This window comes from Saccharolobus shibatae B12, from assembly GCF_019175345.1.
Classification (GTDB): domain Archaea; phylum Thermoproteota; class Thermoprotei_A; order Sulfolobales; family Sulfolobaceae; genus Saccharolobus; species Saccharolobus shibatae.
In genome coordinates this window covers 2,781,958-2,838,965 of record NZ_CP077717.1, presented here as the reverse complement: position 1 = coordinate 2,838,965, position 57,008 = coordinate 2,781,958, and the positions used below count along the sequence as shown (strand labels likewise).

Annotated in this window: 67 protein-coding genes and 2 tRNA genes (2 of these 69 only partly in view); 31 read left to right on the top strand and 38 right to left on the bottom strand. The window is 33.9% G+C overall.

Annotated features, from left to right (window positions below):
* From J5U23_RS15285 to J5U23_RS15230, 12 genes are all read right to left on the bottom strand, one after another.
* Window positions 1-953 carry the 5' portion of an MFS transporter gene (locus J5U23_RS15285; protein WP_218266574.1) on the bottom strand. The gene continues 403 nt to the left of window position 1, outside the view, so the window shows 953 of its 1,356 coding nt (coding positions 1-953); the start codon lies at window positions 951-953; its stop codon lies beyond the left edge, outside the window.
* Window positions 954-1,024: 71 nt separating this feature from the next.
* Window positions 1,025-1,114: transfer RNA gene (locus tag J5U23_RS15280), tRNA-Arg, on the bottom strand.
* Window positions 1,115-1,157: 43 nt separating this feature from the next.
* Window positions 1,158-1,493: a transcription factor S gene (locus tag J5U23_RS15275; RefSeq protein WP_012711786.1), complete on the bottom strand. Its 336-nt coding sequence runs from the start codon at window positions 1,491-1,493 to the stop codon at window positions 1,158-1,160.
* Between the two features lie 18 nt (window positions 1,494-1,511).
* Window positions 1,512-1,784, bottom strand: coding sequence for a DNA-directed RNA polymerase subunit M (locus tag J5U23_RS15270; RefSeq protein ID WP_218258903.1), 273 nt, complete (start codon window positions 1,782-1,784; stop codon window positions 1,512-1,514).
* Window positions 1,781-2,059: a DNA-directed RNA polymerase subunit L gene (locus tag J5U23_RS15265; protein WP_218258902.1), complete on the bottom strand. Its 279-nt coding sequence runs from the start codon at window positions 2,057-2,059 to the stop codon at window positions 1,781-1,783. The genes J5U23_RS15270 and J5U23_RS15265 overlap by 4 nt, the downstream gene beginning before the upstream one ends.
* Window positions 2,049-2,618, bottom strand: a complete 570-nt coding sequence (locus tag J5U23_RS15260; RefSeq protein WP_218266573.1) for an exosome complex RNA-binding protein Csl4 — start codon at window positions 2,616-2,618, stop codon at window positions 2,049-2,051. Before J5U23_RS15260 ends, J5U23_RS15265 begins: the two co-directional genes overlap by 11 nt.
* Window positions 2,619-2,623: 5 nt before the next feature.
* Entirely contained in the window at window positions 2,624-3,625 is a 1,002-nt protein-coding gene (gene dph2 / locus J5U23_RS15255; protein ID WP_218266572.1) for a diphthamide biosynthesis enzyme Dph2, read from the bottom strand.
* Window positions 3,622-4,158: a 50S ribosomal protein L16 gene (locus J5U23_RS15250; protein ID WP_012711781.1), complete on the bottom strand. Its 537-nt coding sequence runs from the start codon at window positions 4,156-4,158 to the stop codon at window positions 3,622-3,624. Before J5U23_RS15250 ends, dph2 begins: the two co-directional genes overlap by 4 nt.
* Window positions 4,159-4,199: 41 nt before the next feature.
* A complete protein-coding gene (locus tag J5U23_RS15245; RefSeq protein WP_218258900.1) occupies window positions 4,200-4,445 on the bottom strand; it encodes a KEOPS complex subunit Pcc1 in 246 nt (81 codons plus the stop codon).
* Window positions 4,414-5,493 carry a single-stranded DNA exonuclease gene (locus J5U23_RS15240; protein ID WP_218258899.1) on the bottom strand — a complete coding sequence of 360 codons (1,080 nt, stop codon included), beginning with the start codon at window positions 5,491-5,493 and terminating at the stop codon, window positions 4,414-4,416. The genes J5U23_RS15245 and J5U23_RS15240 overlap by 32 nt, the downstream gene beginning before the upstream one ends.
* Entirely contained in the window at window positions 5,466-6,362 is an 897-nt protein-coding gene (locus J5U23_RS15235; protein ID WP_218266571.1) for a flippase-like domain-containing protein, read from the bottom strand. Before J5U23_RS15235 ends, J5U23_RS15240 begins: the two co-directional genes overlap by 28 nt.
* A complete protein-coding gene (locus tag J5U23_RS15230) occupies window positions 6,362-7,405 on the bottom strand; it encodes a HesA/MoeB/ThiF family protein (RefSeq protein ID WP_218266570.1) in 1,044 nt (347 codons plus the stop codon). The genes J5U23_RS15235 and J5U23_RS15230 overlap by 1 nt, the downstream gene beginning before the upstream one ends.
* On the opposite strand from J5U23_RS15230, the gene J5U23_RS15225 reads away from it, so the two are divergent.
* Genes J5U23_RS15225 through J5U23_RS15180 form a run of 10 tightly spaced genes read left to right on the top strand, consistent with a single transcriptional unit; the run spans window position 7,308 to window position 16,736 of the window.
* Window positions 7,308-8,132, top strand: a complete 825-nt coding sequence (locus J5U23_RS15225; RefSeq protein ID WP_218266569.1) for a transketolase — start codon at window positions 7,308-7,310, stop codon at window positions 8,130-8,132. The two genes, J5U23_RS15230 and J5U23_RS15225, sit on opposite strands and share 98 nt — an antisense overlap.
* Window positions 8,101-9,042: a transketolase family protein gene (locus J5U23_RS15220; RefSeq protein ID WP_218266568.1), complete on the top strand. Its 942-nt coding sequence runs from the start codon at window positions 8,101-8,103 to the stop codon at window positions 9,040-9,042. Before J5U23_RS15225 ends, J5U23_RS15220 begins: the two co-directional genes overlap by 32 nt.
* Window positions 9,043-10,083: a chorismate mutase gene (locus J5U23_RS15215; RefSeq protein WP_218266567.1), complete on the top strand. Its 1,041-nt coding sequence runs from the start codon at window positions 9,043-9,045 to the stop codon at window positions 10,081-10,083.
* 1 nt (window position 10,084) lies between these two features.
* Window positions 10,085-11,080 carry a 3-deoxy-7-phosphoheptulonate synthase gene (gene aroF / locus J5U23_RS15210; protein ID WP_218266566.1) on the top strand — a complete coding sequence of 332 codons (996 nt, stop codon included), beginning with the start codon at window positions 10,085-10,087 and terminating at the stop codon, window positions 11,078-11,080.
* Window positions 11,077-12,141 carry a 3-dehydroquinate synthase gene (gene aroB, locus J5U23_RS15205; protein ID WP_218266565.1) on the top strand — a complete coding sequence of 355 codons (1,065 nt, stop codon included), beginning with the start codon at window positions 11,077-11,079 and terminating at the stop codon, window positions 12,139-12,141. The genes aroF and aroB overlap by 4 nt, the downstream gene beginning before the upstream one ends.
* Window positions 12,126-12,935, top strand: a complete 810-nt coding sequence (locus tag J5U23_RS15200) for a shikimate dehydrogenase family protein (RefSeq protein WP_218260933.1) — start codon at window positions 12,126-12,128, stop codon at window positions 12,933-12,935. The genes aroB and J5U23_RS15200 overlap by 16 nt, the downstream gene beginning before the upstream one ends.
* On the top strand, window positions 12,913-14,088 hold the full coding sequence (gene aroC, locus J5U23_RS15195) for a chorismate synthase (RefSeq protein ID WP_218266564.1): 1,176 nt from the start codon (window positions 12,913-12,915) through the stop codon (window positions 14,086-14,088). Before J5U23_RS15200 ends, aroC begins: the two co-directional genes overlap by 23 nt.
* The gene (locus J5U23_RS15190; protein WP_218266563.1) at window positions 14,058-14,864 is read left to right on the top strand and encodes a shikimate kinase; all 807 of its coding nucleotides are present in this window, start codon (window positions 14,058-14,060) and stop codon (window positions 14,862-14,864) included. Before aroC ends, J5U23_RS15190 begins: the two co-directional genes overlap by 31 nt.
* Window positions 14,833-16,077 carry a 3-phosphoshikimate 1-carboxyvinyltransferase gene (gene aroA, locus J5U23_RS15185; protein ID WP_218266562.1) on the top strand — a complete coding sequence of 415 codons (1,245 nt, stop codon included), beginning with the start codon at window positions 14,833-14,835 and terminating at the stop codon, window positions 16,075-16,077. The genes J5U23_RS15190 and aroA overlap by 32 nt, the downstream gene beginning before the upstream one ends.
* Complete coding sequence (locus J5U23_RS15180; protein WP_218266561.1) at window positions 16,074-16,736, top strand: type I 3-dehydroquinate dehydratase; 663 nt, start codon at window positions 16,074-16,076, stop codon at window positions 16,734-16,736. Before aroA ends, J5U23_RS15180 begins: the two co-directional genes overlap by 4 nt.
* Here J5U23_RS15180 and J5U23_RS15175 read toward each other — a convergent pair.
* Entirely contained in the window at window positions 16,697-17,050 is a 354-nt protein-coding gene (locus tag J5U23_RS15175; protein WP_218266560.1) for a Rieske (2Fe-2S) protein, read from the bottom strand. The genes J5U23_RS15180 and J5U23_RS15175 overlap by 40 nt on opposite strands.
* Before the next feature lie 218 nt (window positions 17,051-17,268).
* On the opposite strand from J5U23_RS15175, the gene J5U23_RS15170 reads away from it, so the two are divergent.
* The 4 genes from J5U23_RS15170 to J5U23_RS15155 all read left to right on the top strand — a co-directional run bounded on the left by J5U23_RS15170 (window position 17,269) and on the right by J5U23_RS15155 (window position 20,301).
* Window positions 17,269-17,562 carry a hypothetical protein gene (locus tag J5U23_RS15170; RefSeq protein ID WP_012711765.1) on the top strand — a complete coding sequence of 98 codons (294 nt, stop codon included), beginning with the start codon at window positions 17,269-17,271 and terminating at the stop codon, window positions 17,560-17,562.
* 1 nt (window position 17,563) lies between these two features.
* On the top strand, window positions 17,564-19,216 hold the full coding sequence (locus J5U23_RS15165) for a helicase C-terminal domain-containing protein (protein WP_218258885.1): 1,653 nt from the start codon (window positions 17,564-17,566) through the stop codon (window positions 19,214-19,216).
* A gap of 7 nt (window positions 19,217-19,223) precedes the next feature.
* The gene (locus tag J5U23_RS15160) at window positions 19,224-20,018 is read left to right on the top strand and encodes a thioredoxin family protein (RefSeq protein WP_218266559.1); all 795 of its coding nucleotides are present in this window, start codon (window positions 19,224-19,226) and stop codon (window positions 20,016-20,018) included.
* A gap of 64 nt (window positions 20,019-20,082) precedes the next feature.
* Window positions 20,083-20,301 (top strand): sulfurtransferase TusA family protein, encoded by a 219-nt coding sequence (locus tag J5U23_RS15155; RefSeq protein WP_218258884.1) that lies wholly within the window; start codon window positions 20,083-20,085, stop codon window positions 20,299-20,301.
* Between the two features lie 4 nt (window positions 20,302-20,305).
* Here J5U23_RS15155 and J5U23_RS15150 read toward each other — a convergent pair whose 3' ends face one another.
* Entirely contained in the window at window positions 20,306-22,216 is a 1,911-nt protein-coding gene (locus tag J5U23_RS15150; protein WP_218258883.1) for a hypothetical protein, read from the bottom strand.
* Between the two features lie 64 nt (window positions 22,217-22,280).
* Between J5U23_RS15150 and J5U23_RS15145 the strand changes: the two genes are divergently transcribed.
* The 3 genes from J5U23_RS15145 to J5U23_RS15135 are packed head-to-tail and all read left to right on the top strand — an operon-like array spanning window position 22,281 to window position 24,752.
* Window positions 22,281-22,916, top strand: a complete 636-nt coding sequence (locus J5U23_RS15145) for a superoxide dismutase (RefSeq protein ID WP_012711760.1) — start codon at window positions 22,281-22,283, stop codon at window positions 22,914-22,916.
* Window positions 22,917-22,949: 33 nt separating this feature from the next.
* Complete coding sequence (locus J5U23_RS15140; RefSeq protein ID WP_218266558.1) at window positions 22,950-24,035, top strand: sugar phosphate nucleotidyltransferase; 1,086 nt, start codon at window positions 22,950-22,952, stop codon at window positions 24,033-24,035.
* A gap of 12 nt (window positions 24,036-24,047) precedes the next feature.
* Window positions 24,048-24,752 (top strand): Rossmann-like domain-containing protein, encoded by a 705-nt coding sequence (locus J5U23_RS15135; RefSeq protein WP_218266557.1) that lies wholly within the window; start codon window positions 24,048-24,050, stop codon window positions 24,750-24,752.
* Here the strand turns inward: J5U23_RS15135 and J5U23_RS15130 are convergent.
* Window positions 24,739-25,920 (bottom strand): hypothetical protein, encoded by a 1,182-nt coding sequence (locus tag J5U23_RS15130; RefSeq protein WP_218258880.1) that lies wholly within the window; start codon window positions 25,918-25,920, stop codon window positions 24,739-24,741. The two genes, J5U23_RS15135 and J5U23_RS15130, sit on opposite strands and share 14 nt — an antisense overlap.
* Window positions 25,921-25,960: 40 nt before the next feature.
* Between J5U23_RS15130 and J5U23_RS15125 the strand changes: the two genes are divergently transcribed.
* From J5U23_RS15125 to J5U23_RS15070, 12 genes are all read left to right on the top strand, one after another.
* Complete coding sequence (locus J5U23_RS15125; protein ID WP_218258879.1) at window positions 25,961-26,293, top strand: DUF2175 family protein; 333 nt, start codon at window positions 25,961-25,963, stop codon at window positions 26,291-26,293.
* A gap of 126 nt (window positions 26,294-26,419) precedes the next feature.
* Entirely contained in the window at window positions 26,420-27,202 is a 783-nt protein-coding gene (gene thyX, locus J5U23_RS15120) for an FAD-dependent thymidylate synthase (RefSeq protein WP_218258878.1), read from the top strand.
* A 79-nt stretch (window positions 27,203-27,281) separates the two neighbouring features.
* On the top strand, window positions 27,282-27,671 hold the full coding sequence (ndhC, locus tag J5U23_RS15115; RefSeq protein ID WP_218266556.1) for an NADH-quinone oxidoreductase subunit A: 390 nt from the start codon (window positions 27,282-27,284) through the stop codon (window positions 27,669-27,671).
* A complete protein-coding gene (locus J5U23_RS15110; protein WP_218258876.1) occupies window positions 27,668-28,162 on the top strand; it encodes an NADH-quinone oxidoreductase subunit C in 495 nt (164 codons plus the stop codon). The genes ndhC and J5U23_RS15110 overlap by 4 nt, the downstream gene beginning before the upstream one ends.
* Window positions 28,140-29,372 carry an NADH-quinone oxidoreductase subunit D gene (locus J5U23_RS15105; RefSeq protein ID WP_218258875.1) on the top strand — a complete coding sequence of 411 codons (1,233 nt, stop codon included), beginning with the start codon at window positions 28,140-28,142 and terminating at the stop codon, window positions 29,370-29,372. Before J5U23_RS15110 ends, J5U23_RS15105 begins: the two co-directional genes overlap by 23 nt.
* A complete protein-coding gene (nuoH, locus tag J5U23_RS15100) occupies window positions 29,372-30,430 on the top strand; it encodes an NADH-quinone oxidoreductase subunit NuoH (protein ID WP_218266555.1) in 1,059 nt (352 codons plus the stop codon). Before J5U23_RS15105 ends, nuoH begins: the two co-directional genes overlap by 1 nt.
* On the top strand, window positions 30,418-30,921 hold the full coding sequence (gene nuoI / locus J5U23_RS15095; protein WP_012711750.1) for an NADH-quinone oxidoreductase subunit NuoI: 504 nt from the start codon (window positions 30,418-30,420) through the stop codon (window positions 30,919-30,921). Before nuoH ends, nuoI begins: the two co-directional genes overlap by 13 nt.
* Window positions 30,902-31,405: an NADH-quinone oxidoreductase subunit J family protein gene (locus tag J5U23_RS15090; RefSeq protein WP_218258872.1), complete on the top strand. Its 504-nt coding sequence runs from the start codon at window positions 30,902-30,904 to the stop codon at window positions 31,403-31,405. Before nuoI ends, J5U23_RS15090 begins: the two co-directional genes overlap by 20 nt.
* A gap of 2 nt (window positions 31,406-31,407) precedes the next feature.
* Window positions 31,408-31,695 (top strand): NADH-quinone oxidoreductase subunit NuoK, encoded by a 288-nt coding sequence (locus J5U23_RS15085; protein ID WP_012711748.1) that lies wholly within the window; start codon window positions 31,408-31,410, stop codon window positions 31,693-31,695.
* A gap of 1 nt (window position 31,696) precedes the next feature.
* Window positions 31,697-35,083, top strand: coding sequence for a proton-conducting transporter transmembrane domain-containing protein (locus J5U23_RS15080; RefSeq protein WP_218266554.1), 3,387 nt, complete (start codon window positions 31,697-31,699; stop codon window positions 35,081-35,083).
* The gene (gene nuoN / locus J5U23_RS15075; RefSeq protein WP_218266553.1) at window positions 35,083-36,477 is read left to right on the top strand and encodes an NADH-quinone oxidoreductase subunit NuoN; all 1,395 of its coding nucleotides are present in this window, start codon (window positions 35,083-35,085) and stop codon (window positions 36,475-36,477) included. The genes J5U23_RS15080 and nuoN overlap by 1 nt, the downstream gene beginning before the upstream one ends.
* The gene (locus J5U23_RS15070) at window positions 36,470-37,504 is read left to right on the top strand and encodes an inositol-3-phosphate synthase (RefSeq protein WP_218266552.1); all 1,035 of its coding nucleotides are present in this window, start codon (window positions 36,470-36,472) and stop codon (window positions 37,502-37,504) included. The genes nuoN and J5U23_RS15070 overlap by 8 nt, the downstream gene beginning before the upstream one ends.
* A gap of 109 nt (window positions 37,505-37,613) precedes the next feature.
* Here J5U23_RS15070 and thiI read toward each other — a convergent pair whose 3' ends face one another.
* From thiI to J5U23_RS14965, 21 genes are all read right to left on the bottom strand, one after another.
* Window positions 37,614-38,735 carry a tRNA uracil 4-sulfurtransferase ThiI gene (gene thiI, locus J5U23_RS15065; protein WP_218266551.1) on the bottom strand — a complete coding sequence of 374 codons (1,122 nt, stop codon included), beginning with the start codon at window positions 38,733-38,735 and terminating at the stop codon, window positions 37,614-37,616.
* Window positions 38,707-38,925 carry a hypothetical protein gene (locus J5U23_RS15060; protein ID WP_012736062.1) on the bottom strand — a complete coding sequence of 73 codons (219 nt, stop codon included), beginning with the start codon at window positions 38,923-38,925 and terminating at the stop codon, window positions 38,707-38,709. The genes thiI and J5U23_RS15060 overlap by 29 nt, the downstream gene beginning before the upstream one ends.
* Window positions 38,926-38,991: 66 nt before the next feature.
* Window positions 38,992-41,361 (bottom strand): hypothetical protein, encoded by a 2,370-nt coding sequence (locus tag J5U23_RS15055; protein ID WP_218266550.1) that lies wholly within the window; start codon window positions 41,359-41,361, stop codon window positions 38,992-38,994.
* A 94-nt stretch (window positions 41,362-41,455) separates the two neighbouring features.
* Complete coding sequence (locus J5U23_RS15050) at window positions 41,456-42,499, bottom strand: transporter (protein WP_218267560.1); 1,044 nt, start codon at window positions 42,497-42,499, stop codon at window positions 41,456-41,458.
* 250 nt (window positions 42,500-42,749) lie between these two features.
* A tRNA-Arg gene (locus tag J5U23_RS15045) sits at window positions 42,750-42,837 on the bottom strand.
* Between the two features lie 24 nt (window positions 42,838-42,861).
* A complete protein-coding gene (locus J5U23_RS15040) occupies window positions 42,862-43,503 on the bottom strand; it encodes a DUF434 domain-containing protein (RefSeq protein WP_218266549.1) in 642 nt (213 codons plus the stop codon).
* Between the two features lie 9 nt (window positions 43,504-43,512).
* On the bottom strand, window positions 43,513-46,215 hold the full coding sequence (alaS, locus tag J5U23_RS15035; RefSeq protein ID WP_218266548.1) for an alanine--tRNA ligase: 2,703 nt from the start codon (window positions 46,213-46,215) through the stop codon (window positions 43,513-43,515).
* 222 nt (window positions 46,216-46,437) lie between these two features.
* Window positions 46,438-46,758 carry a 50S ribosomal protein P1 gene (gene rpl12p / locus J5U23_RS15030; protein ID WP_012711739.1) on the bottom strand — a complete coding sequence of 107 codons (321 nt, stop codon included), beginning with the start codon at window positions 46,756-46,758 and terminating at the stop codon, window positions 46,438-46,440.
* 46 nt (window positions 46,759-46,804) lie between these two features.
* A complete protein-coding gene (locus tag J5U23_RS15025) occupies window positions 46,805-47,821 on the bottom strand; it encodes a 50S ribosomal protein L10 (RefSeq protein ID WP_218266547.1) in 1,017 nt (338 codons plus the stop codon).
* Window positions 47,818-48,474, bottom strand: a complete 657-nt coding sequence (locus J5U23_RS15020) for a 50S ribosomal protein L1 (protein WP_218266546.1) — start codon at window positions 48,472-48,474, stop codon at window positions 47,818-47,820. The genes J5U23_RS15025 and J5U23_RS15020 overlap by 4 nt, the downstream gene beginning before the upstream one ends.
* A 1-nt stretch (window position 48,475) precedes the next feature.
* The gene (locus J5U23_RS15015) at window positions 48,476-48,988 is read right to left on the bottom strand and encodes a 50S ribosomal protein L11 (protein ID WP_218258861.1); all 513 of its coding nucleotides are present in this window, start codon (window positions 48,986-48,988) and stop codon (window positions 48,476-48,478) included.
* Window positions 48,989-48,993: 5 nt separating this feature from the next.
* Window positions 48,994-49,452, bottom strand: a complete 459-nt coding sequence (locus J5U23_RS15010) for a transcription elongation factor Spt5 (protein WP_012711735.1) — start codon at window positions 49,450-49,452, stop codon at window positions 48,994-48,996.
* A gap of 4 nt (window positions 49,453-49,456) precedes the next feature.
* Window positions 49,457-49,645: a protein translocase SEC61 complex subunit gamma gene (locus tag J5U23_RS15005; RefSeq protein WP_012711734.1), complete on the bottom strand. Its 189-nt coding sequence runs from the start codon at window positions 49,643-49,645 to the stop codon at window positions 49,457-49,459.
* 31 nt (window positions 49,646-49,676) lie between these two features.
* A complete protein-coding gene (ftsY, locus tag J5U23_RS15000; protein ID WP_218266545.1) occupies window positions 49,677-50,609 on the bottom strand; it encodes a signal recognition particle-docking protein FtsY in 933 nt (310 codons plus the stop codon).
* A 140-nt stretch (window positions 50,610-50,749) separates the two neighbouring features.
* On the bottom strand, window positions 50,750-51,193 hold the full coding sequence (gene pfdA / locus J5U23_RS14995; RefSeq protein ID WP_218258859.1) for a prefoldin subunit alpha: 444 nt from the start codon (window positions 51,191-51,193) through the stop codon (window positions 50,750-50,752).
* 6 nt (window positions 51,194-51,199) lie between these two features.
* Window positions 51,200-51,460, bottom strand: coding sequence for a 50S ribosomal protein L18Ae (gene rpl18a, locus J5U23_RS14990; RefSeq protein WP_012711732.1), 261 nt, complete (start codon window positions 51,458-51,460; stop codon window positions 51,200-51,202).
* Between the two features lies 1 nt (window position 51,461).
* Window positions 51,462-52,133 carry a translation initiation factor IF-6 gene (locus J5U23_RS14985; protein WP_218266544.1) on the bottom strand — a complete coding sequence of 224 codons (672 nt, stop codon included), beginning with the start codon at window positions 52,131-52,133 and terminating at the stop codon, window positions 51,462-51,464.
* A complete protein-coding gene (locus tag J5U23_RS14980) occupies window positions 52,130-52,396 on the bottom strand; it encodes a 50S ribosomal protein L31e (protein WP_012711730.1) in 267 nt (88 codons plus the stop codon). Before J5U23_RS14980 ends, J5U23_RS14985 begins: the two co-directional genes overlap by 4 nt.
* Window positions 52,397-52,399: 3 nt before the next feature.
* Window positions 52,400-52,555 (bottom strand): 50S ribosomal protein L39e, encoded by a 156-nt coding sequence (locus J5U23_RS14975; RefSeq protein ID WP_009990648.1) that lies wholly within the window; start codon window positions 52,553-52,555, stop codon window positions 52,400-52,402.
* On the bottom strand, window positions 52,552-52,908 hold the full coding sequence (locus J5U23_RS14970; RefSeq protein ID WP_014512806.1) for a DNA-binding protein: 357 nt from the start codon (window positions 52,906-52,908) through the stop codon (window positions 52,552-52,554). The genes J5U23_RS14975 and J5U23_RS14970 overlap by 4 nt, the downstream gene beginning before the upstream one ends.
* Before the next feature lie 13 nt (window positions 52,909-52,921).
* Entirely contained in the window at window positions 52,922-53,386 is a 465-nt protein-coding gene (locus J5U23_RS14965) for a 30S ribosomal protein S19e (RefSeq protein WP_218266543.1), read from the bottom strand.
* Between the two features lie 70 nt (window positions 53,387-53,456).
* Here J5U23_RS14965 and J5U23_RS14960 point away from each other — a divergent pair, with 70 nt between their 5' ends.
* Window positions 53,457-54,620 carry a nicotinate phosphoribosyltransferase gene (locus J5U23_RS14960; protein WP_218266542.1) on the top strand — a complete coding sequence of 388 codons (1,164 nt, stop codon included), beginning with the start codon at window positions 53,457-53,459 and terminating at the stop codon, window positions 54,618-54,620.
* On the opposite strand, the gene J5U23_RS14955 is transcribed toward J5U23_RS14960, so the two are convergent.
* The gene (locus J5U23_RS14955) at window positions 54,617-55,672 is read right to left on the bottom strand and encodes a phosphate signaling complex PhoU family protein (protein ID WP_218258854.1); all 1,056 of its coding nucleotides are present in this window, start codon (window positions 55,670-55,672) and stop codon (window positions 54,617-54,619) included. The genes J5U23_RS14960 and J5U23_RS14955 overlap by 4 nt on opposite strands.
* Window positions 55,673-55,733: 61 nt before the next feature.
* Entirely contained in the window at window positions 55,734-56,729 is a 996-nt protein-coding gene (locus tag J5U23_RS14950) for a DUF711 family protein (RefSeq protein ID WP_218258853.1), read from the bottom strand.
* A gap of 43 nt (window positions 56,730-56,772) precedes the next feature.
* Between J5U23_RS14950 and J5U23_RS14945 the strand changes: the two genes are divergently transcribed.
* A protein-coding gene (locus J5U23_RS14945) for a DsrE/DsrF/DrsH-like family protein (RefSeq protein ID WP_218267559.1) crosses the window boundary here: on the top strand, window positions 56,773-57,008 show its 5' portion. Its footprint extends 166 nt past the window's final position; the window shows 236 of its 402 coding nt (coding positions 1-236); its start codon is at window positions 56,773-56,775; its stop codon lies off the right edge, out of view.

Genomic DNA, 57,008 nt, shown 5'->3' with positions numbered 1-57,008 from the left:
AGCCAAAACGCAACACCAGCATAACCTATTACAATTAATGGTTTTCTTCCTATTTTGTCCACTAGATAAATGCTTATTATCTGACCCGGTAAACCTGCAAGAAACTGTGCCAAATATGTGAATTCTATGGGATTTAGGCCCAAGTTTCCCGCTATGGTTATCGGACCGTAGATCGCAAACGTAGAGGAATACATATCGTAAAGAAGCCAGAGTATAGAAGATATAATTGTAATTCCTATAGCTGATATGAATCTTTTTGAGAATGGAACTTCATCTAGAGAAATTACAATTTTACTTTTTATTTCGTTTTCCAACTTCTTTAATTCTTCTTGCTTTGGTTTAATTCTACTCAAGAATTTATATGTTTCAGGGAGTTTTCTCCTTAGGTAAAATACAGAAATTGCTGGGAGGATTCCCATAAACAATACTATTCTCCATATGAGATCGTTCCCTATGTTCATTAAGAGCAAGATTTGCTCGATAAATGCTGCGGCAACTGCACCCATTCCCCAAAGTACTGCAAATGTTATTATCATTCGTTTTCCTCTATTTTTGGGATTTGAATTCTCTGCAGTAATTATAGGAGAAAGAACATAATCTGCTCCAATTCCAAAACCTAAGATTATTCTAGATATAACTACCTCTGTAAAATTCGTTGATATCGACTGAAATAGTATTCCTAGACTCATTAAAGCTACATCGAGACCATAGATGAACTTTCTTCCTAGTTTATCTGATAAAAAGCCTAATAGAATTGCAGAAATTGCTGCACCATAATACGCACTAGCTATAACTATTCCTTCCTCAAGCCCATTTAATAAAAATTCCTTTTGTATATAATAGAAAACTAAAGAGATCGCGTAAAGTTCATACCCATCAGTAAACACTCCCATACCAGCTGTCAAGACGCTCTTGAATTCTAGTGTGGAAAAATTCGGTTTATTATAGTCCATTTCGTGTTGTATGTATTTTGTTGAGATTATAAGAGTATCTAGAATTAGTATATACCAAGTGATAATATGTGCGGACCCGCCGGGATTTGAACCCGGGACCGCCGGCTATCCTCCTTAGACGCTAGAAGGCCGGCGCTCCGTCCTGGCTGAGCTACGGGTCCAACATAAAATGAGAATTCAATAAAATAAGATTTTCTCATTCTTTTATTCGTACTCTCTCCATACTTTACCACATTTTGTGCACTTATAAAATCTAGTTGGTGGCTCATCTGCCCTTCTAGTTTGCAATATCCAGAAGTAGGCTTCGTCATTTTTACATGAAGGACATAGAACACCTTTTATTTTTTGAGCCCCACTGGGCATTTCCTCCTCTTCTAATATTAGCGTTTTTTCTTTAATACTGTGTTTTACTTTGCTTGTCACTACTATTGTTGTCTCTGGAACCTCCTCTTCATAACCACATTTCGTGCATCTATATGTGTTCTTACCATTGGATTTCTTTGGGACCATCATAGAGTTACATTTGGGACAGAACTTCATTAATACCACGCTACAAGCTTAACCATTTACTTTATCTATATTTAACTTTTCTGATAGTTTCTTTATGAGATTTTCACATATTTTCTTTGGTTCTTGTTCTTTAAAGTTTTCACCAATTCCAATATTAGAATATCTGATTTCATCAATTATGGAAGATGTAGCTATTTGCTTAATTAGATTCTCCTCATTTATATCTAAAAATAGCTTTTCTAAGAAATTACCCCTAAATATACATATTGCATACAAACAATCGACTTTAACTAATATTGCTATCCTTGTCTCCTTTTTCACTTAGTTAATCCCTTTATTTCGTCTATATAATGTGAGGCCATTACTCTTACAGTTTCGATAGCTTTTAGCAAAGCATCTTTAGGAGCTATTGAACCATCAGTTAGTATTTTAACTATTATTTTATCAGTTAGGGGATGCGGTTGATAATATGAAGCAAAACTTACACCACTAATTTTCCTCAAGGTACCCGCAATTAAGTTACCTAACGTATGATCTTCCCCTTCTATCTCTAATTCTAAGTAATTGCTTTCACTTTTTAGGATTTTAATTTCCACCTTTCTTCACCATATAAGATCCTATTTTTCGTTGTTCAATATTTCCGCATCTCTGACATTTTAAATTATTTTCGTCTTGTTTGATCAATAAGTATCCACATCTTGAGCATCTAGCATAAACAACTCCAAGATCTTTCATCTTAATAGTTAAAGCTAAAGGAAAAGTGTATGAAAGTAATTTAGCTTTAATTACGTCTCCGATTTTTATAGCATCTGTTATACTATTAAGTTTTTTATTACTTATTTGAGAGATATGTAAGTAAGCCGAAATTGATGACGCAAGACTTTTCTCCTCGATACCTACTATTGAAACTAGTGCTGAATCTTCTTTAATAGAATTTACAATACCGATCACGTATTTAGCCTTCTTTAAGTGTTGAAGTATGATTTTCTTAAATCCCAATACGTTACTTTTCCTATTTAGCATATCATAAAAGATTTTTCCTACAACCGCAGCTCTAACTATACCATTTTGTTCATACGTACCATCGCCAGCTATAAATTCTTCAATCACTGCTAGCTCTTCTCCGGGTAAGGCTAATTCACCTTGAACTCTCATTTACTTCACCATGGGAAAATATAGGGTTCCAGACTATTATTTATGATCATTTTGGCCTCTCCAGGTGTTAACACTGGCTTTTCATAGTTATATAGATCATCTATGGGCAATCTAGGGCAAGATGTAACTAAAAATACATCTATATAGCTTCTATCTAGGTTTCTAAGTACATCTCGTGTTAACACTTTATTTGTTACTATAAAAACATCATAGCCTTTTTTAGTTAACTCATCATAGAAGTATTTTATCATATTTGGTCTATTTTGCCCAATCTTAACACCTTGTATAATTACCCAAGTGCGTTTATCCATTGCTTGTAGGATTTTACCATATCTAACTTTTAGTATCTTCCTAACCTCGTTTGTTATATCCTCACTTTTCTGTAAATATGGATCAAGTTTTATAGTCGGTTTATTTGTAGCTAATCCTAAACCTAGAGCATGAAATAGTCCACCTGACACAATAACAAATGTATCTGCTTCTACTTCGGCTGCTTTGTAGTCACAGCCTAAAACTTGACCATCAAACATAAATCTATTAGATGGCTTACCAATGACTACATCGTATCCCTTATCTTCTAAGAAAGACTTAATTTTGGACATTAATCTTACGTGTTGTAAGGTTGCTGTTAATGAGATTTTTCTTCCATTATATTTACTGATATCATTTTCTAAAGATTGAAGAGCACTTTCAGAAATATCCAAATTACTTTCAGCGTTAATAAATATCGTAGGAAACTTAGGATAGTACCACGTATAAGGGGTGTGACCGAAATGAATTATTAGATCAGCATCCACTTGTTGGGCTTCATCCTCAGCTATGTCACAAGCCCCCCAACTAGGTTCACCAGATATTATAAAATCAACGTTAGGTAGCTTTTCCTTTAACTTCTTTACTATATCTATAGAAAAATACTTCAATCCTTCGGGAAATTGTAAAAGAACACGTTTTGCGTCCTTTTCACGTATTTCCTTCACTACACGTTCTTCTTCAAAATTATAGCTCAACTTTGAACCTCCTGTCTTATAGGCCTTAATGGAATGATCTCAATTCTAGTACGCAAAGGTAACTTCTTTGATGCTATCTTTAACGCCTCTTTTGCGAAGTCTAGATGTTCCTTCTTAACTTTTACTACAATTAAAATTTCTCCTAATTTTTCAATCCTAGCAGCAGTACCAATTGGTGTACCAAAAGACAATCTCATTCCGTCTTGTAATCTATCAGCTCCAGCAAACGCCATCATTTTATTCTCTCTTAATACATGATGGGGGTACTTTAAGATCCACATAAAGAACGAAGTTTCACTTCCAGTTCTCTTAGTTAATGTCTTTAGAGTAATAGTCCTAACAGCTTCCAAAGCATTATGCCTTATTTGCCCTATCTCAGTAGTAATTAACCTAACTTCATAGTCATAATCTCCATTTGGATTTCCAGATGTAAATTTAGTTATCTTTGGTTGTGGAATACCAGGGATGTATTCTTTCCTGGTATATGCAGGACCGGAGAAATGTCTATAACATCTTCCAGGTCGTAGTGGCATTTAACCTCACGATATAGACTTTTGTATTAAAGACTAAATATTTAACTTATAGCATCAAATGACGATTGAAGTGCCTTTATATGCGCTAATATCTCGTCCGCAGTATTTCTGACTGTCATTAAGTCATTTGGCTTTGTAATTCTCATCTTTATTACAATCTCTAACTCTTTGCCTTCAACCTTGGTTTGAATTGACATTCCTTCTGGTAAATTTACATTATCAACGTTTAAACTTCTTATAATTAGTTCTGCATCTTCACATTCCGATAAGATTCTTAACTCTATCATCAATTTTAATCAACCCTTCTTTCTTTATTGATGGGATAAAAAATCTACTAGTGTAAAGCTTATCATTATCTTTTATTACTATCATTTTATCTCTCCTTATCTTTTGTAATTGTAACAATATTATTTGCACCAAAAAAGGAGAATTAAAATTGGCTGTTTCAACAATATAATACGATTGCTTATTTTCAACTAAATTAATTGAGAATCCCTTGGAGAGAGTTTGTCTAAATCTGCTGATTAATGCCTCAGCATAAGATGACGATAAAACAAACTGCAAGATCTCATTACTACCGATAGTATCAAACGAATAAATTAACGAAAACGCTAACTCTAATATATCATAATCAAGATAAAAAAATCTATCCGTAATTATATCATCTCTGGTAAATTTCGGGTTTTCTTTTACAATAGTAGAAATTATTCTGAAAAGTAATGTATTTAACTGACTCTCGTTTAGATCTTCTAGTTTTGCTATTTCACTAGTATTTATTTCCTTTATAAGATTTATTGTATTTTCTCTATTGCCAGATATACTAGGTATATAAGGATCCAGAGAAAACATTAACGATAAAAAGAGTGGTAAAGTTTTATATGCTGGGATTTTCAGATTTTTTTCAGTAGTTATATCAAATTTTTCCATTTCTCTTATTATTTCTAGTTCCCATTCAGAAAATGGTCTTCTATCTACTATTGTTGATGTTACAATACAACTAGTAATTGGTAAAACATCTTCAGCAGTTATAGGCAAATATGAGCAAAAGGAGTTTTGTCCTAAGAAATACTTTTTCTTATCATCTATTATCCATTTACCGTTAGAGTCAAGTCTGATTTGCGTCTCACATTCTTCTGGAATGAACGAAAGAATGAAAGAATTCTTAGTATTCTTGGAAATAATGAATGAAAATAATATAGGCTCTATAGAATAGTATACAGATAAACACAAACTATCCTTTGAATATATATTCCTAACTACTTCCCTTATTTCTTGGTTATTGGGCTCTCCTAAGAATACTTCCATTACTATCTCTTTAGAATTTCTTTTGACCATTTTTTAAGCTCTTCAAAGCTCATATCCTTAAAGAAAATAGATCCAAGTAAGTTTGATATGATATAGTTTAATCTTGTTGCAAAGACATAAGAGGGATTTAAAAATATTGATAGTGCTAACTCCCCCACTACTGCAGCAGATGGTATTGGTATTAATATAGATACTTGATATAAAAAAGAGATAAAAACTGACATAAAAATATTATGTGTAATATAATAAAAATAGCCGCCATAGCAAGCGAAACCAAGTATATCAATTATGATATAAATTGCAAAATCCTTTGTAGTTCCCTGCTTAAGGTAATACTTAAATTCCATATAATCTGTCACAATTCGTTCCATTTTAACTATCTTAAAGATGAATTGTTCTATTTTGTTTACTTTATCATGCTGCAAGTAAAAATACGATAGTGCAGCTATCCATCCAGCTATGTTAAATAATACGACCAAAATGAATATAAATTCTAATGGGTTAAAAAAGAATGGCAATAGTAAAATATAACCCAAACATATTGCAAGTACATCTATGGATCCTATAAGGATAGAGTAACTAAATGCTTGCCTTAAATTTACTTCATGTTTATTGTAAACTAAGCTTCTAACTAGTTCCTGCCCAGCCCATCCAGGTAATAACAGACCTATAAAATTACCCAGTAATCTAGCTCTTAATGCTATGTCTACTCTACGCTTAATTAGCAATGAATCCTTAAATGATGAGATGGAATTCTGAGCAACATACGCTAAAAGAAAAATTAGAAAGAATTTGGGATCCTCCTTTAATACATATATTACATTGATTTTAAATATGTATGCATAGATTACAATAACCACAAATGGAAGAACAATCGCCGCAATGTATTTCTTATCCATTATCTTCCCCTTTTCTCGAAACATCCAATATTAGGATAACATAAAATTACATTCCCGATGTTTTTAAAAACTTTAGGCTTATCTAACTCAGTTACTTTCATATTAACCCTAAATATTCCGCAGTTAGGTTTAGTTATTTTCTGATTTAGAAAAGGGTATTCATTTAGTACACATGTCTTGCATTGAAAGTTCTTCTCGACGTTTATCCTCTCAATTTTTAGTTCTCTAGAATCTATGTAAAACAACGAGTAATCCGGATTACCTCTCAAATGATTAAGCATTAAATTAACTTGGAGCGTGGCTGTTAATTCTACTATTAATGGAGTAGTTCCGATGACATCGCACGAATTTCCAATTTCATCTTGATCTGAATAATTAATAAAACAAGATAGGCAAGAAGTTTGATTAGAATCTATTAATTTAACAGAGCCATATTCACCATTAATCCCTCCATATATTAGGATTTTTCGCAATTTTACTGTGGCATCATTTAATAATAACTTGTAGTACAAACTATCTAAAGCATCAAATACATAATCCTTATCAGAAATTAGCTTCTCAACATTTTGCTCGTCAAGTATATCTATAATATAATTTATTTTGATTGAAGAATTTATAAGAGATAACTTTTTAGCACAAATCTCTGCTTTAGGCTTACCTACATCGTTCTCGTCAAACAAATGAACCCTATGCAAATTAGTTACGTCTACTACATCTGCATCAATTACAGTTATCTCTCCAACTCCTAATCTAGCTAAGAGCTCCGCAATAGCAGAACCCAAAGCTCCACAACCTGCAATTAATATCTTTACTTCATTTAACCTCTGTTGAATTCCTAATCCTAAGACTAAGAGCTGCCTAGAATACCTTTCCACAAGATTATAATGTAGAATAATCTTTAAAAATAAGTGTTGCCTACTAAAAGTGGGGATTGATATTGTTCCAATGGAAAAAGGTGGAGGAAGTGATGGAACTCCAATATCAATAGAAGAATTGGATAAGTTAAGGCAAGTAGCTGAAAAGGCAAGAAGAAATGTAATCAAAATGCTGTTTTATGATCAGACAATCCATGTAGGATCTTCTCTGAGTAGCATAGAGATACTAACTACATTAATATTCAAGCACATAAGGACTGATTCAAGCTTAGTGAATAAGGACTGGTTAATTTTAAGTAAAGGTCATGCAGCACCAGCTCTTTATGCTGTTCTAGCTGAAAAAGGTTATATAAAGGAAGAGGAACTTTGGAGAATACAAGATATAACTGGATTACTACAAGGTCATCCAGAGACTTCTATTCCCGGTGTAGATATGTCGACTGGTAGTTTAGGGCAAGGATTAAGCTTTGGAATAGGTGTTGCTACTGGTATAAAAATGGCTAATGGAAGTGGAAGAGTGTATGTGGTAATGGGTGATGGAGAACAAGATGAGGGAGAGATATGGGAGGCTATGACACATGCAGTAGTTAGAAATCTTGACAACTTGATTGCATTTATAGAGATGAACAATTTCCAGCTTGATGGTTCAACGGAGGAGATAAAACCAAAGAACTTCTTACCTAAGGTATGGGAAGCGGTAGGTTGGAAAGTGTTAAACTGTGATGGGCATGATTTCATAAGCATTACTAATGCAATCAATGAGGCACATAAGGCAGGTAAACCTGTTGTAATATTCGCTAAAACTGTAAGAGGAAAGGGATTCCCCGCAATAGAAAATACCCATAAACAGAGGTCTAGTCCAGATGATGCAAGGAAATATCTACTCAATGCGTGAAACTTTCGGAAGATTGTTAGCAGATCTAGGAGATAAGAACAAAGATCTAATTGTGATAACTGCAGATGTAGGAGACTCTACCAGAGCATTATACTTTAGAGAGAAGTTTAAGGATAGATACTTTAATATCGGCATATCAGAGCAAGACATGGTAAATTTTGCTGCTGGCTTAGCTGCTGTTGGAAAAAAACCTGCTATAGTTAATTTTGGGATGTTCTTAATGAGAGCTTGGGAGCAAATAAGGAATAGTATAGCTAGAATGAATCTGGATGTTAAGATGTTTGTAACGCACACCGGATATAGTGACCATGGTGATGGATCTAGTCATCAAGTTCTTGAAGATATAGCGTTAATGCGTGTTTTACCAAACATGAAAGTAATAGTACCGGCGGATCCTAAGGATATTGAAAGAAGCTTACCAGTAATAATCAATGAGGAAAGAGGCCCATTGTACTATAGGATAGGTAGGGAGTATTCACCACCAATTACAGTAGGTCAAGAATATGAATTCAAAATTGGCAAAGCTTACGTAATTAAGGATGGAAGCGACTTAGCCATAATGGGGGCAGGTGTGGTTTTGTGGGACGCCTTAAAGGCAGCTGAGGAATTAGAGAAATTGGGAATTAGTGTAGCGGTTATAAATTTATTCTCAATAAAGCCGATAGATGAAAGTACTATAGAATACTATGCTAGAAAGACTGGTAAGATAATTACGATTGAAGAGCATAGTATATATGGAGGTATTGGTTCTGCCGTTGCAGAGGTTACAGCTAGGCGTTATCCAGTACCCATAAGATTTGTAGGTGCCACGACTTTTGGAAGGTCTGCTAGAAGTCAAAGGGATCTACTAGATTACTATAATATAAACTATAAAACTATTATAAGGGAGACAATTGATTTATTGAAGTAGATGACTGAAGAAATAGCACGACTAAGGGAAGAAATAGATAAGGTAGATGAGCAGTTAGTAAAATTGATCTCGTATAGATTAGAATTATCTAGAAAAATAGGGAGAGCTAAGTTAAATTCCAACATAAATGTTACCGACGAGAATAGGGAAACGAAAGTTAGAGAAAGATGGATATCTAACGCAAAAAAGTATAACATTCCGAATAGTTTAGTCGAATCAATATTACCTTTAATTTTTTCCTATTCTAAATTAGTTCAGATAAATCCTGGAGAGAAAGAGAAGGTAGTAATATATGGATACGGTGGAATGGCTAGATCGATTGTTTCTATTCTTTCATTAGCTGGTCATGAGGTATCGATTACTGGAAGAGATTTAAGTAAAGCGGAGATTTTGGCTAATCAGTTTAAATGCGTAAGTATGGCTCCATTAAGAGCAGTAGATTGGGGAGATATAATTATATTTGCAATACCTCCTAATGCTATATTAAGTAATTCTAATGAGCTATTTTCAGATAAGCTTAAAGGCAAAGTTGTGATGGATATTAGTTCTTCTAAATTTGATGTTTTTAAATTTCTAGAAGAATTATCTAGACAATTGGAATTCAAGTACATTTCTACTCATCCACTTTTCGGCCCAATTGAATATCCCGTAGGTGAGAGAATAGTAATTATACCTTCCCAAACTAGTTCTAATAATGATATTATAAGGATTGAGAATTTTTGGAGAAAAAGTGGTTTAGTACCTATTATAACAGATGTCGAAACTCATGAAAAGGCCATGGCGATTGTTCAAGTTCTAGCACATTATTATCTTTTAGGTTTATCCAATGCAATTGAAACTTTATCATTAGAGTTAGGTGTAGATTATAGTAATTTTCATACTACAAACTTTAGAGAATTAAATAAGATTTTAAAGAGGGTCAAAGAGCTGAAAAGTGTAATTATTGAGATACAAAAGCAAAATCCTTATTCTTATAAAGTTAGAAATATAGGTTTAGAGGAACTTAAAAAGATTAAAGAAGAATTAGAGGGAGGTAAATAGAATGATCTTATACGTCCTTAAAGATAAAAGTGATTACTCCACACTGGTAGAAAAGCTAAATGAAAATTCAGCCTCTTTTAAAGTACTAAACCTATATGGTAAGAACTTGATATTAGCCTGGCCAGATCAAAACACTAAAGGTATCATTGATAGTAGTATAGAAATAGCTGTGGAAGTTAAGAAAAGTTATGTCTTAGCTAGTAATGATTGGAAAAAGCAACCGACAGTAGTAACTGTGAAAGATGTAGAAATTGGTAGTAAAAAGGTAATAGTAGCCGCAGGTCCTTGTGCAGTAGAAAGCGAAGAGCAAGTCCTTACTACTGCCAAAGCTGTCAAAAGAGCTGGCGCATCACTACTTAGAGGAGGTGCTTACAAACCTAGGACAAGTCCATACTCCTTCCAAGGTCTAGGAGAAGAAGGAGTAAAAATCTTGAAGAGAGTAGGAGACGAAGTGGGTTTACCTATTGTCACAGAAATAATGGATACTAGAGATTCTGCCATATTTACCCAATACGTTGATATGATACAGATTGGAGCTAGGAATGCACAGAATTTCTCCCTATTAAAGGAAGTTGGTAAGTTAGGAAAACCAGTACTACTTAAGAGAGGTATGGGAAATACAGTAGAGGAATGGCTTCAGGCTGCAGAATATATTTTACTAGAGGGAAATGGTAATACGGTGTTATGCGAAAGAGGAATAAGAACCTTTGAAAAGTCGACTAGGTTCACACTAGACATAGGTGGAATGGTAGCTGCTAAGCTAATGACGCATTTACCCATTTGTGCTGATCCAAGCCATCCTGCAGGAAAAAGAGAACTTGTACATTCTTTAGCGCTGGCTGCAGTTGCTGCAGGTGCTGATATGTTATTGGTTGAAGTTCATCCACGTCCAGAAAAGGCATTAAGTGATTCAGAGCAACAACTAACACCAGAATCATTCGAAGTCCTAATGGATAGGATTAGAGCATTAGCTAGAGCCTTAGGTAGAGATGCATGAGAGAATCCTTAGAAGACATCTGTTGCTCTAAAATAAGGGTAATAGTGGGTGAAAGTTCACTTTCAAAATTATCTGAGATTAGAGATAGTAACACTATAGTTATTTATTCAAAGAGAGTCGATGTAACGGATAAAATTAATAAGTATTTACCAAATGCATATTTCATTCCCATCAATGATGGGGAAAGTGCTAAAGAATTATCTAATGTAATCTCTATAGTAGAGAAGTTATTTGAAAGAAATTTAGATAGAGGGGATTATGTTATTGCTGTTGGTGGGGGAACAGTAACTGATGTAGCAGGCTTCATAGCGTCGATATATTTAAGGGGATTGAACTTAGTAAACGTACCAACGACCTTTTTGGGCATGGTTGATGCCGCAATAGGAGGTAAGAATGGAGTAAATTTTAATAATATAAAGAACTTAATTGGAACATTCTATCAACCTAGTATGATAATTTCTGATTTAGAATTTTTGGAAACTTTACCAATAGAAGAATTAAAGAAGGGATTAGCTGAAGTAATCAAATATGGCTTGACTCTAGATAAAGAATTGTATGACTATTTATCTTTAAATAAGGATAGGGTAATAAATAAAGATAAGCAAGTATTGGAAGAGGTAATCTTTAGATCTACATTAGATAAACTTGGCATTGTGAAAGAAGATGAGAGAGAAACCAAAGGAATACGAATAGTTCTAAATTTCGGTCATACTATAGGTCATGCTATAGAAGCTGGTTCCTCTTTTAATATTCCTCACGGTTACGCTATTTCTGTAGGAATGGTTTGTGAGGCTAAAATTGCTGAGGAGTTAGGTTATGCGGAGGAAGGAGTAGTAGAAGACGTCTTATGGTTATTACAACTTTATGGATTGCCTTATGATATATCTCAAATAGATACTCCAATAGATATTAGGCTTGCGTTAAATGCAATTAATATGGATAAAAAACATAGGAAAGATGTAATTTTGATGCCCTTTCCCACTAGAATAGGTAGCTGGAAAAAAGTCGAAGTCCCTCTAGATACTATAAAGGGGTTTGCTGAACAATGCTTGAAGAAATAAATTATGACACTAAGTTATTTGGACTAATAGGTAAAAACATAAAATACACGTTATCTCCTTATATTCATAATTTCTCATTTAGAACATTAGGAATAAATGCGGTTTACCTAGTTTTTGATCTCGATGAAATGAAATTTAATCGTATAATTAATGGTTTATTGGAAATTGCAGAGGGGCTTAACGTTACGATACCGTACAAGGAGGAAGTAATGAAATATTTAGATAATACTGATACATACTCCACAAGAATTCAAGCTGTAAATACAATATACAAAAAGAGTGGTTATAACACTGATTATTTGGCAATAAAAAATCTTGTCAGAAAGAAAATTGGAAATATGTCCGGCTATGAATGTTACGTATATGGTGCTGGAGGCGCAGCAAAAGCAGCAGCTTTTGCGTTATCTGAATTAGGATGCTCTAGCATTAGTATTGTAAATAGAACCAAGTTAAGGGCTAATGAGTTAGTTGAATTACTAAATAAGAACGGTTATAATGCGTCAATTAAGGAGAATTGTAATAGTACTAGCAATATTGTCGTTGTTAACAGTACTCCTAATCCTTCTGTAGTCCCCGAGAATTGTATTCAAAAATCCGACCTAATTATAGAATTTGTTTATAAGCCAGTTGAGACTGAGTTAATTAAAAATGCTAAAAAATATGGCATAAAATATATAGACGGTCTAGAAATATTAGTGAGTCAGGCTGTAGAAGCAGAGAAGATATGGTTTAATAAGAGTGTATCAGATGAAAAGATTATAGAGTATCTTTATGCCAGGGAACTCGTTTGGTAAACTATTTAGGGTAACCACGTTTGGAGAGAGTCATGGCTCTGCAGTGGGTGTAGTTATAGATGGGGTTCCAGCTGGTTTACCATTAACTGTCGAAGATATAAAGTTTGAATTAGAATTTAGGAGACCTGGAAGATTATATGTTTCTGGAAGAAGAGAAAAAGATGAACCAGAGATATTAAGTGGGATCTTTAATAATAGAACTACTGGATCTCCAATAGCAGTTATAGTACGAAATACTGATGTAATATCAAGTTTTTATGAGGAGATTAGGTATAAGCCAAGACCTGGGCATGCTGATCTTCCGTTTATAATGAAATATGGATATGAAAATTGGGATTATAGGGGAGGTGGAAGAGCAAGCGCTAGAGAAACGGTAGGTAGAGTAATAGCAGGTGCAGTGGCTAAGAAGTTGCTTATGTTGACAGATACTTGGATAGCAGGACATCTTAGGAGTTTAGGACCAGAAGAGTTAAATGAAGAGGTAACATTCGAGGAGGTTTTATGCTCAAGATATAGCCCAGTGAGAGCTAGTAAAAAGGTTCTTGAGGAAAAATATGAAGCGTTAATAAAGAAAGCTACTCAGGAGGGCGATAGTTATGGTGGAATTGCTGAAGTGATAACTAAAAATCCACCAATAGGGTTAGGAGAACCAGTGTTTGATAAGATGAAGGCTGAATTAGCTAAAGCAATAATGTCAATCCCTGCTGTAACGGGTTTCGAATACGGTTTAGGTTTTATGGCAAGCAAAATGAAAGGGAGTGAGGTCAATGATGAAATTATAAGAAAGGATAATAAAATCGGCTGGAAATATAATTACGCCGGGGGAATTTTAGGTGGTTTAACTAATGGCGAAGATCTTATAGTGAGATGCGCATTTAAACCTACTAGCTCGATTAGAAAGCCTCAAAAAACCATAGATTTAAGGAACTTAGAGGAAACTTACATTTCGGTAATTGGTAGACATGACCCAGCAGTAGCAATTAGAGGAGTTACTGTTGTAGAGTCAATGGTAGCACTAACCTTAGTAGACCATGCTATGCGTGCAGGGGTTATTCCACTAGTTAAACTTACAGAAGAGCAAGGTAATATTGTACAACAGCGTTGGGAGAGGTATGTGAGATCATGCAAACCTATGGAGGAGTCTCAATCATAAACGCGTTACCATCCTGGTATGGCTCATCCATGGCAGTTAATTTAAAGGTTAAAGTAGAGATTAGAGAAGGTAAAAGAGATTATTCTAAAGAGAGTGATCTAATTAGGGTCATTATTGATTACTTTAAAGAAAAGTACTCAATACCAGATATTGTAGTTGACATTGAATCTGAACTTCCACAGAAGAGTGGATTAAAAAGCAGTAGTGCAGTTTCTGTAGCTTTAATAGCTGAGATTGCAAAGCGATATAATCTAAGAAATATTAACCCTCCAGTGTTATCTGCAATACTTTCGTTGAAAGCTGGAGTATCATACACTGGAGCGCTTGATGATGCAACTGCATCATATTGTGGGGGAATAGCATTTACTTATAATAAGATGTTTAGAATAGTAAAGTTGGATAACCCCGAGGATGATTTATCTGTTCTCATATTGGCTAGGGGAGGAAGGCAAAAATCGGTCAATTTAAACGAGTTAAGAAAATACAATCGCGTCTTTGAGGAGATTTTTAGGATAGCACTTAAGGATTCTTTGACTGCTATGAAGATTAATGGAATATTAATTGCAAATATTTTAGGTTACCCTTTAGATCCAATCGAAATAGCATTAAAGAATGGAGCGTTAGCTGCTGGGATTAGCGGAAATGGCCCGTCGTATTTTGCAGTATCTAAGTATGGAGAAGAAGGTCCAATATACGAAAGCCTTAAGAGATTTGGAGATGTTATTATAGCTAGGCCTGTAAGCCTTGATTGTAAGGATTTATCCATCAGAGATTAGTGGGACAATAAAAGCTCCTCAATCAAAAAGTTTAGCAATTAGACTAATTTTTCTCTCACTTTTTACTAGAATACATCTTCACAATCTAGTTCTATCGGAAGATGTTATAGACGCTATAAATTCAGTAAGGGCATTAGGAGTTGAGGTGAAGAATAATTCCGAATTCATACCTCCAGAGAAATTAGAAATCAAGAAGAAGTTTATAAAATTGAAAGGTTCAGGGACTACTCTTAGGATGCTTATTCCAATAGTAGCTGCAATAGGTGGAGAAGTGACAATTGATGCCGAAGAGAGTTTAAGGAGAAGACCTTTAAAAAGAATCGTAGAAGCATTGAGTAATTATGGCATATCTTTTTCTTCCTCTAGCTTGCCTTTAACCATCACCGGAAAGTTAAGTAGTAATAATATAAAAATTTCTGGCGACGAGAGTAGCCAATACATTTCTGGCTTAATATATGCTCTTCATATCCTAAATGGTGGTAGTATTGAAATACTGCCCCCAATTTCGTCTAAAAGTTATATTCTGCTTACAGTAGATTTGTTTAATAGATTCGGTTCTAATGTTAAGTTTTATGGTAATAAGATTCATATTAATCCCAATAATTTAGTCGAATTTCAAGGAGAAGTAGCCGGAGATTATGGCTTAGCTTCATTTTATGCACTTTCTGCATTAGTTAGCGGTGGTAGAACTACAATAGTTAATTTATGGGAACCAAAGGAGTATTTCGGTGATCATAACATTGTTAAAATATTTAGGGAGATGGGTGCTACTAGTGAATATTCAGACGGTAAATGGTACGTCGAGGCTAAAGACAAATATTCTCCCATAAAAGTAAATATAGACGATGCACCTGACTTGGCTATGACAATTGCAGGATTAGCTGCAATAGCAGAGGGAACAAGTGAAATTACAGGGATTGAACGATTGAGGATTAAGGAAAGTGATAGAATCGAAAGCATAAGGAAAGTTTTAGGATTATATAGTGTAGGAAGTGAAGTGAAGTCTAATTCCATTTTGATATTTGGAATTAACAAAAGGATGTTGAGCTCTCCGGTTACGGACTGTTTAAATGATCACAGAGTAGCTATGATGTCTTCAGCTTTAGCTTTAGTGAATGGTGGGGTAATTACATCGGCTGAATGTGTAAGTAAGAGTAATCCTAATTACTGGCAAGACTTATTATCACTAAATGCGAAGATTTCTATTGAATGAGACCTTTAATAGTAGCCTCACTGCCAATAAAAAAGATAGAAGACTTAAAATTTATAGGTAATTTTTTAGATGCAGATCTAATAGAGCTAAGGCTTGATTATCTAAAAGATCTAGAGGTTAGTGTAATATCTGATTATTTTGAACTTTTAGATAAATACAAAAATAAATTAATAATAACGTTAAGAGATAAGGCAGAGGGGGGAATAAACGAATTAGCGGACGAATTAAAGATAAGACTTTTAAAGGAACTTTACGACAAACAATTTCTATATGATGTAGAGGTTTCATTTCTCCAAAAACATAACGTACCATACGATAATGCGATAGTTTCTATCCACTATTTTAACTATCTTCCAACTTCAGAAAAGGTAAAGGAGATTGTTAGTAAGTTTTATGAGAAAGCGTTTAGTGTTAAGATTGCAGTTCCTGATCTAAAAGGATATAAGGAGGTAATATTACCTCTTCTTGAATATGAAAACGTAACTGTAATTCCGATGAGTAATAATCCTTTAGAGAGGATCGCAGTGGGTCTACTTGGCTCAAAACTCGTCTATTCGTACGCAATAGAACCTTTAGCACAAGGTCAACTTTACTATAAAAAAGTAATCCAGATTTTTGATTATATTAATGATATAATAACTTCGTCTTCAGTTACCTGAATTTTGTATAATTTTATAGGCTTTTTGGCTGCTCCTTTCTTAGGTTCTCCAGTATATATGGAAAAATGAGAAAAATGACACTGACATACTAATTCCTCTTTTATGATGACGCCATATTTTGAAAGATCGCATCCCAAATGGGGACATCTATTATCAAAAACGAAAAATCTATCTGCTCCTAGATAAAAAATGACTAATTCTTGTCCATTTGGTAGTGTTATTTTTCTCTTTTCACCTGTTTTAAAACTAGTCTTACTTATCCTTATATTTTCCACGTCTTTAATATGAGCTAATGGAAAATTAAAGTAAACCATTTATAAGTAAAATACTCTTAATACAGTAACATTGACCTTAATGGGTGATTTTTTAGTAACTAATACTAAAAATTTTTCCTTAGCGGTTACTTAATCTTGTTAATCAAATTGTAAGATTTAAACATAATAGTCGTAGAATAATAAAAACTGCTTAAAAGATTATGAACAAACAATTTATAAGATTGGAAGCAAATTAAGTAGAGTAGAGGAAATCAAAGATGTTAGAAATAAGTGAAGATCTTAAAGCAAAACTTGATTACAGAATCTTTGAGATAGTTCAAAATTCACCTGCTACCGAAATTAGAGCCATAATCATAACCTCTTTACCACCATCAAGTGATGTGATAAATGAGATTCAAAAAGAGTCATTAAAGATAGAAAGAGTATTTAATATAATGAACGTTGTAAAAGTTAGAGGAAAAGCAAAGGCCATTGTATCCTTACTGGATAAGTCTTTTGTAAAGTACATTATGCTAGAAGAAGTTATAGTAAACACTCCACAATTAATCTAATGTGGAACTTAGAGAGTGGCAAAGCAAAATAGCTGAAAAAATTGTTGAAGCATTAAGAAATAATTTTTTAGTCTCATTACAAGCACCTACTGGTAGCGGTAAGACTCTATTTGCACTCTACGCTTCTTTCAAGGTTAAGCCGAAAGTGGCATTTATTGTCAGAACCCATAATGAGTTTTTCCCAGTCTATAGAGAACTATCACTGTATTTTAAAGATAAAAAATATGGATTTTTAGTCGGTAAATCTTCTGCGTGTGTTTTTAGTTCTTCCGACGTTGATCCCCAAGATATATATTGTAGTGGATGTGAAATTTTTAACGCGTCCACAATTACTATAACTGATCCGCCAAAGGCAAGTCTGAATAGACTAAAGGAGGAGGGTAAAAAATTAGGGTTTTGCCCATACTACTCGCTATTGGAGAGTATAAAAAGCGCTGATGTGGTACTACTCACTTATCCTTATCTGTTTATACCTTGGCTTAGAGAATCCTTAGATATTAATTGGGAGGACTATGTTGTCGTGATAGATGAGGCTCATAATATAGAGAATGTTTCTAATATAGAGGAGAAAAAGTTAAACAAAAGAATCATAGAGATGGCAATTTCTCAAACTAAATCACAGAATGTGAGATTAATATTGGAAAGGCTCAAGGAAAACATAGAACAAATAATCTATTCAGAGGATAAATATATACTTATTGAAAAGGACAAATTAGCCAGCATCATTCCTCCTAATGAGGAAATTGAGAGTCTAGCTGAGGAATATGAAGAAGTTAGAAAGAATATGATAAAAAATAAGACAGTAAGTAGGAATTATCTTGGTTCAATTTTGAGGTTTTTTGATTTAGTTAATGATGAAAGAGTTAGAGTTTTTTCATATTCAAATTCCTTGGTTGCAAAATATATAATACCCTCCTATTTTACTGATATACTAAACGATGAAAAAATTACCTATATGTTAATGTCAGGTACTATGCAACCCTTGGATTATCTTAGAAATATTATAGGAATTACTAGAAAAATATTATATGTTGACGCTGAAAAGGTCATGAAAAAGAGATTAACTGGGACATATGAGTGTCTTATATCTATAGATGTTACAACTACTTATAGTTTAAGGTCAGAGCAGATGGCACGTAAATACGCATCATATTTATTAAAAATTTTCTATAATTCCAGAAAGCATGTTCTAGCTATATTTCCTAGCTACGAGTTTATGCGAATTGTATCTAAATTTCTAAATGTAAGATATTTGGCAGAGGATGCAGAAACCAATATCGAAGAGATAATGAGTAATCTGAAAAAAGAAAAAACAATTATAATGGGTATAGCAAGGGGTAAGTTAGCTGAAGGAATTGAAATAGTTGAAAACGGAAGTAGTTTGATATCAGATGTGGCAATGGTAGGTATCCCTTATCCTCCAATAGATGATTACTTAAAGATACGTATTGAGGAGATATCAAAAAGACTGAAAAAAGATATTAGTAGCGAACTAATCGGCATACAAGCATTAATTGCGGTAAAACAATCCATAGGTAGGGCCATCAGAGGTCCAATGGATAGCGCAACAGTATGGCTTCTCGATAAAAGATATGACAGTCTATGGTGGAAGAAAGAACTTAATTGCTTGAATGCAAGGAAAATTAAACTGTGAAATAGAAATGGAAGTACAGATTTTTACTCACAAAAACTGTGTAGAATGTAATATGCTTCTTGAATATTTAGAGAATAAGGGACTATTGGGGAAAGTAAAAATTATTGATACTGAATTATATCCATTTTTAGCTTTTGAAAGGGGCGTCATTTCAACACCGTCCATTTTTATAGATGGGAAATTAGTGTATGCGGGTATTGTAGATTTTGAGGAGTTCGAAAGGATTTTAAGTGGAGAAAAAGTAACTAGGCAAATAGATAAGGATAAGTTAGTTGAAAAATTAATGCTTGGTATAGTTGACTCTTTCGCTGCTACAGCTTGGTTGTATATTAATAGAGACTTTGATTCGTTCCTAGCGCAAAAGGATTTCGTGATGGCAGTAACTGGATTATCCCTTTTAGATGAGAAGGAAAGAGAAGAATATTATAATTATTTAAGAAACATAATGATAAAAGAAGGAGAGAAGCATCTAGAGGAATGGAAACCCAGAATGCTAAGAAATATATCGTCTAATTTCATTAGGGAGATATTTTGGTTATATGAGACAAAAATAAGTAAAGAAGTAGTCATGCAGAAATATCCAGTAGAAGTTTTCGCCCATTGGCTAATGGTAAGAGGCGGTACAGTAGGAAGAGTTGGTCTAAGGATTTATCCACTTTCTGATTCCACTTTAATGAGAAGGGTACTAGAGGCATATAACTTCATGTTAGGGAACTACGATGACATATTTAATAAGGTTCAAAAAGAGCAAACGGAACTGAAGGCTAAAAATAGGGAACAAGTAAGGTATTTACAAATTTAAAAACCTAACCATTAAAGCTAAAAACGTTTTAAACTTTTTAATCTCTGTTAAAATAACTCCTTTTATGGAGAAATTAGATCTTAGGGGAAAACCATGCGAAGAATTTATTCTAGAAATTTCAAAATATTTGGTAGCTATGAAAGTAGGTGATAGCATATTAGTACTAACAGATAAAGATAGAGTTCTATGTACTCATCAACTTCTAAGAAATGCTCCTAGGTACCTTTTTAAAGCGGATCTAGTTGACGACCATGCTGAGATTACTATAAAAAGACTAAGATAGGAAACTATCTCATGTAACAGATTGAATCATTAACAACTCTTAAGTTGGTACCCTTTTCTTGTAGTACAAGATCTATGAACTTACCATAATTTAAGGCTATTCCCAACTCACTAAGTTTTATGCATCCTTCCTCTATCACTTTTTGCAAAATGAGATCATAGTTATCATTAATCAAATTAATAACATCAGTAATTTCATTCTTATGAGTTATTATAGTGGACAAATCTTGAATTACTTGAAGCGAAGAAGATAACGTCTCTATTCTCTTACATATCGGCTTAGTGGAGTCATTTATTTCTTTTTCAAGCAAGTTAATAAGCTCGAACTCTTTATATCTACTTAATGAAGGTATCTCGTTCTTGATGTGTTCGTAATCCTCTTTAACTTTAGCTAATATACTAGAAGCTGTCTTTAAACCTTGCTCTAAAATTTCCCTACTTTTTACTATGAAGTTAGCTGGTTTTTCATCATTGAGCTTTATTATGTTCTTCAATAATTCCTTATTCATATTTAAATTGAGGGAATTAGATAATTGTAAAAACCTTAGCATCAGTTCTGTACATGTCTTGCAACTTTCTAAATTTTCTTTACTAAGTAGTATCTTTAGATACTTAATTGACATTTCTATTATATCAAGTCTTACATCAACTATTTCGTTGTTGTAATCCTTGTCTAACAACAGTACTAATGAACTACTTATATTTTCAATATATTTATACAATGAGTATAGATTTTCTTTAATTCTCATTATTATTTTATTTATCCTAATAACTCCCTCATCATTAATTTTTATAGGCTCAGATAACTCTTCTATTTTATCCAATACAATACCATAATTTTTAATTTCATCTACAAGTTTATTATATCGTGAGATTTTATCAAAAATATAATCATTAATACTTCTCTCTAGCTCTAATCTTTTGGCATTTAATTCTAGTTCAATATTTTGCAACGTCTTTATATCAGATATATTTTCCAAGTTATTTGAAATATCAGCAAAGAACTTATTATACTTCTGAGTCAAAGGAGTTAGCTCTATATCATTAATATCCTTTGCAATTAATTTTATTTTTTCTAATATTCCTTTAATTTCATCCATATTTTCATTGATTCTATTTCTCGTCTCAACTATTTCTTTTTTAATGTAGAAATTGGCTTTAATCAGCGATACTATAGAAGGAATTATATTTAAAATCAAAGTTAATACTGCAATTAAGATTATTACTTCAAAATTCTGATCATTTAGATAAAGAAAGATAGAAGATGGGAAAATTCCAATTAAGCTAAATAACTGTCTCATACCAAATAATATACCAGTTATCAGAACTAATATAATAGATACCCAGAGTAAATAACTATACAATATTGAGGTATAATGTAGAGTAATAGGTATTATTAGTAAAGGTAATGCAGATAGAATATTTACTATAATTTTACTATTCTTTTCAGCAATTCCAAAAGGCAAAAACAATAAAAAGAAGGGATTGTAGATTGATAAAAGTATTGAACTAGATGCTATTATACCTCCTACAGAACTATATCTTAAAATGGAAAATAGAGGGATTATAAATATAAAAATTAACACCAGCAGTATTTCTATTAGATATTTAATTGAGTAGCTTTGAATCAGAGGATATAGTGCGACATTATATAGTACTTTATAAATCGCAGCACTGTCTATAATATATATTGATAAAAGTATTATAGAAAGAGGTTTATGAAAGAAAAACGAAATTACTGAGATAATTGCTATGGCAAAATATATATAATCGATAGGCAAAAACGAAATAAAGATTTTGTATGATAGAATTGCGTTAATTACTGCCACTATTACTCTATTTATGTAATCATATATAGTTTCACTATTTGGCTCCGGGTTCTTTATAAACATGCTTAAGATAATATTATCTCTCAAAGATATATATGGTTTACTAGCTTTAGTAAGTTAAAGATATAAACGGTTCTTCATATCTATACCTATGACTCTCCAAATTCAGTTTAAAAAGTACGAGTTGCCTCCATTACCCTATAAGGTAGATGCATTAGAACCATATATAAGCAAGGATATAATTGATGTACATTATAATGGGCATCATAAAGGCTATGTAAATGGAGCAAACTCACTCCTAGAAAGACTAGAAAAAGTAGTAAAAGGAGATTTGCAAGCTGGGCAGTACGATATTCAAGGCATCGTGCGTGGCCTTACGTTTAACATTAACGGGCACAAATTGCATGCCTTATATTGGGAAAATATGGCACCAAATGGGAAAGGTGGTGGAAAACCTGGTGGTGCACTAGCAGACTTAATAAATAAACAATATGGTAGTTTTGATAGGTTTAAGCAAGTATTTACTGAAACTGCTAATTCACTACCAGGAACTGGTTGGGCTGTTCTCTATTATGATACTGAGTCAAGCAATTTACAAATTATGACGTTCGAAAATCACTTCATGAATCATATAGCAGAAATACCTATAATATTAATATTAGATGAATTCGAGCACGCGTACTATCTTCAGTACAAGAACAAGAGAGCTGATTACGTTAATGCGTGGTGGAATGTAGTAAATTGGGACGCAGCTGAAAAGAAGTTACAGAAATATTTAACGAAGTAATAGTTTTTTATCCATCATCGCATTTTTCTTAGTATGGTATCTGCAATTGTACTAGCAGGAGGTTATGCTACTAGACTTAGGCCCTTAAGTTTGACTAAGCCGAAAGCTCTTTTCCCTATTTTAAATAAACCTATTCTAGGTTATATTCTAGAAAGTCTTATGAATTCTGGTGTTGTTGATATATATTTATCATTAAGAGTAATGGCTGATAAGATAATTGACTACTTAAAGGATATTAATATGATAGATAAGGTTAAGATTGAAGTTGAAGATGAGCCTTTAGGTGATGCGGGCCCTTTAAAACTGATTTCTGAGAAGCATAATTTAGATGAGGATGTTCTAGTTATATATGGAGATATTTATAGTGAGATAAATGTGAAATCACTTCTTGATTTTTATTATAAAAAGAGTTGTGATGCTGTAATAGTAGGTACGGAGGTGCAAGATCCTAGAAGATATGGCGTACTTTATACCGAAAATGACATATTAGTGGAATTAATAGAAAAACCTAAAAAACCCATAAGTAATTTAATTAATGGGGGAGTATATATTTTTAAAAAGGATCTATTCAAGTTAGTGGATACTCCGTCTTCTATTAGTAAAGATTTCTTACCTAAGCTGCTTAGAACCAAATGCATTGCGGTATATAAATATCATGGGATATGGGCAGATATAGGAATCCCTGACGACTATCTTAGGCTTAATTTTGAGGTACTAGTACAAAAATACCCTAAGGGCTATATTAATTCATCAGCTAAGGTTAGTGAGAAATCTACACTCATTCCTCCTTATTATATTGGTTCAAAAAATGTCATTGAAGATGACGTTTACATTGCGTCCAATACTATTTTGGGCAACGATGTGGAAGTAGGAAAAGGAACTTACATATCTGAGAGTATCTTAATGAATAAGGTGAAGGTTAAAGAGTATACATATATATCTGGGTCTATAATAGCTGACAAAACTAAGATAGGAAGATGGAATCATATACTAGATGGGTCTATTTTAGGCGAAGAGGTAATTACTAGTGATGGAGTGCTTATAAATCGGCGCACGATAATCTTACCTAATAAGGAAGTAAAGGAACATGTATATGATAAAGGTAAAATAATATTGTAAAGAGTGATAATTATGATCCTTAGAGAAGTTATTGAGGAATTATCATATCAGTTAAAGCAAAGGAAGATTATAAACGTATGTGTTAGCCCTACTTATACATCAGTAATGTTAGATGATCAATCCATAGGAATTTCGCATACTATAACAGATGGTGAGATAGAAGGTGCTGGTGAGATAATAGGGAAAAATGCATATGATGTTATAATAAATAATCTGGATTCGAATTTACAAAGATCTTTATCTCTAGCAATTCTAAATGCTTTAGGAGATATAAATGATTTTACGCAAGGTGATCCTATTAATTTATACTCTGGAGGAAAGCTTTGCGTATTTGGTTTTTCACCACAATTATCATATAGTAATTTCGATAGCGTGATTGTTTACGATTTTATATCTATGGAAAATAAGAGGGTAGGTAGTACTGAAATAAGACCTTTCTCTTCATTATCTCATGAAGTATGCTCCACTGCACTCATTTTTGCATCTTCTCTAGTCAATAATACAATAGATAGGATTCTTAGTCAGATCTCAGCTAATCACCTAATTCTAACTGGCATTTCTTCGGTAGATGCACCAATTTCGCTTAAAAATCATGGATTTGAAGCCCTTGGCAAATTATTTCCAATAGAGAAATACCGAGTATTTCGAACGATATGTGAAGGAGGTAGTAGTAGGTTATTGAGTAAATATATGACAAGATATTTTAAAAAGTTGTAGGCTGTATTTCATCAATTTTTGAATAGCATTTCCCATTATAATATAGCATAGAATCTTGGCAACCATTATTCTTCACTATAGTAATTCTCGCATCTATAATATCAAGGTAACGATTAGCTTTTATACTATCGAAAAGTTTGAGATAAGCTATTGCCGCTCTTGCAATAACCTTAGGATTATCTAGAGAACCTCCTAACGCACTGCTTAATCCCTTGAGAGCTAAATTTTTGTATGTTTCATCACCAGTTATATTCCATAATCGTGAAAAGAATATGGAAGCTTCAGAGTTTGAAATTGGCTCTAAATAAGGTATTTTGGTTATATCATCAACTTCCTTTATGTCTCTAAAACCTTTTTCGTGTTGTAAATTATTCTTTATATATTCTGCAATTTTTATAGAAAGATTAAGATAGTCTTCATTTAGGGTTCTTTCGTATTCACTAACTAATGCGTTACCTGTTAAAGCTTCATCAAGTAAAATTCCCTTACTTTCTTTTCTCTTACTTCTATATACTTCACCACTCCCAGCATCTATAAAATCTATTAATCTTTGTACACTACTTATGCCGTAATTTACTAACATTGCAATGTTTGCAGAAAATTTCTCATCGATTTTTATTTCTCGTTTTCCTTCTAAAAGACATCTAGCTAAATCGTCAGAGTATTTTATTTTGTCTTTTATTTTAAGATATTCCTTATATACGTTAGTGTATGTAAAATAAACTTCTATCATTCTACTATCCGCTTCATAACCTTCAATTACTCTATTTACTGTCTCATATATTATACTAGGAGTGGGTTCTAAAGGCTCGGGGGTATATTCTTCTAGTTTTATACCCTTTATTGCTTTTCTTTTATATTGATCTACTATCTCTCTCAGTTTTATCTCAATAAATTTAAGATCTTTAGATTCTATTACCGCGATTAAATCTAGAGTAGGAGTAAGAATAGTAATTGTTGGTACTATTCCTCGTGTTAGTCTGATAGTATACGGAATGTACTCTAGTGCATCTACCTTTTTGCCTATGTATTTTGAAAAAATTGTTAACTCTTGTAGTTTTGAATAAATAATGTCACAGTCCTTGCAGTTTTCGTCGGTAAAAAATAGTAATATGGGCTTGTCGAAGAATTTAGCGTCATCAAGTATGCGTGAATTTAGTATCATCATTAACCGTAAGGCTTATTTACATATAAAACTTCTACTATCTATGAGTCGTCCTGCTACAAAATGGAAGTGTGTGTTATGTAATAATACAATATATTGGGATGAGTTATTCACTTATTTAAAAAATGGCGTTGCTCATTATACATGTTTGAGAGAGAAAGCAATCAAGAATGCTAAGATTGATAGTAAAGAATTAACTTTGCTTTTAGACTCTCTAGAAGAAGAATTAAAATCAATAGTTTCTTATAAGCAAAAGTTGTCATCACTACAAAATGAGGAGGCAAAAAAGACGCTAGATCAAATTGAAAAGGATGCAGAGAAAAACGCCGGGATTTTAACCAGATTAATTGAGAAGTTTAGCGATCTTTCTCAATAAATTACAATGATAGTGATACGAAAGTATTTTTATTAAAGTTACATGAATATTTTGAATCAAATAAGCCTTCAATAGAGCCATGAACCATATTTCTTAAAAATGTAATGAGAGATAGTAGTATTTGATATGATCTGTGTTAAGTTAGTCTCATATACGAATGATGGGGAGAAAGTCATTGCTATTGCAGCTAAGATGAGTAGGAGTAGGAAGGGTTGGGATTATCATGAGAAGGAGATGAGTAATGACGAGGTCGAGATATGGATTAAGGACGCAATTCTCCATGGATACTGGAGTGTTCTTGAGCATTCTGTATATACGTTTTCGATAGAGGGCATTTCGAGAGTTGCATCCCATCAATTAGTGAGACATAGGATAGCCTCATATACACAAATGTCCCACCGTTTCGCTAAACCAGTTGATGACTATTATAAGCCGATAGTTCCGCCATCAGCTAAGAAAAGGGACAGAGAGTTCATAGAGAAAGCGTATAAGGAAGCTTATGACAACTACTTCAATCTTTTACAATCTGGTGTACCAGAAGAAGATGCTAGATATGTGCTACCAAATGGAGTAAACACTAATATTGTAGTGACAATGAACGCTAGGGAATTATATAACTTCTTCGCGTTAAGGCTTTGTAGTAGAGCTCAGTGGGAAATCCGTGCCATAGCATGGATGATGCTTGAGGAAGTTAAGAAAGTCCATCCACACTTGTTTAAATATGCTGGGCCAAATTGTATTATACATGAAAACTTCATAAGAAATGAAAACGAATCTATAACTTTAGAAGATATATTTAAAGATTACAAATTAGAGTTCATATCTCAAAGGTGTATTGAGGGAGTGTTGAGAGATGGGATTAAAAAATGCGTTATAAATTCGCGTTCAGTATTAGATAATATTAAATAACTTTCCTTTAGTATTCAACTTTTAACTGTAACTTTTTAACGAAGAGTATTTAAATGATCATCTTTTATATACACATGCGATGTCATTTACACAGGCCATTTTAGGATTTGGGATTCCCATTGTAGCTTTTCTGGCTGCTGGATACGGTCTTTACAAGTTCTTGCTGCTAGTACTTCCATCGAAGCCTAACCCCTTAAAGGTTAGTCGATTTGAGGCAGGAAATATTCCAACAGGTTTAGGAAGACTTTGGTTCCCCTTACAATATTATGGTTATTTATTACTTTATGTTACTTTAGAGCCAATAATTGTATTATTACTTCCGATTTCATTCTCTGACTATTACACGACAGTAGTAGCTTTCAGGGATTTGCTATTGATAATTGTGGTGTTTATTGTTTTGATGTATCCTGTTCTATATTACGCCATTAAACAAATTAATTTATTATATCAGTGGGAGATGAGAAGATGAGCGAAGAGTTAAAAAGTCTTATAAATGATTTACAGACTAAGTTTAAATGTCAAGTTAAAATTGAAAATGATAGACGAATAACTGTGATTGTGCCTGATAAGAAAATTATGAAAGATGTAGCAAACCACTTAAAAAATTTTGGGTTCGATCACGTTAAAGCAGTAACTGGCATAGATTATCCTGAGCAAGAGAAACTAGAGGTGGTTTATCACATATCTTCATACTCAAATTTGGATCTGGCCAAAATAATATTAGCCTTAAGAACAACAGTAACGTATAAAGATCCTTCTTTGCCTTCATTATATTCAATATTTGAAAGTGCCTGGACTGGAGAAAGGGAAACCTATGAGATGTTGGGAATTAGGTTTGAGGGTCATCCAGACCTTAGGAGATTTTTCTTGGATGAGGATTTTGAAGGAGTATATCCATTAAGAAAATCATTTAAGATTAAGTTGGAGGGGATTTTCGTTGACAAGCCAACCACAGAATGAAGTACAAGAGCAACTACTAGCAGCTACTGGGATGTCTGTGGAGTTTATACCAATTCAAGGGGAGCTTAATGTAGGTCCACAACATCCCGGTTCTGGTCATATGAGGATATTTGTAAAATTAAATGGAGATATCATAGAGGATGTAGACTTAGACGTAGGCTATGTTCATAGGACGGTGGAAAAACTTTCAGAAAATAGAAATTACATGCATCTTATACCTTTAGTAGAGAGACCAGCAATTTTAGATTCTATACATATGAATTTAGGCTATATTATTGCGGTAGAAAAGATTTTAGGAGTTGACGTCCCAGAAAGGGCACAGTACTTGAGAAGTTTTGCAGCAGAGGTAAATAGGATAGCTAGCCACCTCTATGGATTAGGTATTTTGTCGATATTCTTAGGTCATTCTACTGGGTTTATGTGGGGTTTTGGAGATAGAGAAGTGTGGGTTACCATATTGGAAGCATTAACGGGAGCAAGAGTTACTAATTCGTATGTAATACCGGGTGGAGTTAGAAGAGATATATCGCAAGAAATAAAAGATATGACCTTAAAGGCCATTTCATATCAGCGCAGAAGGCTGGAAGATTGGAAAAAAATCTTCTTTTACAATCCATCAATTAGAGCAAGGCTCGAAAATGTTGGAGTAATGAGTAAAGAAAACGCTATCAAGTGGGGTGCTGTTGGGCCTAATTTAAGAGCATCTGGAGTATACTATGACGTTCGAAAGATAGAACCGTATGGAGCTTATGATAAGTTAGACTTTGAGATTCCCGTATATAAAGAGGGAGATGGTCTAGCAAGAGGTTTAGTAAGATTAGAAGAAATCGAACAAAGTATGAGAATATTAGAGCAGATAATAAAGAATATACCAGAGGGTAATATTTTATCAGATAGGTTCTTTAAACAGATACCTCCTACTAGACTTAAGAAGTATTGGGAAACATATAGACGTATTGTATTGCCAGGCTATTACGCTTCATTTAGACCACCTAAGGGTGAAGCTATATCTAGAGTTGAGGCTGGAAGAGGAGAACTAGCATACTATGTAGTAAGTGACGGTTCTCCTAAGCCCTATAGATTGAGAATGATAACTCCCTCTTATAGGTTAATATATGTTTTTAAGGAGTTATGTAAAGGTTCCCGATATGCTGATTTAGTTTCGATTTACGGTAGTTTAGATTATTTCCCTCCGGAGGCGGATAGGTAATGAGTGTTCTCTCCGCTTTACAATATTATTTCTTTTATCCTTCATTTTTCTTAACCGTAATTTTCCCGGGTCTAATATTCACTCTAATTTTTCTTTTAGTCACTATATGGTTTGAAAGAAAAGCAGCAGCTATAGTTCAACTTAGATATGGTCCTTACTATGCATCCAAACGATTAGGAGGCATACTTCAGCTATTTGCAGACGCTATAAAATTTGTCTTCTCGGAGATAATAATTCCTAATGGAGTAAATCAAACGCTTTATGCACTATCTCCGGTTCTAGTTTTGATATTTGCATTTTTGCCCATGTCTCTTCTTCCAATTTCCACTATTCCAGCTCAAGGTTCCATATTATCAGTGTACCATAGTATATTTTATGATAGCCAAATTCATCAAGGCGTTTTAGTTCCATACCTTATCGAGTACAATTTGATAGGAATAATTGCATTGGAATCTCTATACCCAATCCTTGTCATATTCTTAGCATGGAATACTAACAATAGGTTTGCTATAGTAGGATCTATAAGGGAAGCTTATCTGTCAGTATCTTATGACGTTCTAATAATAATTTCCACACTTGCATTAGCATTAGAGTACCATACACTCGATGTCGTTAAGATCGTGACTTCTGGAATACCAGGATTTATAGCTAATCCTATTGCGGCATTCGTTTTCTTAGTTGCAATGTTAATAGGTTCTTCAAGATTTCCATTTGAAATAGTTGAAGCTGAAACTGAATTAGTTATAGGTCCTTACACTGAATATAGTGGTTTTCTATTTGTGTTAACCATGGCGGGTTCTTATGTAGCGAATTTAGTTTATGCAATTCTTTTTGTGGACTTGTTTTTAGGTGGTTGGTTACCATTTACTGGATTTGCAGGTGCAGTATTTACTGTTTTCAAAGCCGCAATAATAGTATTTTTTGCTGTTTTTCTTAGAGCGGTTTATGGAAGGTATAGGATAGATCAGGCTCTAAGGGGGAGTTGGAAGTATTTCTTCCCTCTTGCCTTAGCTTCCTTAATATTAGGTGTGGTGGTGGGTTATTTATGGATAAGGTGAAAGAATATAAGAAAGAAAATATAGCAAGTCTATTTGCAGAACATATACAGTCGATAGTTACGGGTATAAAGTATTTCGTAAAACCTCAGAGAATAACGCTGCAATACCCAGAGGATAGTCTCAGTCTTCCTACTGGTTATAGAGGAATGATTAGACTTTACAAAGATGTATGTATAGGCTGTACTTTATGTGCATTAATATGTCCAGCAGATGCTATGAAAATGGTAACGCAAAGTGGAAAGAAATTCCCTCAAATAAATTATGGTAGGTGTGTCTTCTGTGGTTTCTGTGTAGACGTATGTCCAGTGGATGCGTTAAAAGAAACTAAAGTTCATGATCTCGTTTTTAATTCTAGAAAACAACTAATTTTTGACCCTGATAGATTTAACGTAGATGTAGATGAGGTTCCCCTAGAAAATAAGCCAGTGAGAAAAGTAAAAGCAGTAGTAGATGAGAAGAGGGGGATAAAATATGTACCTGCAGACGAGTGAAATAATACAATATATATTGTTTGCATTTTTTGGGATTATGGCTATAGCGTTTTCGATATACATTGTCAGAGCTAAGAACGTATTTTATGGTGCAGTAAGCCTAGCATTTCTAGGTTTAAGCATAGCTGCACTAATAGCGTTAGAAGCACCTTCAACTTATGGCATATACTCAGTGTTTCACATTCTTCTTTACGTGGGAGCGACTGTAACTTTCCTAGCTATTTCCCTAGTCATGTTTAAGGATTTAGAAGTTAGGATTCGTAGAGGATCATTAGGGATATTGGCCGGAGGAGCAGTAACTCTTCTATTCTTAATTACAATTTTTATATCCAATTTTAAAGTTTCTCCATCAACGTTGCAACCAATTAATTTCCAGATATTAGCTAATGATCTTTTAGAAAACTATTGGTTCCCATTGATTATACTTATCGTAGCTCTATTAACTACTTTAATTGAAGCAATAGCTTTAGCTAGGAGGGATTAGAAATGATGGATCTTGGTTTATTAGGTATCATAATATCTGGTCTCTTGATAGGGATAGGCATATATGGTCTATCCTCAACATCAAATATTATCCGAGTATTATTATCGTCCGAAATTATCTTAAATGCGTCAATTTTATTTGTTTTCTCCTATTCCAGTGTCGTAGGTATGGTCTACAAGCCTGTAATATTTTCCCTTTTCGCAATAGGTATGGCCTTAACAGAAGTTGTAGTCGCGTTCGCAGCTGTTCTCTTGTATTATAGGCAAAAAGATAAACTGGAGGTGGAATAAAATGATTTATTTCTCTTTTATATTATTGATAATTTCATTTATATTGGCAGTCTCAATATTTTTTATTAGATCAAGAATAGCTTCATTTATTGTAAGCCTACTGTCGATAGCTATAAACGTTCCATTTTTATTTTTAAAAGGTAGTTATGAATACATTTTTGTCTCAAAATATATAGAAGATTTTGGAATAGTTATAAACAATCTCAATTATCCATTTATAATAACTATTCTAATAGTTACATTGCTAACTACTATATACTCCTTAAGATACATGGAACATAAGTTCAAGGAAGAAAACAAATATAATTGGGGTCTTTACTACGCTTTATACACTTTATTTGGTCTTTCCATGCTGTATACTGTACTATCAACTAATCTATTGGAGCTATACATATTTTTGGAGATTTCACTAATCTCGTCATTTTTGCTAATAGCACTTTACGGGTATGGTGATAGACGTAGAATAAGCCTTATGTATTTTATATGGACGCATATTGGTACAATACTGCTCTTGGCTTCAATTATAATAATAGGTCTTACTTCAGGTTCTATGAATATTTATACGGATGCTTATACTTTTGCGAATTATTCCATGATACCTTACTCTATTTTAGTATTTATAATAGCAGTTATTGGAATGTTTATAAAAGGTGCTCAGGCTGGTTTTAATATATGGTTACCTTACGCTCATGGTGAAGCTCCAACTCCTATTTCAGTACTATTAAGTCCAAATATGGTGGGTTTAGGAATATTCGTAGTTATCATTTACTATTATCTATTCCCCACTATGTCCTTCATAGCCCCTCTATTTATAGTATGGGCCCTTATAACAATGATTTACGGCGGAATTAACGCGTTGGCCCAAAAAGACTTCAAGAGATTCTTAGCGTATTCAAGTGTTTCTCAAATGGGTTATATGTTATTAGGTGCTTCCATCGCCTTTTTAGGAGGACTATCAACTTCTATTATCTCATTACCTTTAGGAATATTGGCAAGTATCCTAATCTATGTTTCTCATGGATTCGGAAAAGCTATCCTATTCATGAGTGCTGGTGCATCAATAACTGAACTAAATGAAAGGAATATTGAAAAATTAGGTGGACTTTATCTATCTTCCCCTCTTCATTCCACGATGGCGTTTATAGGTACTTTAAATCTACTAGGTCTACCTCCAACAATTGGTTTGATAAGCGAAGCGTTATTAATATTTTCGGTAGGTACGATATTAGATAAGATAGGATTAGCAGGGTTTATAGTGATAGTAGCCTTTATAATGATTGCAATAGGTACTTCTTCAGCGTATATAGGTTACTTATTCAAGACTGTTTATGCTGGCAAAAAGGAAAATAAGAATCTTGACAATCTAAAAGAGTATTCAATCCCAATGCTATTGATTGGAGTAGTTAGTATAATTACCTTCTTTATTCCTCAGTATATATCTCCGTCTTTAACGTTTACATTATTGTTTTCAAATTCTATAATTTTACCACTAATAGCATTCTTACCTGTTATAGGTTCATTAATTTCGCTAATAACTCCGAAGTCATTAAATCAAGATTTGAGAGGAGCAATAGTGGTATTAACAATAGGTATTTCAATGGTCTTATCCGCGTTATTGCTAGTTAATAATTTAGGGCAACCGTTATTCGGGCATCCCCAATTATCATACTCATTTGGTTATTTACAATTTAGTGCGAACTTGCTTCAATCTATTTTATCCCTTTTCGTGTCTTCACTATCATTCTTTATAGCATTATATAGCATAGGATATATGAGAGAGGATAACGTTTTAAGAAGATACTGGGGGTTCTTTGGGCTCTTCGTAACATCAATGCTATCTGTTGTATTAGCTAATAATGTTCTACTATTTATTGCGGGATGGGAGGGAACTAGCCTAGCCTCCTATGGTCTAATTAGCTATTGGTTAGATGATAATGAAAGGAATGTAGTTGGAGATTTTGGAAGAAGAATATTTGGAATTGAAAACATTTCCAAACCAACAACTAGTGGAATCAGAGCTTTAATTTTCACTCGTGTAGGTGATGTTGGCTTATTGGCAGTATTAGGTTATTTGCTTTCACTATCAAGTTACAATTATATCTTGTATCCTATGTCAAATATATTATCTACAGTATTTTCTGCATTATCTTCTGTAGCTTCAGGTCCAGAAGGGTGGTTAATATTGTTAATATTCTTTTTAGGGGGGCTTGCTAAGAGTGCACAATTTCCTTTCACTCAATGGCTATTAACCGCTATGACTGGTCCAACGCCAGTCAGTGCTCTAATACATGCAGCTACCATGGTTAATTTAGGAGCTATCCTTACATTCCTTACTTATCAATTTATACCCGTAAATACAAACACTTATTTATTCTTCGCAATAATGGTGGGAATAACGTTATTTACGGCATTATATACAAGTGTTAACGCTCTAGCTTCGAATGAACAAAAGGTAATTTTAGCTTATTCTACGGCAGATCAAATATCGCTAATGATATTCTCGTCTTCTTTAGGTGCTTTACTTGGAAACGTAAGTTTGGGAATAATAGTAGGACTTATACAGATGTTTGCACATGGAATCTATAAGGCATCTCTCTTCATGAACGCTGGTTCCGTAATACATTATACAGAAAGTAGGTATGTAGCTTCGAAACCATTATTATACAAGGAAATTCCTTCTGTGTTTGTTCTACAACTAATTGCTGCGCTAAACCTAGCTAATTTGCCACCTTTAATAGGATTTTGGGCCCACAATATCATAGGTAATTTAGTTAGTAGTGCTTCATCTACCATATTTTACTTGTATATAATTCTCGAATTCCTAGGCGCAATATATATATTAAGATATATTGCTAGAACGTTCTTATGGAAGGGTGAGGAACATGATACTCATGAACATGGGCACTTGAGTACTTTGATGGTTATAAGCCCTGGATTCTTAATATTGGCATCAATCATACTAGGCGTACTTTACTTTAATCTGGCGACTTTCTTCAATGTTATACAACTTTCAGATATAGATTTCATTAGTTTAATATTATCTATAATAGGTTGGATAATCGCCTTTGCCGTGTATACTAGACGTTTAAACTTAAGTTCTATAATGCCTCTAATAGATTTTGCATACTATGGTTGGTATGTAAATCCAGGTTTTGACAAATTTGGGTATCTCTTCAAAGGTTTCGCCAATGCTTTATTCAATAACTTTGAGAGAGGGGTTATCGATATAGGGCTAAATGAGAGACTACCTAAATCTGTGATAAACTTTGGCTCGAGAATCTATAACGTGGTAGAGGACCACATCCTTGGGGACTATATTATGTTATATGCATGGGGTATAGTTTTACTTTTAATTATTGTTTTAGTTCTGTTCGGGGTGATTGGATAATGAACTTGGATTATTATTTACCAATTTTAATACCATCAATTTTAATTTTATTTTCTTCAATCTCAGTATTATTTATAGATAATGGTGTTAATGAAAGTAGGTTTAGATTATCGCTGATACTTTCCGCAGTACTTGTAGGGGTTAGCCTAGTGTTTTTAATTTACTCTTGGGTGGCTGGTATCGTGAACTATACATTATTTTCTAAGTCTTTATTTATAGATGTACCTGGCTATTTCTTTTCAATAACCATTTTTAGCGTAGGTTTACTTGCGATTTTATTGAGCAAAGATCATATAATATCCTGGTCTACACGCTCCTCTATGTTATCGTTAATGTTGTTATCCTTACTAGGTTTATTCTATATGTCCTTTGCTAACAATATTATTATTATTCTCACTACTTGGGCAATATCATCTGCTGCAAGTTATGCAATAGCTATGCTTAGAAAGGACTACAAGTCAGTTGATGCTGGTATTAAATATCTTATTATGGGACTGTTGTCAAGCTCGATCATGATAATCGGCTTTGCCTCGTATTTAGTTTCAACCGGTTCGCTACTATTTACCACGTCTGTACTTTATCCAAATCTATTCCTTTTCTCTATATCTTTCATTTCAATAGCATTTCTATTTAAGATGGGAGCTTTTCCATTTCAAGCTTGGTTACCAGATGTTTACACAGATGCTGATAGAATATCAGTAGCGTTCATTTCAAGCGTTGGTAAGCTTGTAGGTATAATTCCTTTATTTAGAGTAGTATATCTCTCAGATCCTAACATAGTAGAGGTAGTTATATTCATAGTTATTTCAATAGGTAGTATGTTAGTTGGAAATATAACAGCTTTTTCAAGAAGAGATATTGCAGCAGTACTTTCATTTAGTTCAATAACTCAGGTTGGGTATATCTTAATAGGTTTTGCGATGTTCACGATATCTCCAGCTATAGCTATTGTCGGTATTCTAGTGCAGTCTCTTGCATATGGAATAGCACAAGTAGGTCTATTCGGTATAGTGAGTCACGTAGAGAAAATATCTGGGACTTCTGATATTTCTGGGCTTAGAGGTATATCATCTCAAGATAAGCCATTAGCTTTTGCCATAGTGATTCTTATACTAAGTTTACTTGGGATACCACCGCTTTTTGGATTTTGGGGTAAGTTATTCTTATTCGAAAGTTCATTTACATATCCTTGGCTTACCATAATTGCTGTCCTCAATAGTGCGATATCTGCTGGATATTACGTTCCTATAGTTAGAGAAGTATTTAGAGAAGGAGAGTTTGAGGTTACAAAAAGCTCAGAAAGAGACATTGCAGTAGTCTCGGCAATTTTAAGTATAATATTAGGTATAGTTATTCCAATTGTATTCCAGATTTTGGTGAGTCAGATTGGTTAGGATTGCGTTAATTGGAGTAGGTAATGTGGCCTCTGCATTAGTACAAGCTATAGAACTAGCTAAAAACGGCAAGGAAATATATGGAATATTGGATCTTCCCATAAAGCCATATGACATAGATGTAGTAGCTGCTTTTGATATCGATAAGAGGAAGGTAAATAGGAAGCTTAGGGAGGCAATATTTACCAAACCAAATGTTGTTGATAAGTATGTGGATGTTAGGAGCGATGTAATTGTAATAAGAGGTCCTACTCTAGATGGAAGAGTTGGGGTTCTTTCGAACATTATTGAAGAATCTGAAGAGGAACCGGTTGATGTAGTTGATATCTTAAAGAAAGAGAAAGTAGATGTAGTATTAAATCTATTACCTACTGGAGCAGTAAATGCGAGCAGTTTTTATGCTAAGGCTTCATTAGAGGCTGGTTCTTCTCTCATAAACTCCACTCCTTCTCCAACTGCAAAGGAATTTAAAGATCAATTTAAGGAGAAAGGTCTTGTAATCCTAGGAGATGATTTATTAAGTCAAATAGGGGGGACTATTACACACGCTGGAATAATAGAATTTTTAAAAAATAGAGGTGTAAGGGTTTTAAAGTCTTATCAGATAGACATTGCTGGATCTACTGAAGCATTAGTTACGTTAGAAGATTGGAGAAAAGATCTTAAAAAAAGTATAAAGTCATCTCTTATCTCTTCGTACGCCAACGGGGCTGAGGTTGTAGCTGGAACATCTGATTATGTGGAATTTCTAAAAGATAGAAGAGTAAGTTATATGGTAATTGAAGGCTTATATGGAATAGGGATCCCAGTAAGAATTGATATTTCTCTGAAGACATATGATTCTTTTAACGCAGTTGCTCCTTTAATAGATCTAATAAGAATTGCCAAACTCCTAACTCAACACGGTTATGGTGGTGCTGTAAAAGAGGTTTGTTACTATTACTTTAAGGATCCTCCAGAAAAGGCTAAGAGTATTATGGATGCTAAAAAATCATTGGATTCTCTTTTGAATAAGCTTTTAGGATAGAATCTTTACTCTTTTTTAAATGGTAAAAGACTGAAACAAGCTTCGTCATTTATGGTTAGGTGATGTGAGAACCCCGGACTGATAAATGATGTACGCGTGTGAGGGCTGATCATATTTCAATTACCTCTGAGTTTTCAAGTACTTTCTCGTAATCAATGTTTAGTTTCTCCTCATCCTTTAGTACTTCATCAAGTTCTACAGACGTCCTAGCTTTAGCTGATATTGCACAATATTCTGGGAGTTTTATTGAATATTCATAAGTTCCAATTTTCCTTGCAAGTTCGACAATCTCTTCTTTATCAAATCCAATTAAAGGTCTAAAAATTGGATATTTTATCCCGTATTCAGTTACGTATAAATTAGTCATAGTTTGTGATGAGACTTGTGACAGAGATTCCCCGGTGGTTATCGATTTAGCGTTTGCCTTATTACATAACCTTTCAGCTACCTTATACATTACTCGCTTTAACATGACCACACGATTTCTTTTCTCAATCTGCGATAATTTAATTAACACGTCTGTACCATTTACGATAAATAGTTCTAATTTATGTCCTCCGCTCCATTTTCTAAGGACACTTAATTCTTCCAATACAAACTTCCTATGTACGCTTCCTCCTAAATTGAAGTTTAAAATAATGGGAATTGAACCTCTTTTCATCATCATCCATGTGGCTACGGGCGAATCAATTCCTCCAGAAAACAACACAACGGTCTTTCCAGCTACTCCAACAGGCAACCCTTTAGGGCCCTTAATAATTTTATGATAAAAATACGCTATATCATTCCTAATTTCTATGAATACCTCAACTTCAGGATTCTCTAGATTAACTCCTCTGGAAAATGGATATAAAGCTTCACCAACTTTCCGTTGTACATCTAAACTGGTAAAATTATGAGAACCTATTCTTTTAGCTCTTACAGCAAAAATCTTACCTTTGACTATTTCAGCAAAGACTTCCTTAGCTTTGCTAATAATATCTTCTAAATTATTATTGTAAGATTTAATCGACATAACTGGTGAAAAGGAGGATATCCCAAATACCTTACTAAGCTCCTCTATGTTCTTATTGTCATCGTTAACTTCTAAAAATAATACGCCTTGCGATCTCCATATTTTCCCTTCTTTTATAACACTTCTTATATTATTGGCTAGCGTGTGCTCAAAATTTCTTCTGGATCTGGGAGATTTTAGCGCAATTTCACCCGATGGTCTTATGATGATTAGCATTATTCTTCACTCTCATGTAGTGTAAATATAGCTGTACGGTATGTCTACAAAATTTTTGTCCACACTCACACTCAGAATCAACAATTTTAAACTCATTAATTTTTATCTTTACCTTATAGTAACCAGCTGCACATCTAGCACCTACAAGACCTTCTACGATATTATTATTGATGGACGTGATAATTATCATAATAGAAAAAGGAGAATGTGAAGAAAAAAGATTATCTTTCTACGAGAAGGCTTATGCTTTAAATATTTATCCCCAGTATGGAGTAGATGTTGAGGTTGTAGTAGAAGTTGAAGAAGAGGACGAACTCATCGATGTACTTGATGAAGAAGATATCGCTGGCGCTGTCAATATCCAAGGTACTGGTTTAAAGAATGTTAAGTTAACCACTACGCCGTTTCCTATTATTATTGGATCCTTAAATATGTAGCCCTTAGCTCCCCATGTCCACATCGATACATTCTGGCTTGGCGTGAATATTACAGTTATAAATGGATTAGCTAGGCCAGTGACCGAGTTTACTGATGAATAACTAAATGTCACATTTCCGTTTATAGCATAGGCGAAAGCTAATATTGGCACTTGCCCATTCGGTGCTGTTCCTCCATTTGCTGGATTGTAGAATACTACTGAGAAGTTAAATACGGTCAAGTTACCACTAGGTGTTACTATCTTAGTGTTTGGCTGTATTGCAACTATCATGTTACCAGCTACTGCTACTCCTCCTTGTGTGCCATTTATTTCGTAGCTATATACGTTAACTGGAGTTAGTCCATACGCGCTACCTACACTCACTTGTACTGGTTTAGGTGTTTGCGCAACTGGAGTTGGTGCTGATTCGAATATCCATATAACTGGTTTGAAGAACTGTGTGTTAACCATTACATCATTTCCGTACAGCCAGTGATCTACAAACTTGTAGCTTCCACCTATGTATGCAGTACCATTAAATGTTCCACCAAACCAAGTCCATGAAGTCCAAGTACTTGGAGCTCCCCATACAACTGTTATCGGTGGTTGCGCTACAACCTTTCCGTTACTCATTGTTACTAATGAAATACCCGGTGTTATCTGATTATTTACAGCAAAGGCGAACGCATAAAGTGGAGTTAAGTTTAAAGCAGTAGGAGGTGAATATATAGCTTCTAGGCTAAAGGTTACTAATGAAAAATTATATACAGATAACATTGTACCATTGGCTAATGCTGCATAAGTATTTGGTTTCACTATTACTATAATATTGCCAACTTGCAATGTATATCCTTGACCGCTAGTAGCGTTTACAGTAACAGTTTCTTCTCCATTAACTTTCATAATTGGCTCGTTTAAGTTATAGTAAATTGTGTCAGATAATGCATTAACTTCAGTTGAGTTCCATACTTCCTTAGTTATTTGCCAGCTAGCTGTAGTGGTATTGTAAACGAAATATGCGGTTATTGCAACATGTAGATCATATATCATTGGGAAGTTAGGTTCACCTTGATTTACAAATCCATAGAATACTGTGTCGTTAGCTATAACTTCAGCAGTCGCATTTGATGGAGATAAATATACTTTAACTGTTGGTGGAATAGCTGTTCCGTTGGGTAAAAGATTTTGCACATATGTTAAGGCAAAGATGAAGTATTGGTCCCAAGTGTTGAAAACGTTTGCTATACTAGAAACTCCAGTATAAGTTCCCGCTTTAAATACCGGAGGTAATTGTCCAATTAACACTAATTGTGCATTTGGAGCGAAGTTCTTTGCTATCGTATTACCTGGAAATTCCGCTCCTAATGCGTTCATCTGTGACAAGAACTCATCAAGTACCTGATTTGCTTGTATTGAGTGTTGAGATGGATATCCTGCAATTACAGTTAATGGAGGTACCTCATTCCCTTTCCACATTAGTTCAGTAATTTCCGGAACTCCGTGAATGTACTGTACTATTATAGTATTACTAGCATTAAAGACTTGTAAGTATACTGGATCTGCGGTGGGTGCTACAAAGTATTGCACAACGTCAGTTACATTGAACGTGTTTCCATTAATTTGGGTTACAGTGGGTAATGTAGTGGTGTAGAAGTATACTGTCTCATAGGTTCCGAAGAAGTTAGCTAGCCAAGTTGTATTAAATTTAGTTAAGTTGTATGTTCCGGCAAACGGCTGACCCATTATGTATGCAGTAAAGTTAGTTGCTAACAAAGGAACAACATCTGATGGAGATTCTATCGCAATGCCATCATAGAATTGTAATACTGTGGATAGAGCTGCGCCAGGTTTATATCCCGAAATGTTTAATTTACTGATTTGTTGTAACATTTGTTCATATAAGGTCTTATAATAAGTATAGTTTGTTTCTGCTTGCTTATATAGGGTGTAATTATTCTGAGCCTCTGCTAGTACTGCATTATACATACCTTCTAGTACTTTGTACTGGGAAGCTAGCTGTGAATATGTTTGATTTAATTTAGTATAGTTTCCTTGTAATGCCATGTATTGGCTATTTTCGCTCTGATACTCATTATATGCGTTAATGTATCTCGAGTTTGCTACTGAATATTCATAAAAACCCACAGCTGCTATTACAATTAAAACTATTGCTACTATAGAGAATGCAATAGTTTTCATATCTGCCATTTTGGATCGAGAAGAAAGTTGAAACTTATTTAAAAAGTTTTTACCCAAATCTAGTTACTTGCATTTGAAATTAACTTCTTAATTGCGGTTAAACCTAGGTTGTAATCTTGAGATTTTTGTATATTATGGCTCCAAGTGAAATCGAGGATATTAGAGTTAATATTGCTGAGTTTATTTCTATATCTCCAATACTAACCAAAGACGGTATTAAAAATCCGCTTAATGAGGCTAGGTTCATACTAGGCCCTATTTTCGTTACTTCAACTTTCATTGATCTAATTATAATAGGCAATAACGAATTAAGACCCAATCCCAATACGGTAAAAGGTATCAATATCCATACTTTAAGCGTAATAAATGATGCAAATCCCAAAATTCCTATAATTAGAGAACTCAGAAGTGATGTAATTCTAATGTTTCTGATAGCTGGTAGAATTATATATGCTATAAATGAAATGGAATACGCGATTATAGTTTCCTCTATTGCATTACTTTCTCCTAATAGTGATGGAGTTAGCTGCAATATATATGCTGGTTCAAATCCAAGTAAAAATATTAACAATGCTTTCCACGAGAACGCTATACCTATATTTCCTGGATAGGAGAATAATCTCTTATCAGTATTAGATCTCTTGATTAGAAAGAAAAATACTAATGAAAAAGAGCTTGCTATAAGTATCATTTTTCCCACTAGGAATGATATGAGTGCGGCCAGTATCCATCCTAATGCCCATCCGCCCATTGTCATTCCTACAATTATTTTGCTCCTACTCTGAGTTGCAAGTTCTACTGCTGCTGATGTAGCTAAACCGAATAGAATTCCCGTTGCTACCCTTAATGGAATTAGTACAAGGGTATTTGAAGTCATAAAAAATTCCACTATATCTAAAATAGCCATATTTCCCAACGAGAGATAAGCTATTCTCTCAATGTCCATTTTTGTCATTAGAAAAGGATATGTTATTGGAGTTATCGCTCTTCCTACGAATGGAGCACCTATTAATAGGAACTCCACTAACCCAGTATAATCTGTATATTGTAGATAAAAAATGAAATTGATAAGGAAGTAGGAAGATAATGTAAAGCTTAATACTGGTAGTATGGTAGTTTTCCTCAACGGTATTTTTATCCCTAACATTTCAATCAAGATATATACTTTTCAGTTTGAATTTAAAATTAAGCATCATGTAAGTATAATCTACTTATACTTTTCACTATCAATAATTATTATAATGATAGTTTTATATAATTATTACATGCTATTGAAGTTCTATATTACTGATAGAGAAAGTCATAATATATTATGTGAAGGTTTTTATAGCAGAAGCTGACTTCCTATCTGCCCTAAAGGGTAAAGTTTTCAGTTATAAACACATTATGATAATGTGCGGACCCGGCGGGATTCGAACCCGCGACCACCGGCTTTCTTCCGAAAGTTAGGAGGCCGGCGCTCTATCCTGGCTGAGCTACGGGTCCAATTATTAGATTACTATAATCCCATTAAAGTTTTTCTTCAAGATTAACAATCCAAGGTCCCTTAAGTATCTTAAACCCGCCTTCGAAAAATATATTGTTTAAGATAGTGGAAATTTTTTGTGACTTAAACAAGATTACGAAATCGTTACTATAAACAGCTTTATTTGAAATTATTATCTCTTTATCAGCCTTGTTAACAGTTCTTATTTCTATACCTTTTTTCCTTAATCTGCTTGCTATCTCGCCACTGTTACTCAACTGTTTATCAAGTATTATCTCGCATTTTATTCTATGTTTCTCGCAATATTCAGAAATTAGCATCAATATATCGGATATTATCTCACTAGATTTATGTCTTCCTAAGCCTAGATCTCTAAAGAAACCATCATCACATAGGTATAACTCCTCATTATTTATCGCAGAAATTAGTGTTAAAGCCAAATTATATCCATCTAGAATAACTTCTCTTTCTTCATTGTTTATTTTTCCTTTAATTATTTCTATTTCCTTATCGGAATGTACGCAACGATATAGTAAGAGTCGTTCTAAGCTGGATAAGTTATATCTAGCAGCTATTACATCAAGGACAACCTTTCTAGAATAATCTCTATTTAAAAAATATTTATAATCTATGTAAGCTTCCCTAAAAACATCTGTGAAATGCATAATATTCTCTTATAGTGATTTTCTCACTATCTCTATTATTTCTTCTTTACTCTTTTTACTATTTAGAATTACGTTTGCAAATGTGCCTTTTCCTCCTCCTTTTCCTCCTCCCTTTAGTAATTCTTCTACTATCTTATCTACTCTCATGTTTTTAGATGTGGCAATTTGTAATCTATTATCTGAGATGGATATTGCAATAGTATTATCTGTAGAAGTTAATTTCCGTAGTATCTCCCTGTTTTCCTCTTCGTCACCTAATCCCTCTATGATGTATATTTTATTGCCGTTAATTTCGTAAGGCTTTAGATTATTTAGTAATTCAGTTTCAATTATTCTTCTATATTGGATTATTAAATTATTTTTCTCCTCAACTTCATTAAGTATTCTTCTTAATCTACTGGTTAGTTGATCTGGAGAAGTACCTATTATTTTCGAAGCTTCAGCGATTTTCGCTTCAGTTTCCCTAATATAGTCAACTAATGCTGGTCCCGCAACATATTCAAGTCTTATTACACCATCTTGTATTCTCTCCACGTTGATTATCTTCACAGCTCCTATCTCACTAGTATTACTTACATGAGTTCCTCCACAACTCTCTATATCCCAGTCCTTTATCTCTAACAATCTGATTGTTGCAGAATTAGGTACTCCACCCTCATATATGGATACTCCATATTTCATTTCAGCTTCCATTCTGTTCATTTCTAAAGGTTTAACTGGTCTTCTGTCAGATATCACACTATTTGCGTAGTTTTCTATTAGCTTAACCTCTTCCTCAGTTAAAGTCTTATGATGAGTGATATCTAGTCTTCCTTTTTCCGGTGTCTTTTCAGCTCCAGCTTGCCATACATGCTCACCTAATACTTTTTTAGCAGCTGCAAGTATTACATGTGTTACTGTGTGATGTCTCATTAAACGATATCTTCTTTCCCAATTAATTTCCCCTCTTACATTATCTCCAACCTTTATTGTTGATGGCTCCTCCTTTAGTATATGTACTATCACATCATTTACTTTCTGCGTATCTATGACTTCATATCTTTTACTACTTTTTTCATCAATTATGAGGCCAGTATCACCTAATTGGCCTCCTCCCTCTGGATAGAATGTGGTCTTATCTAAAATCAGATAGTTTTTATAAATTCCCAACACTTTACCTTCAAAAGATCTCATATACTGGTCTTTATAGTATAATTTTTCAGTTGGCTGTAGCGCAGTGATATATTCTAACAAATCCTTGGGCAATTTAACTTTGTCATATACACTTTTGATTGTTGAGGTTTGATGTCTCTTAGCCACTAACGCGTAAAAGTTACGCGGTAGTTCAAATTTCACACTCTTTTTCTTTAGTTCCTCTTCTAGTAGATCTGGAGGAATACCATTAGAATCGTAGACTTGTATTAAATCTTCTATTGTTATTTCGCTCTTTCTAGCTAAAGTTAAGGCTATAGATGGAACTTTTTCCAAAATCTTTTCAAATCTCTGTTGTTCTAATTCTACCGCGTCTAATATGTAATCTTTGTTCTTTAATACTTGAGGGAAATCTTCCTTCCAGAAGTCTATTTGCTCTTTTACTAGTTCATAAAGTCTTACATCCGATTTAAGTAATCTTAGTACTTTTAAGGCTCTTCTTATAACGAGTCTGCCAAGATATCCTTCACCAGAGTTGGAAGGAACTAGACCATCAGCTAGCATTAACATTATTGTCTTCGTATGGTCTAAGATCTGAAATACCTTAGCTGCCCTATCCAATTCTTCTTCAACAGCTTTAATATCAATTCCTAATTCCTTGCTAACCATTTGTCTATGAATTTTTATAGTATCTGGATTATCTGGGTCTATTTTGCCTGCAAATCTAGATGCTACTTTTAGTAATGTCTCATCTATATAAGCTACGCCTATTTTGTTAAAGAATTTGTATACTAAATTACCATATATTGCGTGAAATGCCGAGGGAGTCTTTTGTGTTATCCATGCAATTCTTTCTACACCATATCCGGTATCTACAATTTTCAATTTGAGTGGAGTATAATCACCATTATCGGTTATCTTGTATTGCATAAATACTAGTGTGGCTAGCTCTAATCCACCTACTGTAACTTCTAAGCAAGGTCCAGCATTTCCTCCCCCTTCCCACCAAGATTCTTTGAAGTTCAATTCCTCTTCTGGTATTCCTAACTCTTTTGTGAAGAATTCTGTAGCATACGCTGTCGTTTCGTCCTTCCAATACACATAATGGTCTGGATAGTTGAATGCGTGATGTGCGGCCATTTCGAAAGTAGTTAAATGTCTTCCAAAGGTTATTCCGACATTATCTATATCCTCTAATCTTATTGAGGGCTGCGACACTACTAGTGGATTTGCGGGTGGGGGAACTAAGCCACTAGTTACATGTGGCTGGAAATCAACTATACTTGCTATTGTTAGGTATAAGTCCTCTCTCCATCTAGCCAAAACTGGTTTAGGAGGTATTCGTGTATGTCCTCTCTGTTCGAAGAATGAGAGGAATTTCTCTCTAGCTTCCTTGACAGTCAAGGGTTGGCTTTTTATATTTATGTCAAAAAAGTAGTAGTCTGTACAAGGTATGTCTGAACAATATTCTTTCTTTTCATCCCTAGTCCAAAATGGTGTTTTGCATGATTTGCATATTTTTCGCTTGAAATCATTCTTGATAAAGAAATTCAGTCTGTACTCCTCTTCACTAGCTTTCATACAATAAAAAGAAAAGTATCTAAAGTTTAAAAACTGACTTCTCCCGTAATGGGATTCTAGAGTAGATATTCGTTTTTAATTTCATTTAAGATTTCTCTCTAAAGAAACTAACCTAAAAAGTATATTCCACATAACAAAAACAAATCTAAAATGTTGTCCCTTAAAAAGTATTGAATTAGTATCTCTACATTAAAAGATTGTTTCGTTATCCTTAACAAAGCCTTAACCGAATAGGGAGGCTAACCCGCTCGCAATTTCTTCTTCGCTTGGTCCTTTCTTTTCTTCTTCTTTCTTTTCTTCTTTCTTCTCTTCAGCTGCAGGCTGTGCTTGAGCTGCTTGTGGTTGTGCGGCTACTGCTACTGGCATGGCAGCTGCGTTCTTTAATACTTCATCTATGTTCACTTCTTTTAATGCAGCTACTACAGCTTTTAATCTTACCTCATCTACGCTTATTCCAGCTGCAGTTAGTATATTCTTTAGTGTATCTTCATTTATTTCCTTCTTGGCTGAGTGTAATAGGAGACTCGCATATATGTACTCCATTCTTATTCACACTCCACATTTTTGTCTTAGGTTATATAAATTTTTATCATCCAAATAAGGATGCAAGCCCACTTCCAATTTCTTCTTCGCTTGGTCCTTTCTTTTCTTCTTCTTTCTTTTCTTCTTTCTTCTCTTCAGCTGTTGATTGTTGGGTTTGGGTATGTTGTGCTGCAGGTAATTGTACTCCTAAATCTACTTTTCTACTGATAGCTGTAGCCAATGCATATGCTTTAGCAACAGCTTTAGATATTACTGCTTGGGCTGATTCTGGTGTAAGGTATCCTATCTCAGATGCTAACGCAATCGCATTCTTGAATACCTTGCTTATTGTAAACTTTAATACGTCAGGAACTGGATACGCTATTTCTACTGCAAGAGTAAATGCATTCCTATAAGCTTCAGCTATATTACTCCTATAACCTTCTAAATCAAGTTTTAGATTTTCTGCGGGAATTACTAAACCCTCATGATACGCTACTTTTATTTTTAATTTGACGTACACTGGCATTATTCCAAGTTTCTGTAAAATTGGTAAAGCTTCTGTCGGAATTACATCACCAGCTTTTGCTACTACGGTATCTTTTACTACGTGTACCTTACCATCTTGTACCTTCGTTTGTACCTTTAACTTTCCAAATACGCTTAATATTGGTCCAGCAGGCATTCCAGTATCTCCCGCAGGAATTACAACCTCCTCTTCAGCCTTATCCCCTGGCATTGCGTACCTTCTCAGTTTATAATTTTCGAAGAACATGTTAGTTAGGAATGGGTTATCTTTAGTAAATATGAAGACGTTTGGGCCAGTTAAATATTGCTCAAGTTTTTCTGTATTTATACCAGCATTTTTAGCAGCTATCTTGAATAAAGTGTTCTTAGTTACCTTTATTGTAGCTTTTCCTCTTAATTTCTTCCTAATTTCGTGTAATTTGTCTGCTGGGAAACCTTCAAGACTTCCAATTAATATAGTATTATTATTTTTAATAAGTTCAGTTAATTCTTTAACTTCTTCAAGCTTCCAGCTGGCAACTTTTCTCTGTTTCAAGGCTAGAGCCAATCTTTTCACCTTAACTCTACTTTTACTACCTTACCCATAGTAGTTTTTACATATATATTCCTTATCTTTTGGGCGTATCCTTTAGATTCTATTACGTTTAGTACTGCTAGTGCATTTTCAGCTAAATCTCCAATTTGTTGGTTCTCAGTGCCTATGAATGCTTGTGTTTGGGGTTGATCTTTAGTCTTAACTAAAGTTGATCTTTTAAATCTCAGTATATACTCTGATATATCTGCAGTATTCGGTAATGGTGTTGGGAATTTTCCTCTGGGACCTAAAGCTGGGCCTAATATTCTACCTACCAAAGCCATCGAATCTGGAGCTACTAGAAACCAATCATTTTGACGAGCTAATTTTTTAATTGTCCTCTTATTTCCTTGTAGTTTTTGTAATTCTTCTTTGGTTAAAATTGTATTAGGTTCAGCTTTCCTTGCGTACTCTAACTGCTGAATAGTTGGGACTACTAAAACTTTCTTTGACTTTTCTGGAGGCTTAGGTAATACCACTATTTCTCTTAACTTCAAGTCCCCCTTTTTCATATCAACTTCTTTAAATGTAACTATTATCTCTACGCTCTGGACAAAGTTTCTCTTGGGGTTGTTTTCGGGAGATAATGCCAGCTTAAGGGAATCTTCAATATTATTTCTATCAACGATTGGCATTTTACTCTTTCACCTCATTCCATTCATTCTCATATTTTGCTAATAAATCATCATATTTACCTTCTTCCACTTCTTTTACTAGTTCTTTAGGGTCTTTATTTTCCACAGTTAGTCCAATAGATTTAGCTGTACCTAGCATACTCTTAACTGCAGCCTTTAATGATTTCGTAGTTAACCCCGGCTTTTTCATAATCGCTATTTTAATTACTTGTTCCAATGATAAATTACCTATCTTCTTGTGAGCAGGGTCTCCAGATGGTTCACTAGCTCCAGCTTCTTTTAATAGTAATGCAGTAGTAGTAGGTATTCCAACTTTTATTTCATATTTCTTAGTATTACTATCAACTTCTATTGTTACTGGAACTGACATGCCTTTAAAACTACTTGTGGCCTCATTCAATTTCTTGACAACATCCCCAACATTTAGCCCTAACTGCGAAAGTGTTGGTGCTAATGGTGGACCTGGCTTAACATTACCTCCTTCTACCATTATTTTTATAGATTTTGTGGGCATTCACTTCACCTTTTAGACACCTTAATTTGATCTAAAGGAACTGTGACTTGTAATGGAAATGCTGATTCTAAAATATTTAACACTACCTCTCCTTTAGCTTCCTCAACTCTTACCACTTGAGCCTGAGTACCCCTAAAGGGACCAGAAATTACTTCTACTACATCCCCAGGTTTTACGGTTGGGCCTATGGTTTTCTTAGATACAATTTTTAGTATCTCATCTCTAGGTAGTAAACCTTGTGCAAGTCCTCTTGCATTCCTTATCCCAGCAATTAATGGTTTAACTATATGCAAACCCTCTGCCTCCAGAACTACATATCCTTTCAAATTGGGTGGAACAATTATTGCATATATTCCTTTAATATTATTAGTTTTTATCCTCTCTTCTAACATTAAAGCTACATTTATTTCTTGCCCTCCAACAACTTTTACAGCATAATAATTTCTCATATTCGGTTTTTCCACAAAATTACACCCCTATTAATGTCAATGCAAGTTGAATTATGTAAGCTAATACACCTACTACGACTAATACTAATAAAGTAACTTTAAGGTTAAGTGAGAAAAAGTTCCTATCCGGTTTCCTAGCTACTGTAATTATTCTATTCCAGTCCTCCCTAAGCCTTCTGAACCAGCTAATTAGCTTATTTGAACTCACAGTAATTTATAATTGGGTCAAGGTATTTAAGTTAACTGAACAATCTTTGAATGAACCACTCGGCATTAAACGGAATTAGATCATCATAAGTTTGACCCACTCCTAAATATCCAACAGGCTTATTCAATTCATACGCTAACGATAATATTACACCACCTTTTACATCTGCATCAACTTTAGTCAATATTACTAGATCGAATCCAACATTATTTTCAAAATATTTAGCTTGTTCCAATGCGTCGTTTCCACCTAGAGAGTCTAAAACTAATATTTTCAGATTTGGTCTGGTGATATTAACAACTCTCTTTAGTTCATTTACTAAATCAGTATCTGTGTGCATTCTTCCGGCAGTGTCTATTAATACAACATCTATTCCTCTGCTTTTAGCTGCCCTTATTGCGTCATAAGCAACTGAGGCAGGGTCTCCTCCATATTTGCCTTTGATTAAAGGTATATCCAAGTTTCTTGCATGGATCTCCAATTGTTCTTGTGCTGCAGCTCTAAACGTATCTGAAGCTGAGATAATACACGATAAACCATTTTTTTTAAGCATATATGCAAACTTAGCAATAGTTGTAGTTTTACCTACTCCATTTATTCCGAAAAATATTATTATATAAGGTTTCGTTGATTTCTTTATTTCTTCTAATACATTCATTGGTTTATTTTTTGTTATTATTTCGGTGATGGATTTTTTTAAAGAATCTTTTACTATCCTTTCAAGATCTTCACTTCGCCTTACCTTTTTACCGATTATGTTTTCTTTCAGATCTTCAAGAATTTTCTCGGTAACTTCAAAAGAAACATCACTTTCAAGTAGCTGATATCTTAATTCCTCTATGAAATCCTCAATATCTTTCTCTTTGATTTCTTTGTATCTGAAAACATCAAAAATACTTCCGCCACTCTTCTTCTCCTCTTCTTTACTTTCTTCCTTTACTTCACTGGTTGTTGACTGATTCATTACGTTATTACTAGTTTGCTGTTGATTACTACCAATACTTTGCGTAGGTATATTTTGTTCGATCTTTTCTGTTTCTTCTTGCTCTCCCTTTAATTTATCTACAAAATTAGAAAAAGCTTTCCTTATTTTATCAAAACAATTTATTCACCTTGTTGTCTCCTAGCTGCAGCTTGCTGTATTTGATTTAGTATGTCAACTATCTGATTGTATGTACTAGCAGCTTTTTGAAGTTCATTATTTAGATTTTGTGCTGCTTTACTTATCTCATCTTTTCTTTTATCAAGAATTTTTATAGCTGAATCTAGATCTACTTCCGCGTAGTAAGATAAACCTAAATGGACAGTTACCTTTTCCCCTGCTATACCCCCTACTTTGGCTAAAAGATATCCTTTCCTATCTATGAAGACTAACATTTCTTTATTTCCACTCTTTATCGTCTCTATGGCTTGTTTTGCAGAATCTATCGAATTTATTGACTCTAGTAATTCTAATTGAGTTCTCTGTAATGAATCTATGTACCTTTTTAAGTAATCTGCTTGCGCTATTAAATCGTCTAACGTTATACCTCCTTGTCCTTGACTCATGTCTCATCACATTATAATTTTATCAATCTTTGCTAATTCTCTTATCCTTCTATCTGGGATTTCTTCTTCTTTTATTTCACTTATTTGCTCTATCTTTATGTTATATCGTTTTATCTTATTTTTACTACCAAAATACGAATAAATATACTCAATTGCTTGTTTTTCATTCAATGCTCTAACTATTTTTACAAATTTTCTCTTCTCTGGATAGTGGGACTCTCCGAATAGGGCAGATCCTTTGACAAGGTAAAACTTTATTTCACTCATCTCATTCACCTAATGCTTTTTGAATTCTTAAAATCTCTGGACCCGTAGTTGACGCGCCTACTAACGTTCCTTTATCGTTTGCGACTAGTCCACTCTTAATGAAGACGCTTCCAAAATTTACCGTGCCTATATCTATCTTTACGCCGAATAATTTTTCCAGTTCTTTTAGTTCTTTCTCACTTGTATCTACATGTACTAATCCGCCTTTATTTGTTACAACTCCTACAGAACCTACGGTTATCATTTGGGCTATTTTTCCTCTTCTTATCTCTTCAACGCCTAAGGTCTCCTTTATTATCTTTTCTTCAATATCATTAAATTCAGGATAAATTAATGCTGCCTTATTATTTGTGAGTATTGTGTTTCCCAACGCGGTTACTTTTGAATTAAGAACCTCAACTCTGCAGTCCCTAAGATTCTCTTTCAGAAATCTGAACTCATCATCAATTGTGGATTTAGGTAAAAGAATGCCGTTATCATTACCACTTATAAAAATACCTAAAAGAAAACTTCTGGATATCTCCGCTTCTATTAACTCAGTTCCTAATATTTGAACAATATTTTCTTTTGTTTCACTATCTAATCCTCTAGGTACTACTGTATATTTATTATTAGTATAAATATAGACTCCTATATTATCTGTTCCAAAAATTGATAACCTTTGCAGATTCATCTACTTTTAATAGCAAGTCTTACAAGATATATTTTTTCTCCTACCTTACTAACTACTACTCTAACTTTACTAACTACCTTATCATTTCCGTTTTTAGATATTGACTTAGCTAACAGTGGATCTATTACTACCTTATCTGCGTTAAAGTGCCTTGCCACAATTTTTCTTACGAATTTCACTGCCCTCTTACTTCTTCCAGTCCTTTTTCCAGTTTTTATTTTTCTCAGATTAATTACCATTTCAAAATTATCCTTCTCTTTCATTTTTTACACCTTTAGATCATTTCTCCTCCAATTCCTTCTTAAGGGATTATACCTAACTCTTCCACGGGTCTTTAACACTATCCATATTGGTATTGGAGAGTTTGCTTTTAATGCTTTGGCTAATCTAAATTTCTTAGCTACTGGTTTATTTCTACTCATTTCCATCCTCTCTCTCTTATTTGTATTTTGAAATCGCGTCTGTTCTGTTCTGAAATCTGTTCTAGTATTTGCTTTAATTCCTCATCTGTTATTGGTACCTTTATTCTCCCAGATTGTGCCAGTGCAATTAACTGATTCTCTAATGATTCAGCAAATTCAGGCTTAACTAATTTTATATTTGTTAGTCTCTGTCGTGCCTCAGGTGTTAATATGACTCTTAATATTGACTCTTTTTGGGATTCTAGTTCCGCTTTTCTTTTTCTCTCTTCTTCTAGCCTTTTTTGCTCTTGTGCTGCTTTTCTTCTTAGTAATTCTTCTAATTCTTCATCATCATATGAGTTTGGAGCTGACATCTTTTTTCACCCCTTATTCTAAGTATACTTTCAAAGAAGTATTATTCTCGGCCAGCTCTTTAAAGATTTCTAATGCTAATTTATCTAATAATGACCTTCCCTTAGGACTTAAAGTTCTTCCCTTATTCTTTATTTTTTGAACTAGTCCTGCTTTTTCTAATTGTTGAAATATTAATCTATTTACATGACCAGGAGCTTTTACGAATTTTTCTGGCCTAGTCCCCCTTCTTTTGCTTCCACCGTAGATTGTTCTTGTTTTTTCTATTCCAATAATCGAGTTCACGTAAAGTTTTCTCAATAACGATGCAGTTCTTATATACCACCAATCCTCTGAGTTATCTGGGACTCTTTCCTTAAAGCTAGCTGTTTTAGCTAATAGTGCCCAATCTGGTGGGTTCACAGTCTTCACATTCTCCTTAAGATATATCGCTAGTCGTTTTATCAAAAGGTCCGGAGGTACCATTTCAGCTGTTATCATTATAAGACTCCATTACATTCGTAGTATATAAGGTTTAAAATTTATCCTTTTTAATAACATATGATCTTGAATGGAATTTTATATAGCCGATTTTAAGCAGATTAAGGAGGGTAAAGTTACAGATATTTATTTTGAAAGAACCTTAAAGACACTAGAGTATCTCGGAATTAAAGACGCTAAAGTGAGGATGGAAGTGCATTCTTATGGTTTACCTAAAGGCTATGAATGGGCTCTTTTCACTGGTTTAGAGGAGGTCCTTCATTTATTGGAAGGTGTACCAGTTAACGTTTACGCGATGCCAGAAGGTACCTTATTTAAAGAAATAGAGCCGGTAATGATAATAGAGGGCAATTATTTGGATTTTGGAATTTATGAGACCGCATTTCTAGGAATACTAAGACATTATTCTAGTATATCTACTAAAGCTGCTAGGCTTAAATACCTCGCAATGGACAAAACGTTATTTTTCTTTGGTTTGAGATCTCTCCACCCTGCATTAGCTCCTATGGCAGATAGGGCAGCTTACATAGGTGGTATGGACGGGGTTTCCGGTGCCATGAGTAAGGAATATCTAGGAGTTGACCCTTCAGGTACTATGCCTCATGCGTTAATGCTTGTTGTAGGTGACAACGTGAAAGCTTGGAAGGCTTTTGATGAGGCTATGGCTCCTGAGATTCCTAGAATAACCTTAGTTGATACATTCGAGGATGAGAGAACTGAGGCTTTAAAGGCGGCAACTTTACTCGGTAAGAAATTGTATGGTGTAAGGTTGGATACACCATCAAGTAGAAGAGGTAATTTTAGAAAAATTATTCAAGAGGTTAGATGGACGTTAAAGATACACGGTTATGACCACGTTAAGATATTTGCGAGTGGAGGGATAGATGAGGAGGATATAATTAATCTTCGAGATATCGTTGATGGATTTGGAGTTGGAACGAGTATAGCGTTTCCTCCAAGCGTTGATTTCAGCGCTGATATAGTAGAAAAATTTGTTGATGGTAAATGGGTGCCTTTTACAAAGAGAGGCAAATGGCCTGGAGCTAAGCAAGTATATAGATGTGGGAAGTTAAATGATATTATTACCCTTATGGATCAGAATCCTCCTACTTCAGACTGTAAGCCCTTACTTCAAAAATATATTGAGAATGGGAAGATTGTAAAACCTTTACCTTCTCCAAAAGAAATAAGGGATTACGTGATTAAACAGCTGACCGAATTGCAAAGCAGCTAGCCTGTTATTAGAATTTCTTTTTGATTTTCTATGCTTCTGTTAAACGCTATTTCAGTTATAGGCTCCATTCTTCTTATTGCATTATATAACCTTAAGTTAAGTGCTCGTAATACCGCGATCAAGCTAGGAGATTTGACCTCTTTTAGCATTTCCTCTGATATTATAGCTTCGGTTATTAATACTCTTCTTAGTGTTCTTAATTCTTCCATTACTTCATTTATTAGTATGGTATCCTCTTTCGCCAGAACTTTTACTGCATGGTCTATTACAGAAGAAGTTTGCTCTATATACATATTTATTTTATTCCATAGTCTTTTCATTTCCTCAAGATCTGATGGATGCAATGACAATAGATCTAATGCTATCTCACTTATCTCATCTGCAGCCTCCTCTATTGCCTTTATTAAAATTCTGTTTCCCACTATTTGTATTCTTTTAACTCCTATCATATAGGCTAAACTTCTATTCATTTGAGCTAATAGTAATTGTCTTAAAGCTAGATAATATAATCTATCTACTTCTCTTTCTAATTCTATTACTTCTTGTAAGAAAGTTCTACTCGATTCCTTAATTCCAAGATCTAGGTAGTGAAGCATTTGTTTTATTGAATTTGATAATCTATTAATTAGATTGTTCATGGTATATTTTGTAGGGTCAAGAAAAGATTGTATTTGTATTGTATCTGTTGTTTGCGATACAATCTCTAATCCAATCAAGTTCCTTATTGTATCTTTAACTTTCCTTAATATATCCTCAGTAAATATCCCACTTTTACTTTCTATATCTATCCTATCATAGCCTAGAATGTACAATGAGTATATTACTCTGCTTACTAACTCACCTTGCACACTATCATTTTGTATACTTATTTTCATCTCTTTTGCCTTACTTTCCGCCTTTAGATTAGGCGGATATACTTTTAGACTACCATCCTCATCAACTTCTAGATATACACTTTCCCCTGGACTCAGAGATACTTCCTTAACCCACTCTGCAGGTAAAGAAACCATAAGTGTAGATTTGCCGAACTTTTGAACTCTCCTAACTTCCATTAAATACTACCTCCACTTGTATCATATAGTTCAAAGTTTATAAAAGTAGTTTTATACTATACTATACTACTTTTACCTCGGGTATTTCTCCAAACATCTTAGTTAATACTGGGCTTCCATTAGTTGGTATCATCCTTACACCGTAGGGTTTTCGTTTTGTATATTGAATATAGTAAATTGATTTCAATATATTTTCATATGTAACTAAATCTGAATATATACCAACCATGTCAATGCCTGCGACACAAACATAACTCATTAATAACAAATCCTTTAAAGTTATGCTTCCCTCCTTAGCTCTCTCCTTAAGAAGATTATCCTCTGCAACTGGTAACATTAATTCTGAAAAACCTATGGGATTTACTCTATTTCTCCAAACCCCCTCAAATATCTCCCTATTAATTTCGGCTATTATTGATAAATTGGAGATGTCAAATATTTTCCTACTCCTATTTTCTATGATTTCTCCCACACTACTTTCCATCCACGGTGATAATGATGCATCAATTCCTAAGTATTTTATACCTAATTTCTTCTCTAATTGTCTCCCTATAGTGTCTGCTTTTGATAAGGCCTCATTTATCTTTCCTTGTTTAAATTCATTTACATATAGTAAAGATAGTCCAAAAGAGTCATAAATAGTATTCGCAGAAGAGGTTGGAAAATAGGGGGTTAGTAGAAAATCTTGGTTAAATAATAAGGCAAACCTCGACGCTTCCTCAGGCTCTAGACTAATGTTAAGTTTTGCTAGATCTTTTAGTTTATCTGTTGATTTTACTAATACATGAGCGTAGATTCTATTATCAGATTTCAAAATGTCTTTAATTTCTCCTAATCTTTTATCTTTTTCCTGGAGATTGACTAGACTAAATATAATTTCATTATGCGATGTAGGTAATAGTTCTATTAGCTTGCTTAAGCTTAAATCACTAGGTGTAGGTGGTAGTGAGATCCTTTTACTCCATATATTGTCATCATTTAATTTACTTAATTTCTCCGTGTATTCATTAATTTTTGAGTAGTTAGTGACAAAAATTGTTATCGCTCTTATCATCATCTTGTTTACACTTTTATAATCCTTGCAGAAGTTTAAATTAATGATGAGTAAGATTACTATCTTGCTTGCAGATAATAATTTAGATAAACTCTATCATGGTCTGGTAGTAGCTTTAGGCGCAAGAGCGTTAGGCTGGGATGTTAAGTTTTTCGTAACATCACAAGCCGTAGTTCTTTTCACAAAAGCAGGGAAGGGAAAAGGGAAATTAGGTTTACCTTTCATTGCTAGATTTTTTGTTAGACTCCAAATGAGGAGGCTAAATATTCCAGATCCTGAAAA

Coding starts and splice junctions, on each gene's coding strand:
- J5U23_RS15110 (WP_218258876.1), top strand. CDS start 27,668: ATGAGCGAAGAGTTAAAAAGTCTTATAAATGATTTACAGACTAAGTTT.
- J5U23_RS15125 (WP_218258879.1), top strand. CDS start 25,961: ATGAGTCGTCCTGCTACAAAATGGAAGTGTGTGTTATGTAATAATACA.
- J5U23_RS15085 (WP_012711748.1), top strand. CDS start 31,408: ATGATGGATCTTGGTTTATTAGGTATCATAATATCTGGTCTCTTGATA.
- J5U23_RS14950 (WP_218258853.1), bottom strand. CDS start 56,729: ATGATGATAAGAGCGATAACAATTTTTGTCACTAACTACTCAAAAATT.
- aroC (WP_218266564.1), top strand. CDS start 12,913: ATGCCAGGGAACTCGTTTGGTAAACTATTTAGGGTAACCACGTTTGGA.
- J5U23_RS15060 (WP_012736062.1), bottom strand. CDS start 38,925: ATGATAATTATCACGTCCATCAATAATAATATCGTAGAAGGTCTTGTA.
- J5U23_RS15090 (WP_218258872.1), top strand. CDS start 30,902: ATGTACCTGCAGACGAGTGAAATAATACAATATATATTGTTTGCATTT.
- aroF (WP_218266566.1), top strand. CDS start 10,085: ATGATCTTATACGTCCTTAAAGATAAAAGTGATTACTCCACACTGGTA.
- J5U23_RS14955 (WP_218258854.1), bottom strand. CDS start 55,672: ATGGAAGTTAGGAGAGTTCAAAAGTTCGGCAAATCTACACTTATGGTT.
- J5U23_RS15250 (WP_012711781.1), bottom strand. CDS start 4,158: ATGCCACTACGACCTGGAAGATGTTATAGACATTTCTCCGGTCCTGCA.
- J5U23_RS15180 (WP_218266561.1), top strand. CDS start 16,074: ATGAGACCTTTAATAGTAGCCTCACTGCCAATAAAAAAGATAGAAGAC.
- nuoH (WP_218266555.1), top strand. CDS start 29,372: ATGAGTGTTCTCTCCGCTTTACAATATTATTTCTTTTATCCTTCATTT.
- aroB (WP_218266565.1), top strand. CDS start 11,077: ATGAGAGAATCCTTAGAAGACATCTGTTGCTCTAAAATAAGGGTAATA.
- J5U23_RS14965 (WP_218266543.1), bottom strand. CDS start 53,386: ATGATAACAGCTGAAATGGTACCTCCGGACCTTTTGATAAAACGACTA.
- J5U23_RS15170 (WP_012711765.1), top strand. CDS start 17,269: ATGTTAGAAATAAGTGAAGATCTTAAAGCAAAACTTGATTACAGAATC.
- J5U23_RS15215 (WP_218266567.1), top strand. CDS start 9,043: ATGACTGAAGAAATAGCACGACTAAGGGAAGAAATAGATAAGGTAGAT.
- rpl18a (WP_012711732.1), bottom strand. CDS start 51,460: ATGAGTGAAATAAAGTTTTACCTTGTCAAAGGATCTGCCCTATTCGGA.
- J5U23_RS15015 (WP_218258861.1), bottom strand. CDS start 48,988: ATGCCCACAAAATCTATAAAAATAATGGTAGAAGGAGGTAATGTTAAG.
- J5U23_RS14960 (WP_218266542.1), top strand. CDS start 53,457: ATGGAATTTTATATAGCCGATTTTAAGCAGATTAAGGAGGGTAAAGTT.
- alaS (WP_218266548.1), bottom strand. CDS start 46,215: ATGAAAGCTAGTGAAGAGGAGTACAGACTGAATTTCTTTATCAAGAAT.
- nuoI (WP_012711750.1), top strand. CDS start 30,418: ATGGATAAGGTGAAAGAATATAAGAAAGAAAATATAGCAAGTCTATTT.
- J5U23_RS15200 (WP_218260933.1), top strand. CDS start 12,126: ATGCTTGAAGAAATAAATTATGACACTAAGTTATTTGGACTAATAGGT.
- J5U23_RS14980 (WP_012711730.1), bottom strand. CDS start 52,396: ATGAAAGAGAAGGATAATTTTGAAATGGTAATTAATCTGAGAAAAATA.
- rpl12p (WP_012711739.1), bottom strand. CDS start 46,758: ATGGAGTACATATATGCGAGTCTCCTATTACACTCAGCCAAGAAGGAA.
- J5U23_RS14970 (WP_014512806.1), bottom strand. CDS start 52,908: ATGTCAGCTCCAAACTCATATGATGATGAAGAATTAGAAGAATTACTA.
- J5U23_RS15080 (WP_218266554.1), top strand. CDS start 31,697: ATGATTTATTTCTCTTTTATATTATTGATAATTTCATTTATATTGGCA.
- J5U23_RS15240 (WP_218258899.1), bottom strand. CDS start 5,493: ATGGTCAAAAGAAATTCTAAAGAGATAGTAATGGAAGTATTCTTAGGA.
- J5U23_RS14985 (WP_218266544.1), bottom strand. CDS start 52,133: ATGAATCTGCAAAGGTTATCAATTTTTGGAACAGATAATATAGGAGTC.
- J5U23_RS15140 (WP_218266558.1), top strand. CDS start 22,950: ATGGTATCTGCAATTGTACTAGCAGGAGGTTATGCTACTAGACTTAGG.
- J5U23_RS15055 (WP_218266550.1), bottom strand. CDS start 41,361: ATGGCAGATATGAAAACTATTGCATTCTCTATAGTAGCAATAGTTTTA.
- J5U23_RS14975 (WP_009990648.1), bottom strand. CDS start 52,555: ATGAGTAGAAATAAACCAGTAGCTAAGAAATTTAGATTAGCCAAAGCA.
- J5U23_RS15220 (WP_218266568.1), top strand. CDS start 8,101: ATGATGCAAGGAAATATCTACTCAATGCGTGAAACTTTCGGAAGATTG.
- J5U23_RS15155 (WP_218258884.1), top strand. CDS start 20,083: ATGGAGAAATTAGATCTTAGGGGAAAACCATGCGAAGAATTTATTCTA.
- J5U23_RS15160 (WP_218266559.1), top strand. CDS start 19,224: ATGGAAGTACAGATTTTTACTCACAAAAACTGTGTAGAATGTAATATG.
- ndhC (WP_218266556.1), top strand. CDS start 27,282: ATGTCATTTACACAGGCCATTTTAGGATTTGGGATTCCCATTGTAGCT.
- J5U23_RS15190 (WP_218266563.1), top strand. CDS start 14,058: ATGCAAACCTATGGAGGAGTCTCAATCATAAACGCGTTACCATCCTGG.
- J5U23_RS15040 (WP_218266549.1), bottom strand. CDS start 43,503: ATGCATTTCACAGATGTTTTTAGGGAAGCTTACATAGATTATAAATAT.
- J5U23_RS15130 (WP_218258880.1), bottom strand. CDS start 25,920: ATGATGATACTAAATTCACGCATACTTGATGACGCTAAATTCTTCGAC.
- pfdA (WP_218258859.1), bottom strand. CDS start 51,193: ATGAGTCAAGGACAAGGAGGTATAACGTTAGACGATTTAATAGCGCAA.
- thiI (WP_218266551.1), bottom strand. CDS start 38,735: ATGCTAATCATCATAAGACCATCGGGTGAAATTGCGCTAAAATCTCCC.
- J5U23_RS15260 (WP_218266573.1), bottom strand. CDS start 2,618: ATGAGAGTTCAAGGTGAATTAGCCTTACCCGGAGAAGAGCTAGCAGTG.
- J5U23_RS15235 (WP_218266571.1), bottom strand. CDS start 6,362: ATGGATAAGAAATACATTGCGGCGATTGTTCTTCCATTTGTGGTTATT.
- J5U23_RS15135 (WP_218266557.1), top strand. CDS start 24,048: ATGATCCTTAGAGAAGTTATTGAGGAATTATCATATCAGTTAAAGCAA.
- J5U23_RS15050 (WP_218267560.1), bottom strand. CDS start 42,499: ATGTTAGGGATAAAAATACCGTTGAGGAAAACTACCATACTACCAGTA.
- J5U23_RS15245 (WP_218258900.1), bottom strand. CDS start 4,445: ATGATAGAGTTAAGAATCTTATCGGAATGTGAAGATGCAGAACTAATT.
- nuoN (WP_218266553.1), top strand. CDS start 35,083: ATGAACTTGGATTATTATTTACCAATTTTAATACCATCAATTTTAATT.
- ftsY (WP_218266545.1), bottom strand. CDS start 50,609: ATGAATCAGTCAACAACCAGTGAAGTAAAGGAAGAAAGTAAAGAAGAG.
- J5U23_RS15020 (WP_218266546.1), bottom strand. CDS start 48,474: ATGCCAATCGTTGATAGAAATAATATTGAAGATTCCCTTAAGCTGGCA.
- J5U23_RS15175 (WP_218266560.1), bottom strand. CDS start 17,050: ATGGTTTACTTTAATTTTCCATTAGCTCATATTAAAGACGTGGAAAAT.
- J5U23_RS15225 (WP_218266569.1), top strand. CDS start 7,308: ATGGAAAAAGGTGGAGGAAGTGATGGAACTCCAATATCAATAGAAGAA.
- J5U23_RS15275 (WP_012711786.1), bottom strand. CDS start 1,493: ATGAAGTTCTGTCCCAAATGTAACTCTATGATGGTCCCAAAGAAATCC.
- thyX (WP_218258878.1), top strand. CDS start 26,420: ATGATCTGTGTTAAGTTAGTCTCATATACGAATGATGGGGAGAAAGTC.
- J5U23_RS15145 (WP_012711760.1), top strand. CDS start 22,281: ATGACTCTCCAAATTCAGTTTAAAAAGTACGAGTTGCCTCCATTACCC.